This is a genomic window from Nonomuraea sp. NPDC049152 (genome assembly GCF_040648355.1).
In the GTDB taxonomy this organism is placed as follows: Bacteria; Actinomycetota; Actinomycetes; order Streptosporangiales; family Streptosporangiaceae; genus Nonomuraea.
On the sequence record NZ_JBEZDO010000046.1, the window covers coordinates 1 to 55206 of the forward strand.

Genomic DNA, 55206 nt, shown 5'->3' on the forward strand with positions numbered 1-55206 from the left:
CAGCACACCCGGACCCGCCTATTGGCGGTAACGCTACAAATCCCCTCGATCACACTGCGGCATCACGGGCAGAGGCTCGCGTAACGCACTCTGAGTACTCACCAGCTCACACCGCTGGTCAATCCCTTCGTAGTGCGCGAAGTTGCGCTGCGGGGACTCTCCACGACCGGGCGACTCCCGCAGCAGTTCGATTGGCCGAAACTAACCCGCCGGACCTGACCACCGTCGTGGCACCGCAGTGGCGGGCGATTGAACGAGTCACCGTCGCCGAGGTACGACGCAAGGCCGGCGACAAGCAAGCAGCCGAACAAGCGGTCACGGTGATGCGCTGGTTCCGAGGTGAGCACGACATCCCCAAACTCGGCCGCGATCACCGCGTCTCCCGGGCCACCGCCTACCGCTACATCCACGAGGGAATCGAAGTTCTCGCAGCTCAAGCACCGGATCTTCCCGAAGCTCTCGACCGCGCCCAAGCCGAAGGACTGGCGTACGTGATCCTGGACGGCACCTTGGTCCCCATGGCCAGCGAGCACCCCAAACGGCCCAGCTGACAACCGGCCTCGAACAACCCGGGACGAACGCCACTGCCCTGGCAAGAAAAGGCAAAACGCACCCTGCGCGCCCCCCATCTCCGCACCAGACACGGAACCCCTCTGAGAGCCCCGCATCAGAGATGACCAAACATGCCGAAATCGGGGCAGGTCAAACGGTCAAGAACACGTCAGGTCGCGCCGGACGCCGTTGGACCCCACACCGCGTGCTCGTTGCGTGCTCTTCGGCCATCGGCACCCACGAACACCGGCCGACATGTTCAGACATTTTAAATGCGACAAAATTCAGCAGAGTGATACAATTGAATCCGTTGAAACATGGCCCGGCATTAGGGCTGCTGACTTTTAATCCGTAGGTTCCGGGTTCGAGCCCCGGGCGCCCTACCACCCTCCACCCCGCCCGACCTGGGCTTTCTCGGTTTTCGAGGGCCTCCGGCGAGGCCGAGACACGCCATTGGATGCTCGCTGGATGCTCTTCGGCACGGGTCCGGCACATGGCCGGGCTGTACCGGCCTCGTTTTGGGCCCGTTCGCCAAGGCAAACCCGCAAGTCAACCAACAGAACACCAAGCCGGAAGCCCCCGACGGGCGCCCGGTCCGAGTTCTGCCTGCCCCTGCGTCAAGAGTCGATCAAGTCGATCGCCGTGCAGATGCCGCCGTTTCACCGTGTCGGCCATCTCAATCTGCTGCCTGCAGCACCGCGCATACTCGCTCGCTTAGCCTCCACCCAGCCAGGCGTTCCGAGCGGCGGCTGGGGTCCGCCTGTCAAGCCAGACCTCCAGGATGATCAAGAGAACCCCAAGAGGGAAGGCGTGGCGGGCGCCCCGGTTCGGGGTGCGTTTCTCGCCTGGCCAAGTGTTGATCAAGCCGCCTTCCGCGCGGGTGTCGCTGTTTCACGGTGGCTGCCGTTCTGACCTCCTCTGCGGAACGGATCTCCACGTGATCGCTCGTTTTACCCTTCTGGGAAGCACCGTCCTTGCCCTGCTCGCCGCCCCGGCGGCAGCAGCCGCGCCCGCCTCCGGTTGGAGTTATGAGACCTTGGCGGGCAGCGTCCGTGTCTCAGCCGTGACGGTTACGCCATCTACGGTGAGTACGCCACCTCGATGCTCGACATCAACAAGGTGCCCGACTCCAACGGCCCCCGCCCAGGCTGCGGAACCGACAGCACGTTCTTCAGTCGGATCGACGTCTTCAAGCTGTGCGCCACCGCCGACCACGTCCGCACGTGCGCACGTGCGCCGATCCCGTCTGGATCAAACGTCCGTAGACTCGCACGGCCAGGCGGCGAAGAGTGCAGATCCTTGCCTCTCGGTGAGGGTGGAGGTCAGTGCTTTCGCGGCCAACGTCCTCGCGTGAGTGGTTCCACGCGGGCACTCTGTCTGGCCCAATACGGGAGACAGTTGCTCGCGCTCGGTGGGTCCCCACGCCGCTTTTGGCCGGTCCCGCGCTCATCAGGGCGTCGTGTTCTTGCTCGTCGGCGAGCTGGGCTTCATGCCAGAGGGCACCGCGAACCACGGCGAGATGCCGATCGCTGGCCACAACTCCGGCGGGCCACTGTTCGGCGTCTTCCAGTTCTCGCTCCTGGACAAAAGATTATGTACCTGCTGTTCGGGATCGTCGGCCCTCGTGATGGCCCACAGCCGGAGCGGCTCACGCAACTACCTCATCGGCGGCGGCGTCATCTGCCCTGCTGCTGGGACTCTACGGATTCCTCATCGAGCGCGGTAGCGCCGTCAACGTCGTTCCCGTCAACGCAGCCGACAAGTTGCTGCACCTCATTCTGGGCATCGGAATGATCGCATTCGTCCACTCGGTAGCCGTTCGAGGCTGTCGCGAGATGTATGTCCCGGCTTGTCGGCCGTATGTCACAGCCAGTCGCGTTTGCGGAAGGCGACGTAGAGACCGACCGACGCCGTGACGATGACGATCGCGGAGGTCCAGAACCCGATCGGCTGCTCCGAACCCGGATAGGGGACGTTCTGGCCGTAGAAGCCGGTGATCATCGTGGGGACGGCGATGATCGCCGCCCAGCTCGTCAGCTTCTTCATGATGGCGTTGAGCCGGTAGCCCTGCTGGCTCAGATGGGTCTCGCGGATGTTGCTGACCAGGTCGCGCAGGGAGTCGGTCCACTCGGCGACCCGCAGTACATGGTCGTAGACGTCCTGGTAGTAGGGCGCCATGGCGGCCTCGACCACGTGCAGGTCACGCCGCATCAGGCTGTTGATCACCTCGCGCATGGGCAGCACACCGCGGCGGAACTGGACCAGACTCTTGCGCAGGGCGAAGGTATGGCGCTGCAGCTCGCGGCTGGGTTGCTCGTCGAACAGCTCACCCTCGAGGGCTTCGATCTGGTCGTCGAGCGCCTGAATGATCTCGAAGTGCCCGTCGACGACGACGTCGAGCAGCCCGTGGAGCAGGAAACTGACGCCGTGCTTGGCCAGGTCCCGGCTGGCGTCCCAGCGGCGGATCACCTCCTGGATATCGAACCTGTCGTTCTCGCGCACCGTGACCAGGGCGTTGCGGGTGATGAAGACGTTGATCTCGGTGGAGGTCAGCTGCCCCGTGCCGGAGTCGAACTGCTCGCCGTAAACGGTCAAGAACAGGTGACTGTCGTAGACGTCCAGCTTGGGGCGCTGCCGGTCGTGCAGCACGTCCTCGATCGCGAGCTTGTGCAGCCCGAGTTCCTCGCTGATCACAGCCAGATCCGCAGGGCTGGGCGCGCAGAGATCGAACCAGATGGCGCAGGCGGGGTCGGACACGTGGTCGGACACATCGGCCACCGGAAAGCCCTCGGCCTCCAGCACGCCATGGCGGTAAAGCCGGGTATGAGACATGCCCGGCAGACTAGAGGGCGCCGCTGCGGTCAACCAACAGGGCGAGCTCGCCTCACATTGGTCGCGCTCAGCATCGATACGGCGGCCAGGGCGAAGGCTGGCACGAGCGCCCAGCGCAGGAAGCGGTAGCCCACCTCTCGGGTGACGGTCATGGCACCCAAGGAGGTGCCGATGCTCTTGTACACCTCATCCAGCGAGGTGCCCGTCTCGGCGCCGTAGGCTCGCCCCGCGGTGACTTCGGCGAGCGTCCGCAACGTCTGCTCATTGGGCGGGACGGGAATCCGGCGGCCGTCGACCTCGATCGTGCCCTCGGGCGTGCCGAACGCGATGGTGGAAACCGGCACCTTGCTCCTGGCCGCGGCGCGCGCCGCCTCGAACACCGGCCGGCCCGCTGTGTTGTCGCCGTCGGACAGCAGCACGATGGCCGCGGGCGGCGGATCGCTGGCGGCCTGCTGATCGAAGGACCGGATCGCATCCAGGCCGGCGAAGACCGCTTCGCCGATGGCGGTGCCGGGCGCCGCCTTCAACGCGTCAATCCCGCGCAGGACAGCAGCGTGGTCCACGGTGGGCGACACCACGACGGCCGAGGATCTGGCGAAGGACACCAACGCGATGTTGAACCGCACGGGCAGGCCGGTGATGAACGTTTTGGCCGATGCTTTGGCGGCTTCCAACCTGGACGGCGAGACGTCTGTGGCGATCATCGACAGCGACACGTCGATGGCCACGATGACGGTGGCCCGCTCGCGGGGGACTTGGACGGACATGGCCGGGCGGGCGGCTGCCACGATGAGCAGGCCCATCGTCACCGCGAACAGGACCGCGGCGATGTGCCTCGACCAGCCAGGGCGACTGGGTGCGATCAAGTCGAGCAGCCTGGGGTTGGTGAAGCGGGCTACATAGCCCGGCCGCCTGAGCTGGGCGACGAGTAGCCGGTGGCGACTGTGGCCAGGAGCGCGAACACCCACAGCCAACCAGCAGCCTGGAAGCTCATGTGTCCTCCCCCTGGACTCATTTGCTCGGGGGCTGGACTTGAGTCTAGTTCGCCACGTCACCCCAACGACTGCGGACCAAGGGCGAGCCGGGTCGACCGCCGTCTGCGCGCCCCCGCAGCGATTGCGTGCGCTATCTTGGTCACGTTCTTCCGGGTTTCGCCGGGACCGAGGGCAAGGAGGTGAGGCTGCTATGAGCAGTCAACCTCCCAGTCGCCCCCGCTGAGGTCCCGTCCCTGATCCCTTCTCCCCCTCGCACCGTTGGCAGCGCAAAGGTCCTGCCCGCGTGCCTGGTGGTGGTGAGCCTGCCCCGAAGGTTCCACTCATGTCTGATTGGCGTTCCCGTGTCCTGCGCCCGGCCAAGCGGGCCAACATCGCCACCGTCGACCGCGGGCGAGAGCCCTCGCCTGAAGAGTCGATGGACCCGCGCGGCCCGCACGCCGCTACCCCGCCGGAGGGGCGGGTGGTCGACGCGGCCTACCGGAAGGGGCGGCGGACGAGCAGCCCGTCCACCCCCGCTGACACCCTCTCGTGCCTGCGAGAGCAACCGGGCGCGATGGCCTGGATCGGGTTGTACCAGCCAGATGAGGCGCAGCTGGCCGCGCTCGGCCAGGAGTTCGGCCTGCACGAGCTGGCGGTGGAGGACGCCGTGGTCGCCCACCAGCGGCCCAAGCTGGAACGCTACGGCGACACGCTGTTCGTCGTGCTACGGGCGGCCCGCTACGACGACGCCGCCGAGGAAGTCGAGTTCGGCGAGATCCACCTGTTCATCGGCCCTGACTTCGTGCTGACCGTCCGGCACGGCCACGCACCACCGCTCCACCTGGTGCGCGAGCGCATGGAAGCCGACCCCGCCTTGTTGGCCCGTGGCCCCGAGGCGGTGCTGTACGCCGTGCTGGACCACGTCGTCGACGGCTACGCCCCGGTGATCGCCGGACTGCAGAACGACATCGACGAGATCGAAACCCAGGTGTTCGACGGCGACCCCGGCGCCTCTCGGCGCATCTACGAGCTGTCGCGCGAGGTGATCGAGTTTCAGCGGGCCACCCGCCCGCTGCTGGCCATCCTGGACGGCCTGACCGCGGGCTTCGACAAGTACGGCACCGAAGAAGAGCTCCAGCGCTACCTACGCGACGTGGCCGACCACGCGACCACCGTGGCCGAACGCGTCGACGGCTTCCGCCAGATGCTCGCCGACATCCTCACCGTCAACGCCACCCTCGTCTCCCAAGCCCAAAACGAGGAAATCAAGCACATGACCGAGGCCAGCTACGCCCAGAACGAGGAGATCAAGAAGATCTCCTCCTGGGCGGCCAGCCTATTCGCGCCGACCTTGATCGGCACGGTCTACGGCATGAACTTCGAACCGCCCGGCATGCCCGAACTCCGGTGGAGTTTCGGCTATCCGTTCGCGCTCGGTCTGATGGTCTTGACGTGTCTCAGCCTGTATCTGATCTTCAAGCGTCGCGACTGGCTGTGATGAGAACCGGGCACGACCGACAGCTCGTTAAGGTTGTCGGGACCATTGTCGCCGAGCACCACGACCGCTGCTCCTGGTGGCCACCGACGCCGCGGAACGTGCTGCGCGGGCGAAGCCACATGACGGCCTGCCCCCCGGTGAGCCGCTGCTGGCGCAGTCCTTGACCGACCGGACATGAGGCGGACTCTCTCATTGCCTTGGCATCGTGAAGAGAGCCCGGATGCGGTTGTTACCTGCCGTAGGACTGATAAGGGTAGCGGACGTAGTAGTCGCCGATCTGCTGGCGGTAGGCGGGGTCCTTGTAGGTGTCCTCATCGAGCTCGGGAGCGCTCTTGATCTCCTCCATAGTGCGGGCGAGAGAGATCTTGCGCTCCTGCGGATCGATCCGGGTGACCGTGCTGGCCGGCAGCACGGCTTGCTTGCCGAAGATCCAAAAGCCGGTGTCGACAACCAGATAGCTGTCGCCGACCGCGTTGCTCTCCTCATCCACCGAACCGATCTTGCCGTCAGTGGCCTCGACGTCGAAGCCGATCAGGCTGACACCGGTGCCGGCGCCGACGCTCTCGTGGTAACTCCACGGCTCGTTCATGTAGGCATCCCCCTCATCGTCGCTGTCGTGGCTCCGGATACCCGAGACGTCAACCGTAATCGAGCACAGTCGCAGCACCCCACGCCTGTCCAGGCCTCGCCAACATGCTCGCTGCACCGCCAGCTCCCATCTTGATCGGTTGCCCACCGCCAGCCCTCCTTGCGCACCTCTAAGCAAGATCCTTCTTGAAGATGGAGGAAGCCCAACGTGGGGCAGACCACCCCAAGCCAGGGCAGCAGCGACCGCTTCTGGCGGTCATGTGGCATGACGTTTTCTTGATGCGCGGCTGCCCGCACGGCCAGCTGCCCGATCAAGTCCCAGGTCGAAAGCCCCACAACTGTCACTCTCTGTAATTGAACAACTTCGACCATTGACGCATTCTTGACACCTCAACGCGGCGAACAGGCACAAAGCAGTCAGTAGTCTGCGTTCGTCTAGGTGAGAGAACACGATGCCGGGGGTGCCAGAAATTGGTCAGGATGAGGCCACCCGCCTCTACACCGGGATCTCCGCTACGGACTTGGCTGCTTGAGGGTCTGCAGACCGATCGCAAGCAGATCGAGCACGGCCCGCACGCCAAGCACCCCTGGTGGCGGGTGATGTGCCTGACCGGCGTGGACTACTTCTCCACTCTCGGCTACCAGCCCGGCATCGCCGCGCTCGCCGCGGGAGCGCTCTCGCCCCTGGCCACGCTGTTCCTGGTCGCTCTCACCCTGCTGGGCGCGCTGCCGGTCTACCGCCGGGTGGCCGAGGAGAGCCCGTACGGCCAAGGCTCGATCGCCATGCTGGAGAAGCTCGCCCCACAATGGTGGGGCAAGCTGTTCGTGCTGGCCCTGCTCGGCTTCGCGGCCACCGACTTCGTCATCACCATGACGCTGTCGGCCGCCGACGCCACCGCGCACATCCTGGAGAACCCGTTCGCGCCGCACTGGCTGGAGGGCCAACGGGTGCCGGTCACCCTGCTCCTGCTGGCCCTTCTCGGCGGCGTATTCCTGATGGGGTTCACCGAGGCGATCGGCATCGCCGTGCTGCTGGTCTTCGTCTATCTGGGGCTCAATGCCGTCGTCGTGGTGAGCGCTCTGCAGCACGTGCTCGCGAACCCGGACGTGGTGGTGACCTGGACCAACCTGCTGAGTGTGAACTACAGCAGCCCAATGGCCATGATCGGCCTGTCGCTGCTGGTGATGCCGAAGCTGGCGCTGGGCATGTCGGGGTTCGAGACCGGCGTCGCGGTGATGCCGGTGGTCAAGGGCGACATCCAGGAGCGGATCAAGGGCACCAAGCGGCTGCTCACCACGGCCGCGCTGATCATGAGCGTGTTCCTTATTCTGTCCAGCTTCGTCACCACCGTGCTCATCCCGCCCGCCGAGTTCCAGCCGGGCGGCAAGGCCAACGGCCGCGCCCTGGCCTACCTGGCGCACGATTTCCTCGGCGACTTGTTCGGCACCGCCTACGACATCAGCACCATCGCCATCCTCTGGTTCGCCGGCGCCTCGGCCATGGCGGGGCTGATCACCCTGGTGCCCCGCTACCTGCCCCGCTACGGTATGGCGCCTGAGTGGACCGGCGCCGTCCGCCCTCTGGTGCTCATCTTCTCCGTGATCGCGTTCGCCATCACCCTCATCTTCGACGCCGACGTGGACGCCCAGAGCGGCGCCTACGCCACCGGCGTGCTGGTCCTCATGCTCTCGGCCGCGGTCGCCGTGACCCTGTCCGCCCACCGCAAAGGCCAGCGCGGCGCCCGGCTTGGCTTCGGGCTGATCACGGCCGTGCTCGCCTACACCCTCATCGACAATGTGATCGAGCGGCCCGACGGCGTCAAGATCGCCTCTTTCTTCATCGCCGCGATCATCACCACCTCGCTCATCTCCCGCGCCACCCGCTCCACCGAGCTACGCGTCACCGACGTCCACCTGGACCCGCTGGCCGAGCAGTTCGTCAACCAGGCTTGCGGCGACATCCACGTGATCGCCAACGAACCTCACGAACGCGACCAGGCCGAATACAACGACAAGCTGCGCGAGACCTGGCTCAACCACCGGCTGCGCAGCTCGGAACCGGTCCTGTTCGTCGAGGTCACGGTGCCCGACGCCTCGGAGTTCGAGACCGAGCTGCACGTCCAGGGCGAGGAGCGCTACGGTCACCAGATCCTGCGCATCGAGAGCTCGGCGGTGCCCAATACGCTGGCCGCGCTGCTGCTCCACCTGCGTGACCGCACCGGCGGCGTGCCTCACATCTACTTCCACTGGGCCGAGGGCAACCCGGTCGTGGCCATGCTCCGCTACCTGGTCTTCGGCGGCGGCGACGTGCCGCCGCTCACCCGCGAGGTGCTCCGCAAGGCGGAACCCGACCTCGAACGCCGCCCCCACGTCCACGTCGGCTAGGGCAGATTCCAGTCGAAGTCCTCGCTACCGGGCGGGAGTTGCTGGGGCATGCCCGGCCGGCGTTCCGGCGGCGGCTGGAAGGGCGGCAGGCCGGCTTTGTTGATCTTCGCGGAGCCGAAATTGATCGCACCTGGCCCGCTGGGCAGAACAGTCCTGAGGTTCAGCAGGGCGCTGCGCAGCTGGGCCAGGTTTGTCGCGGCATTGGCGACGAAGGCGCCGAGCTGCCCCAGCAGCGCGATCACGGCGAGGTTCGCCGTCCTGACGGCCATGGCCTCGCCGAAGGCGGCAGCCGCCGCGGTGGCGGGGAACATCCGCGCGACCTTCAGCCCGACGAGCGCAGTGATGAGCGAAACGCCCGTCAGCCGCAGCGCCATGTCGAAGTCCGCGTAGGCGCCGGCGAGGTGCCCGAGGTTCTCCCCCATGTACTCCATCGCGGTCTTGAGCGAGCCCACCTGGCTGTTGAAGGCGTTGAGCGCGGCCTCGAAGGCGTCCTGGTCGCCGGCGTCCCACCCGGTCATCGCCCTGCGGACGGTCTCCACGCCGGGCATCATCTGCCCCTCCACGCCGAGCGTGCCGCCGAGGGCGTTGATCCAGCTCGTCTTGGCCTGCCGGATCGCCTCCTCGTTGCCCTGCGCCCCTTCCACCAGGAGGTAAGTGGCCACGGCCAGCAGGCTCATGCCGGATGCGATCCTCCAGACCCGCACGGCCGCCGACGGCGTCTTGACGAACGACGACGGCGGCGGCCCGAACTGCCCCAGGGACGCACGGAACGGAGACAAGGGATGCCCGGGAGTAACGGGCGGCCCGAACCCACCGGGCGCCGGTGGGAAAGGAGACAGGGGATGGCCCGGAGGCGCGGGCGGGCCGAAGCCGGGAGTCACCGGACCGTCCCGATGGCCAGGACTTCCGCGGTGATCAGGTCCTCGGCCGTCCGCCAGTTCCGGCGCGCGTACACCAGGTCGCGTTCCCACTCTGTGGTGACCTCGATGGCGTCCCCGATCAGCTTCTCCACCGTGTCCTGGACGTCCCGGTAGGCCCGCCCGAGAATGAGGTCGCCGACCATGCCGAACGTGCCGGGCGGCAGGTCGGTCTGCGGCCTGATGTTGGCGTGGTAGCTCCTGAAGGGCGTGGTCAGATAGAGGTCGACCGCGTCCGCGATCTTCCCGATCGCGGTGGAGCTGATGTGGATACCGCCGTACGCCATGGCCCCTCCTTGGACGTTGATCAACAACTCCATCCTGCTACAGCCGCAGGCCCAGCTCGGCCGAAAATGCGCATGTTCCACATCAAGAGGGGACGAAATGCCGTATCCAGGGCGTCAATGGGCCCGATCCCCTCACAAACCGGCTGCTAGATCTAAGGACATGACGGCATTCGATCCCGACCGCCTCGACCGGATGGTCAGCGAGAGCGAGCATGCCCTTCGGCGGCTGCGCGAGGCCACCACCGAGCTCGACGCGATCACCGGCACGGGAGAGACCCCCGACGCACTCGTCACAGCCACTGTCAGTCATACCGGACGACTGCTCGACGTCATCTTGAATCCCAGAGCGATGCGTCAGGACACCCGGACGCTCGGTGAGTCCATCACGCATGCCGTACAGGCGGCGCAGGACGACGCGGCCCGCCGGGGCCAGGAACTCCTGACGTCGGTGCTCGGCGACGCCGCTCCCGCCCCTTTCGACCTGGACACCCTACGCGAACAGCTCGACACCGCCCAGGAAGCCTTCAACCGCTCCCTCGACCTGCGCACGTTCGGACCAGCCTGATCAGTCGCCGGTGTAACGGAGATCCTGGCGGTCCAGCTCCCGCTGCAGGCGCCTGCGTGTGCTCTCCCCGATCTCTCCCGCGGCGTGCATCCGCGCAAGCTCGGCAGTCTGCGGTGTAGGGATGGCGTCAATTCTCGGGTCGGCGGCGTAGGAAACCCGTCAAGACCGACAAAACCGGTCATATCCGGGTCTTTGCTTGGTCTGTAGCAATCTTCCGGAATTAGAGGAGTGGGGATGGCTGACGTCATCTTCGTCGCCCTGACGATCGCGATCTTCGTGGTCTTCGGGTTCGTCGTGAAGGCGGTGGAGCGCCTGTGAGCGCCATTAACGCCGTCGGTCTGATCCTGTCCACCGGTCTGGTGATCTTCATGGTCGCCGCCCTGCTCTTCCCGGAGCGCTTCTAAATGGGCTGGATCTTCATTGTCTCCCTGATCGTCGCGCTGGCCCTGGTGCACAAGCCGTTCGGCGACTACATGTACCGGGTCTACAGCGGCGCCAAGCACAACGTCGTCGAGCGCGGCATCTACAAACTGCTCGGCGTGCGTCCCGAAGCTGAGCAGCGCTGGGGCGTCTACGCCCGCAGCCTGCTGGCCTTCTCGGTCATCTCGATCCTGGTCGTGTACGGCATGCAGCGCCTGCAGGACAAGCTCTGGCTGAGCCTGGGCATGGAGCCGGTCACCGACCACATCGCGTGGAACACGGCCGTCAGCTTCGTCACGAACACCAACTGGCAGGCCTACTCGGGTGAGTCCACCATGGGCTACCTGGTGCAGATGTCGGCCCTCGCCGTACAGAACTTCGTATCCGCCGCGGTCGGCATGGCCGTCGCGGTCGCGCTCGTGCGCGGCTTCGCCCGCAAGGGCTCCGACACGATCGGCAACTTCTGGGTCGACCTGGTGCGCGGCACGCTGCGCATCCTGCTGCCGATCGCCTTCGTCGGCGCCCTGGTCCTGGTGGCCGGCGGCCTGATCCAGAACTTCGCGAGCCTGCACGAGGTCACGACGCTCACCGGCGGCACCCAGTCGATCACCGGCGGCCCGGTGGCCAGCCAGGAGGTCATCAAGGAACTGGGCACCAACGGCGGCGGCTTCTACAACGCCAACTCGGCGCACCCCTTCGAGAACGCCACCAACTGGACCAACTGGCTGGAGATCTTCCTGATCCTGGTCATCCCATTCGCGCTCCCCCGCACCTTCGGCAAGCTGGTCGGCCAGGTCCGCCAGGGCTACGCGATCCTCACCGTGATGGCCACGATCGCGCTGACCAGCATCGTGCTGACCAACGTCTTCGAGCTGGCCGGCAACGCGACCGTGCCGCAGGCCGTGGGCGCCGCGGTGGAGGGCAAGGAGGTCAGGTTCGGCATCACGAACTCGGCCACGTTCGCCGCCGCCACAACTCTCACGAGCACCGGCGCGGTGAACTCCTTCCACGACTCCTACACGCCGTTCGGCGGCATGATGACCATGTTCAACATGTTGCTGGGCGAGGTGGCTCCCGGCGGTGTCGGCGCGGGCCTGTACGGCATGCTCGTCCTGGCCGTGATCACCGTGTTCGTGGCGGGGCTGATGGTCGGCCGTACGCCGGAGTACCTGGGCAAGAAGATCGGCGCCCGCGAGATCAAGCTGGCCTCTCTGTACTTCCTGGTCACCCCGATTCTCGTGCTGGTCGGCACGGCGTTCGCGATGGGCTCGGCAGAGCAGCGGGCGAGCATGCTGAACAGCGGCCCGCACGGCTTCTCCGAGGTGCTCTACGCCTTCACCAGCGCCTCGAACAACAATGGCTCGGCTTTCGCCGGCATCACCGTCAACACCCCCTGGTACGACGTGGCGCTCGGCCTGTGCATGGTGCTCGGCCGGTTCCTGCCGATCATCTTCGTGCTGGCCCTGGCCGGCTCGCTGGCCCAGCAAACACCCGTACCGGAAAGCGCGGGAACGCTGCCGACCCACCGCCCGCTGTTCGTCGGCATGGTGGTCGGCGTCACGATCATCTTGGTGGCCCTGACCTTCCTCCCGGCGCTCGCGCTCGGCCCCATCGCAGAAGGACTGTTCTGATATGTCAACCCCAGTGCTGCAAGCGCCGGTCAAGGCTCCTGCGCCACAGAACAACGGCAGGGTCGGCGGCGGCCTGCTAGACCCGAAGCAGATGCTCAGGTCGCTGCCGGACGCGGTCAAGAAGCTGAACCCGGCCACACTGTGGCGTAACCCGGTCATGCTGATCGTCGAGATCGGCGCGGCCTTCACCACTGTCCTGGCGGTCGCCGATCCGTCGTTCTTCGCGTGGGCCATCGTCGCGTGGCTCTGGCTGACGGTGATCTTCGCGAACCTGGCCGAGGCGGTCGCGGAGGGGCGCGGCAAGGCTCAGGCGGCGACGCTGCGCGCCGCCAAACGTGACACCACGGCCCGTCGCCTCAGGAGGCGCGACGATCACTCTCAGTGGGATGTTGTAGGGGCGCCCGAGTTGAAGCAGGGCGACTTCGTGATCGTCGAGGCGGGAGAGATCATCCCGGGTGACGGCGACGTGATCGAGGGCATCGCCTCGGTGGACGAGTCGGCGATCACCGGCGAGTCCGCGCCGGTGATCCGCGAGTCCGGCGGTGACCGTTCCGCGGTGACCGGCGGCACCAAGGTGCTGTCCGACGAGATCATCGTGCAGATCACGCAGAAGCCGGGCGAGAGCTTCATCGATCGGATGATCGCGCTGGTCGAGGGCGCGGACCGGCAGAAGACGCCGAACGAGATCGCGCTGAACATCCTCCTGGCCGCGCTGACGATCATCTTCCTGGTCGCCACCGTGACGATGCAGCCGCTGGCGATCTACTCCAAGTCCGTCAATCCTGGCGTTCCCGACTCGCTGGCGCTGACCGGTGACGGTGTGACGGGTGTGGTGCTGGTCTCGCTGCTGGTGTGCCTGATCCCGACCACGATCGGGGCGCTGCTGTCGGCGATCGGCATCGCGGGCATGGACCGGCTGGTGCAGCGCAACGTGCTGGCCATGTCGGGGCGCGCGGTCGAGGCCGCGGGCGACGTGAGCACGCTGCTGCTGGACAAGACCGGCACCATCACGCTGGGCAACCGGCAGGCCTCGGAGTTCGTGCCGGTCGCGGGCGTCACCCACGAACAGGTCGCGGAGGCCGCCCAGCTGTCCAGCCTGGCCGACGAGACGCCCGAGGGCCGCTCGATCGTGGTCTACGCCAAGACGGCGTACGGCCTGCGGGAGCGGCACCCGGGCGAGCTGGCCCACGCCGACTGGGTGCCGTTCACCGCGCAGACCCGCATGTCGGGCGTCAACCTGGACGGCCGCGAGGTGCGCAAGGGCGCCGCGACCGCCGTCATGAAGTGGGTCCGCGACCAGGGCGGCCACCCGACCGACGAGGTCGGCCACATCGTCGACGCCATCTCCGGTTCGGGCGGCACCCCGCTGGTCGTGGCCGAGAAGGGCCGCGTGCTCGGCGTCATCCACCTCAAGGACGTCGTCAAGCAGGGCATGCGTGAGCGGTTCGACGAGATGCGCCGCATGGGCATCCGCACCGTCATGATCACCGGCGACAACCCGCTGACCGCCAGGGCGATCGCCGACGAGGCAGGGGTGGACGACTTCCTCGCCGAGGCCACGCCGGAGGACAAGCTCGCCCTGATCAAGAAGGAGCAGGAGGGCGGCCGCCTGGTCGCCATGACCGGTGACGGCACCAACGACGCGCCCGCGCTCGCGCAGTCGGACGTCGGCGTGGCCATGAACACCGGCACCAGCGCCGCCAAAGAGGCGGGCAACATGGTGGACCTCGACTCCAACCCGACCAAGCTCATCGAGATCGTGGAGATCGGCAAGCAGCTGCTCATCACCAGAGGCGCGCTGACCACGTTCTCGATCGCCAACGACATCGCCAAGTACTTCGCGATCATCCCGGCGATGTTCGCGGCGGTCTATCCGGGCCTGGACGCGCTGAACATCATGCGCCTGGCCAGCCCCCAGTCGGCGATCCTGTCGGCGGTCATCTTCAACGCGATCATCATCGTCGCGCTGATCCCGCTCGCCCTGCGAGGGGTGCGCTACCGGCCGTCGAGCGCGTCGAAGCTGCTCAGCCGCAACCTGTACGTCTACGGCCTGGGCGGCATCGTCGCACCGTTCGTCGGCATCAAGCTCATCGACCTGCTCATCCAGTTCCTTCCGGGGATGTCGTAATGGAACGTCTGCCCAGCTGGCTCCGCCAGCACCTCGCCGCGATCAGGGCGGTCGTCGTCCTGACCTTGATCACCGGCGCGCTCTATCCGCTCGCGGTGACCGGCGTCGCTCAGGCCCTGTTCAACGACAAGGCCAACGGCTCGATCGTGCAGAAGGACGGCAAGGACGTCGGCAGTGCGATCATCGGCCAGCTCTTCACCGACAACGACGGCAACCCGGTCAAGACGTACTTCCAGAGCCGCCCATCCGCGGCCGGCGACGGCTACGACCCGACGTCCACCTCGGCGAGCAACCTCGGCCCCGAGGACATTGTGGACGTCCTGCCGGTGCCCGGCCAGAAGGACGAGGAGGGCAACCCCGACGAGGGCAAGCAGTCGCTACTCACCCAGGTCTGCGCCCGCTCGAAGGCGGTCGGTGAACTGGAGGGCGTCAGCGGCGCCCGGCCGTACTGCACGCCGGACGGCGTCGGCGCGGTGCTGAAGGTCTTCCCCGACCGTGCGGTGAGCGTCAACCAAGCCTGCCCGGCCAAGCCGTTCATCGCGGCCTACCAGGGCCTGCCCGTGGAGTGCGCGAAGCCAGGCGAGGATTACGCCGCGGGTAGGACCGTCCCGGTTCGCGGGAACGTGACCAAGGTGGAGGTGCCCGCGGACGCGGTCACCGCCAGCGGCTCCGGCCTCGATCCGCACATCTCGGTCGCCTACGCCGAGCTCCAAGCGCCCCGTGTGGCCAACGAGCGCGGCTTGGACCTGGCCAAGGTGCAGGACCTGATCAGGCAGCACACCACCGGCCGGTCGCTCGGCTTCATGGGCGAGCCCGCGGTCAACGTGCTCAAGCTCAACCTTTCCCTCGACAAGGAGTAGCACGATGCCACGCGGCCGGCTGAGGGTCTACCTGGGCGCGGCGCCAGGGGTCGGCAAGACCTACGCCATGCTGTGCGAGGGCCGCCGGGGACAAGAGCGTGGCAGGGACGTGGTCGTGGGTTTCGTCGAGACCCACGGCCGCGCCCGCACCGCCGAGCTCCTCGACGGAATGGAGATCATCCCCCGTCAGACGCTGGTCTACCGGGGCGCCACGTTCACCGAACTCGACGTCGACGCCGTCATCGAGCGCGCGCCGAAGATCGCGCTGATCGACGAGCTGGCCCACACCAACGTGCCGGGCTCGCGCAACGTCAAGCGGTGGGAGGACATCGAGGAGATCCTCGACGCCGGTATCGACGTCATCTCCACGGTCAACATCCAGCACCTGGAGTCGCTCAACGACGTGGTGCAGCAGATCACCGGCATCCCGCAGCGTGAGACCGTACCGGACGAGGTGGTGCGCCGCGCCGACCAGATCGAGCTGGTCGACATGTCGCCCGAGGCGCTGCGGAGGCGGATGGCTCACGGCAACGTCTATGCCCCGGAGAAGGTCGACGCCGCGCTGTCGAACTACTTCCGGGTCGGCAACCTGACGGCGCTGCGCGAGCTGGCGCTGCTGTGGGTGGCAGGCAAGGTCGACGAGCAGCTCGACCGCTACCGCGCCGATCACGGCATCGAGGGCACGTGGGAGGCGCGCGAGCGCGTCGTGGTCGCCCTCACCGGCGGCCCCGAAGGCGACACGCTCGTACGGCGGGCCGCCCGCATCGCCGCCCGCACCAAGGGCGCGGACCTGCTGGCCGTCCACGTGACCAGCAGCGACGGCCTGACCGGCGGCGACCCGGCCAACCTGGCCCGCCAGCGCGACCTGGTGGAGAGCATGGGCGGCACCTACCACCAGGTGATCGGCGACGACATCCCGCGCGCGCTGCTCGACTTCGCCCGCGGCGTCAACGCCACCCAGCTCGTGCTTGGCGCCTCCCGGCGCGGCCGGTTCGCGCAGATCTTCTCCCGTGGCGTCGGCGTGGAGACCACCGCGCACTCCGGCTCCATCGACGTGCACATGATCACGCATGAGGAGGCCAAGAAGGGCCGCACGCGCACGCAGCGCTCGCGGGCCGCGCTCACCAGGAAGCGACGGCTGATCGGCTGGGCCGTCGCGCTGCTCGGCATGCCCTTGCTGACCGCAGCGCTGTCTCCCTTCCGTGACGTCATCTCGCTGCCCAGTGAGATCCTCTTCTTCCTCTGCCTGGTCATCGGGGTGGCGCTCATCGGCGGGACGTGGCCGGCGATCACCGCGGCGGTGGGCGGGTCGCTGCTGCTCAACTGGTTCTTCACGCCGCCGATCGGGGAGTTCACCATCGCCGATCCGGAGAACCTGTTCGCGCTCGTCGTCTTCATGCTGGTCGCCGTCGCGGTGAGCTGGATCGTCGACCTGGCCGCCCGCCGTACCAGGGAGGCCGCGCACGCCGGCGCGGACGCCGAGGTGCTCGCCACGCTGGCCGGGCACGTGCTGCGCGGCGACGCCGCGCTCCCGTCGCTGCTGGGCAGGATGCGGGAGACGTTCGGGCTGACCTCGGTCACACTGCTGGAGCGGCGGCCCGACACGGGTGGCATGCCGGACGACCAGACGGATCCGGACGCCTGGCGGATCGTCGCCGCCACCGGGGACGCGCCCTGCACGTCCCCATCCGCCGCCGACACCGACGTGGTCATCGACGAGAACCTGGTGCTGGCCGCGCGGGGCCGGCTGCTGGAGGCGGCCGACCGGCGGGTGCTGGAGGCGTTCGCCGCCGAGATCGCGGTCGCGCTGCGCCAGGAACGCCTGCAGGAGGAGGCCGAGCAGGCCAAGCCGCTGGCCGAGGCGGACAAGATGCGCACCGCGTTGCTGGCCGCCGTCAGCCACGACTTGCGCACCCCGCTCGCCTCCGCGAAGGCGGCGGTGGACTCGCTGCGCAGCACGGAGATCGACTGGTCGCCGGAGGACCGCGACGAATTGCTGGCCACCGCCGACGAGTCGCTGGTCCGGTTGGACCGGCTGGTGGCGAACCTGCTGGACATGAGCCGCCTGCAGGCCGGCGTGCTCGGCGTGGCGCTGCAACCGGTGGCTCTCGAAGAGGTGGTGCCGCGCGCCATCGACGACCTCGGACCGCTGCGCGAGCGCGTCGACGGCGACATCTCCATCGAGCTGCCCGAGATCGTGGCCGACCCAGCCCTGCTCGAACGGGTGCTAGCCAACCTCATGACCAACGCCGTCCGCTACAGCCCGCAGGGCCAGCGCGTGCTGATCACCGCCAGCTGGCACGGCGACCATGTGGAGATCCGCGTGATCGACCGCGGGCCAGGCATCCCGCCCGAGGCACACGAGCGGGTCTTCATGCCGTTCCAGCGGCTGGGCGACAGAGACAACCACTCGGGTGTCGGCCTTGGCCTCGCGCTCTCGCGTGGGCTTGCGGAGGCGATGGGCGGCACCCTCGTACCCGATGAGACGCCAGGGGGAGGTCTCACCATGATCCTGACCATGCCCATATCCTCGAGAGCGGTGACGGTGTGACGCGCATCCTCATCGTCGACGACGAGCCGCAGATCCTGCGGGCGCTGCGCATCAACCTGATCGCCCGGCATTACGAAGTCGAGGTGGCAGGGGACGGCGGCGCCGCGCTGCGTCAGGCCGCCGACGTCTCGCCCGACCTGGTCATCCTCGACCTCGGCCTCCCCGACATCGACGGCGTCGACGTCATCCACGGCCTGCGCGGCTGGACCCAGATCCCGATCATCGTGCTGTCCGGCCGGACGGGCAACCAGGACAAGATCGACGCATTGGACGCGGGCGCCGACGACTACGTGACCAAGCCGTTCAGCATCGACGAACTGCTCGCCCGCGTGCGGGCGGTCACCCGGCGTACCGGGCTGCAGGAGGCCGAGCTCGCGAAGATCCAGATTGGCGAGCACGTGGTCGACCTGACCAGCAAGACCATCTCCGGCAACATACGGCTCACGCCCACCGAGTGGTACATCCTCGAACTGCTGCTGCGCAACCCCGGCAAGCTGGTCAGCCAGCGGCAACTGCTGGCCGAGGTTTGGGGCCCGAAACACGTCAAGGAGACCCACTACCTGCGCCAGTACATGACCCAGCTCCGCCGCAAGCTCGAGCCCGACCCAGCACACCCGGTCCACCTCATCACCGAACCGGGTATGGGCTACCGCTTCACCCCCTGAGACCGCTGCGCTGACCTACCGGCCGCCGTAGGGAACGCGTAGTTATATCCCGGTTTGACGTTAGGAGTCCGTATGAACAGCGCTATGTCGCCGTTCGCGGGAGCACCATGAGGCGTCATCCCTCTTCCAGGAGCCTGTTCATGACTGCTGTGCAAGCCCGCCCCAAGGAGCCCGTCGATAGCCGCGACAGGCACCGGCTGTCGGTCGTCGGCGGCCTGGCCGCGCTCTCGCTGGACGCCATGGCGTCCGTCGCCTACGGGCCAGAAGCCATCGTGCTGGTCCTGGCGCTGGCCGGCGGTGCGGGGCTCGGGTTCACCATCCCGGTCACGCTCACCATCGCGGCACTGCTAGCCGTACTCACCCTCTCCTACCGGCAGGTCATCGCCGCCTTCCCCGAGGGCGGCGGCGCCTACGGCGTGGCCAGGACCTACCTCGGCCGCCGGGCCAGCCTGATCGCCGGCGCCTCGCTGGTCATCGACTACGTGCTCAACGTGGCCGTGTCCGTCGCCGCCGGCACCGCCGCGCTCACCTCGGCCTTCCCCGCGCTGCTGCCGTACACGGTGTGGATCTGCCTGGGCGTGCTCGCGCTGGTCACCGCGATCAACCTGAGGGGCATCGCGCACAGCGCCCGTATGTTCATCGCGCCCACCGTGATCTACGTGGGCGCGATCCTGCTCGTCGTCATCGCCGGCCTGTTCAGGAGCGAGCCCGCGATCGACGTCCACCAGCAGGCGCAGACACTGGAGACGGTCGGCGTCCTGCTGCTGCTCAAGGCGTTCGCCAACGGCTGCGCGTCGCTGACCGGCGTCGAGGCCATCGCCAACGCGGTGCCCTCCTTCAAACAGCCGCGGGTACGGCGGGCCCAGCACGCCGAGGTGGCCCTGGGCGGGCTGCTGGCGGTCATGCTGATCGGCATCGCCGCGCTCATCGAGAAGTTCGCCATCGTCCCGGCCGACGGGGTGACCGTGCTGGCCCAGGTCACGCAGGCGGCACTGGGTGACGGATGGCTGTTCTACCTGGTGCAGTTCTCCACCGTGGTGCTGCTCGCGCTGGCCGCCAACACCTCCTTCGGCGGGCTGCCCGTGCTCGCCCAACTGCTCGCCTCCGACAACAACCTGCCGCACTTCTTCGCCCTGCGCGCCGACCGGCAGGTGCACCGCTACGGCATCGCCTTCCTGACCGTCACCAGCGGCCTCCTGATCGTCATCGCCGGCGGCGACATGAACATGCTGGTGCCGCTCTTCGCCATCGGGGTGTTCGTCGGATTCACCCTGTCGCAGGCCGGCATGGTCAGGCACTGGGTGAACGACCGGCCCGCGGGCTGGCGGTGGCGAGCCCTGCTGAACGGCTTCGGCGCGCTGCTGACCGGCGTGGCCGCAATCGTCGTGTCGGTCTCGAAGTTCACCGAGGGCGGCTGGCTGATCGTGGTCGCCTTGCCGCTCATGGTGGCGGGCATGGAGTGGGTCAACCGCAGCTACACGCGCATCGGCGCCCGGCTCGAACTCGGCGCCGTCCCCGCGCCGCCCAGGCCCCGGCGCTCCCTGGTCGTGGTGCCGGTGCACGCGGTCACCCGGCTGACCCGCGATGCGCTCGCCGCGGCCCTGTCACTGGGCGACCGGGTGGTGGCCGTCAACATCACCCACCCCGAGGACGAGGCTCAGGCCCGCCGCTTCGTGGACGACTGGGACCGCTGGGACCCGGGAGTCGAACTCGTGCAGCTCTTCGACGCCCACCGGCGGCTGGATGAACCGCTGGTCGACTATTTGGAGCAGGTGCCGGAGGCGCACGTGTTCGTGCTGATTGCCGAGGTGGAGCCGGAGCACGCCTGGCAGCGCATGCTGCAGAACCAGCGCGGCGCGGTGCTGGCCAGGGCGCTGCGCCGCCGTACGGAAGCGGTGGTGTGCCGGATGCGCTTCCGCGTTTCCTGAAGCCGTACGGCTCGCGCCGGGGTTGCCCGGACCCGCCATCGGGTCCGGGTGTTCCCCTGTGGCGCGTCAGGCGTCGGGGCGTGGGCGGAGGGCCCTGGAGGGCCTCGGCGTCGAGCTCGGCCGTCGTGAGCTAGGAAAGGGCGAACCTCTCCACGACCCGGAGTGGCGACTCCCTGGGCCGCACGGGCACGCGGGCGACTGCCGTACCGAACTGAACGAGATCCGCCGAGGAGGCGCGCGCCGCGATCGCGGCGCCGAAGGCCGCGGCCGCGTCAGCGCGCGTCAGCGGCGCGCCCGGCCACGCGGGACCGGCCATCAGGCCGGTCCGGTCGACGAGGACGAGGGTACGGCCCGCCAGCGCGGGCACGTTGGCCAGCGACAGGTCGGCGGCCTGCCGCAACACCCAGGCCCAGCGTGACTGGGGCAGCGAACGCAAGGCGGCGACGATCTCCAGCGGGGTGACCCCCGAGCCGATGACGCGGGCCGGCTCGGCGAGCTCTTCGGCCAGATCCCCGACCGCGGCACCGAGCCGATCGAAGTCACGCAGGTGGGCGAGCTTGTCCTGGTAGGACATCGACGGCAGGCCGCCTGCCAGGCGGTTCCGGTATGGCGCCGAGCAGCCATCGCTCCACCGTCGACCAGGACATCGCTGCCTCAGCCAGAGTCTTCCTGGCGCTCGGCCGTTCCACTGCGAAGACCCGGACAAGCCGTGTTGACGCACTTCTGACGCGATATTCGCGGCCCGCCATCAATGTTGCGTCAGGATGCGTAGCGGCCGCGCATGAAGACCATAAAGATGGCGGTTCCCATCGGTGCGGGCACGCTTTCATGAAATATGGAGTTCCGCACCAAGCACAGGGCGCCGCTCGAATTCTTGATCGCCGGCGGCTTCGTTGTGTCCGTGCTGTCCTGTGCTGTCATCGCCCCACTGTTCCCTGGCACCGCGAGCCGGGTGGCGGCGATGGCGTTCTTGGTGAGTGCCTACGCGATGTGGGGGCGGAGCCTCGTCAGCGCTCTGGCCGCGGCTGCGATGGCGTGGATGTTCCTGACCGGTTTCCTCGTGAACGCCATCGGCCTGCTGACGTTCTCCCGAGCCGACCTGGTCAGGCTCGTAGCTCTCCTCGGTGCCGGGCTCCTCAGCGGGGCCTGGGGGCGGGTACGACGGGCCCGGCCTCGACACCCCATGCGGCACCGGCATCGCCCGGTCCTGGCCCGGCGTCTGCATCAGCGCGGCCGGGCCGTACCAAGGACGTGACTCACATGGCGGAAGGCGAACCGCTCCACCCCATCGACGGCGAAGCCCGCATGCTGGAGTGCCGCGAGCGTGTCGCGCGCGGGGTGGCAGCCGCCGAGCGCGCGTGACCACAGCGGGGAGACCAGGTTCTCGCACAGCGCGATCACCTGGTTGCCGGACCGCTGATGCTCGTAGAAGTGCAGCTGGCCACCCGTTCTCAGGACTCGCCGCACCTCCTGCAAGGTCTCCATTGCCGACGGGGAACAGCACAGAACCAGGGACATCACCACGGCGTCGAACGAGGCGTCGGGAACCGGCAGCCCAGTGAGCTCACCGTCGAGGATCCGCACAGGGATCATCACCTCATCGGCGGCCAATCGAGCGGCCGATCGGAGAAACGGATCGCTCTCGACAAGGACGATCTCCTCCACGGTCTCCGGATAACACGTGACCTTCACCCCGTCACCCGCGCCGATCTCCAGCACCCGGCCCGTCAGCCCACTGAGCAAACGCTCCCGCTGCGGGGTCGATCTGCCTCCGACGCAGACCGGGCGCGGGTGGTGGAACTGCTCCATTCCACGTCCCAGCAGGCGCCGGCCATCCGGTGGGACGGTGGGCTCCTGAGCACGCGCAGCCATGATTCCTCCTGAAGACGGTATCCCCACTATCGGCCGACACCGCGGGCGAAATCTGCAATCACTACGCGGCTCTGACGGGCAAGCCGCCAATCCATACGTTTTCTTGAGATCGGACGCGGCCCGCCATCGACGGCTGGCTACTCAGCAGGATCCGGCTTCGGAAATCACCAGGACCCACCCCGGCGTCGGCGCTTGCTAGCGAGCTGCGGTAGCCCGGGTGAAGGGTCGGGCGGCGAGGTCGACTCCGGTGATCGCCGCGGGAGAAGAAGCCGCGCTGCCCCTTGAAGGCGCCGTCGGTGATGATGTAGTCGTCGGTTGGGAGCTGAGCGGCCGCCGGTAGGTGATCTGGGGGTGTCCCAGGGAGTCGGTGATGAGTTCGGCGTCCAACTCGAAGACGTCGGCAAGTCGCTCGGAGGTCAGGACGGCGGCGGGAGTGCCGGAGGCGATCAGGCGGCCGCGGTACAGGAGCAGCAGCCGGTCGCAGTACCGGGCGGCGAGCGTCAGGTCGTGCAGCGCGACCAGAACCGTTTGGTCGGTACTGGTCAGCAGCTCCATCAGTTCCAGCCGGTGTTTGACGTCGAGGTGGTTGGTGGGCTCGTCGAGCAGGAGCCCGTACGGCTGTTGGGCCAGGGCGCGGGCGATGTGGGCGCGCTGCCGTTCGCCGCCGACAGCGCCTTCCAGGAGCGGTTGGCGAACGCGGTGAGTCCGACCTGCTCCAGCGCGGCGGCGACCACCGCCCGGTCGGTGGCATCCGGTCCGCGCCAGCGGTCGCGGAATCAAGCCAGACCTTCAAGACGGCCAAGAGGACACCAAGCGGAAGGCATGGCGGGCGCTCCGGTCCGGGGTGCGTTTCTCGCCTGTACCGCGTCAAAACGCAGTCGCGACGGCTCTGAGCTGTGGTTTGACTGGGTCGCCGCTCGCAGACAAGATCACGCTTTGTGCTTGTTCGCCTGCTCTACCTCATCACGGTCCAGTTGTTCGGCTGGCTGATGTTGCTGGGTAGGAGCCAGTCGTCGAAGAACGTGGAAATCATGGTGCTGCGTCACGAGGTGGCGGTGCTACGGCGTCAGGTCGGACGCCCGAAGCCGGACTGGGCCGACCGAGCCGTTCTCGCAGCGTTGGCTCGGTGGTTGCCGACCGTGTTACGCGCTCATCGGTTGGTTACTCCGGCGACGTTGCTGGCGTGGCATCGGCGTCTGCTGCGGAGGGCCTGGGCCTATCCGCATCGTGGTGGCCGGCCGAGGACGAGCCGGGAGGTCCGGGACTTGATCGTCCGTCTGGCGCGGGAGAACCCGGGGTGGGGCTACCGACGTGTGCATGGGGAACTGGTGCGGCTCGGTTACCAGGTCAGCGAGGTGACCGTGCGGCGGGTTCTGCGCTCCCGCCGCTTTGCTCCGGCGCCCCGGCATCTCGACACCTCGTGGCGAGTCTTCCTGCAATCGCAGGCGAAGGGGCTTCTAGCTTGTGATTTCTTCCATGTTGACACGTTGTTTCTGAAGCGCCTGTACGTGTTGTTCGTGATGGAGGTCCACACGCGGCGCGTGCACATCCTGGGTGTGACCTCCCACCCGACCGGCGCGTGGACCGCTCAGCAGGCCCGCAACCTTCTGATCGACCTCGGCGAGCGAGCGTGTACCGCGTCAAAACCCATCGCGTAGAGCTTGAGCTGCGCGTTCCCCGAAACGGCTACGCTGCCCGGTGGTCGGGTGGCCGGAGGGAGTCTCACCCTCCGGCTCCCACAGATCCGTACGTGAACCTCTCGGCTCATACGGCTCTTGTCATCCTGGTCACCAGCTGGAGGGGACCCATTTCCAGTGCACGAACATGCGCGGGTATCTCGTGGTGATCTCCCGCAGCTTGCGCTGGGCCTTGCGTGCTCCCTGTAGCCGTTTGTACTTTCGCCGGATCCAGCGCACCAAGTAGGCGTTGATGCGTCCCAGAAGGGGACACAGCGACGAGCGGTTGAACGCGCCGTAGTACTGCATCCAGCCCGCCACGATCGGGTTGATCGCCCTGGCGAGCTCGGTGAAGGTGAAGGTGTTGCGGCAGTGCAGCCGCCAGCGCCAGACCTCTGCGCTGATCTTCTTCAACGCCGGCTTGCTGATCGCGGGCATGAACCGCAGAAACAGCCTGCCGTCGGCGAAGCGCACACTCCATTGTCTGAAGGTGAACCCCAGAAAGGTGAACGACGTGTGCTCGAAGGCGAGCCGCCGATGCCCGTCCTGGCAGTACACGATCTTCGTCTTGCCGGGATGCAGACGCAACCCGACCTGGGCCATCCTGTTCTCGATCGCCGCCAGGACCTGCCGGGCCTGACGTTCGGTGACGCAATGCACGACCGCGTGGTCGGCATAGCGCTCGAATTGGACGGTCGGGTACTCCCGGGCCAGCCAGGTGTCGAACGCGTAATGCATGAACAGGTTCACCAGCACCGGAGAGACCGGAGACCCTTGCGGGGTCCTCCTATCGCGTTCGGCCGGCCGCCCGTCGGGCAGCCTCAGCGGCGCTTGCAGCCACCGCTCGATATACAGCACCACCCACCGGGCGTCGGTGTGAGCCGCACAGCCTTGATGATCAGATGCCAGGGGACGCTGTCGAAGAACGAAGCGACATCAAGGTCGATCACCCAGTCCCGCTTCCAGCATCGCCGCCGGCACACCTCCACCGCCTGCAAAGCCGACCGGTGCGGCCGATACCCAAACGAGTCGGGATGGAAGATCGGCTCCACCCGCTCGACAAGGTGCCGGGCCACGACCGTCTGAGCGACTCGGTCGGCGACGGTGGCATGGACAAGATCAATGTCGCGAGAGGGCTCCAGGTGCCCATCCTGGGTGTCGTTCTACAACGACGATGATCGAAGAGGTCGACGGCCCCTCGCGGTGCTGGTAGAGGGGTCGCCGGTCGCGGGTTTCGCGCTGATCGGCTGGGTCGACTGCAGCCCCCACCTCGACCAGCTCGCCGTACACCCCGCCCGGATGCGGCAGGGCGTCGGCGGGTGGCTGGTGCGCGCCGTGCTCGACCAGGCTGCGCGCGCGAGTGCCCTCGGCACCCGCAGCGACGGCGATCGGCTGTCCACGCAGTCGGCCGAAACTGACGGTGTTGACGTCGCCCTGGCCGCCCGCAGACAGGGGAACCGCCCGGCCAAGCGCGGGCTCGGTCGGGTGGGGCGGCGGGCAGGCACCGGGCGTGGGCCACGCGGCCGGTGCCTGGGGTGATGGGGAGGTGCCGCTGGATAACGCATGGGGGTCTGAGCCGCTCAGCAGCAGCAGGCAGATGCCGCGAGCTCCATCAGGCGACGGGCGATCGCGATCATGCTGGGTTGGATGTCGGACGCGCCTCCTTGGTTCCGGGCTCCCGGCCGCAATCAACGCTTTCATCGCGGCCGAGGTGTGGGTGTTCTGCAGATGGCGCAGAGCGAGCATCAACTCCTCGCAGCGCGGCTTGTTGCCGTGCTCGCGCATCTGCTCGAACAGGCCACCGAGCTGCCCGCAGGCGATGCCCGCGTTCGCGCATCAGGGGAATGCCAGGCCGTTGTCGGGGGTGAGGCCGCTGAGCTTGTCGGGGTTGACCTGGAAGTGCAGATTCTGGATGTGGCCGTCGACGAGGTCGAACGACAGGGCGCCGACGGTGTAGCCGTCGAGGGTGGCCAGGATGCCAAGCTCGCCGTTGATGACGGCGGGTTCCATGGTCAGGGTGGCCAGCTCGGGCTTGGCCAGGAAGCCCACGATCCAGCGCGCGACGTGGTCGGTGCCGTGGAGGGGGCGGTGGGCGGCGGTGACCTTGCCACCGCCGTCGGACCAGGCGGTGACGTCGGGGGCGAGCAGTTCCATCACGGCGTTCAGGTCGCCGCCCGCGCAGGCCTTCATGAATTGCGCGGTGACCTGCCGGCGCTGTGCCTCGTCGGTGTCGAAGCGGGGGCGGCGAGCCTGGACGTGCTCGCGGGCGCGGTGGGCGATCTGGCGGACCGTCGGCTCGGGACGTTCGAGGGTCTCGGCGATCTCGGCGTGCGAGTAGCCGAAGACCTCGCGGAGCAGGAAGACGGCGCGTTCGACGGGGCTGAGGGTTTCCAGGACGACCATCATCGCGATGGAGACGGTGTCGGCCAATTCGGTCTCCGTGGCGATGTCGGGGGAGGTCAGGAGCGGTTCGGGGCACCACAACCGATCATCATGCCGCTCACCGGGGCGGACGGGACACCGCCAGGCCGAGATCGGCCATCATGCCTACGACCTGCGCGGATGAATATTCGGCACCCGCACCCTTGACGGGTTCAGCGCGGATCCGCGAGCCGACGAGGCCGCGATGCGCGCCGCCACGGCCCACTACTGGCATCCGGTGGGAACCTGCGCGATCGGGCCGGACCCCGCGGCAGCGCCGTCGTCGACGCCACCGGACGGGTGTACGGCAGCGATATTCTGGGACGTCGACGCCTCGATCATCCCTGTCATCCCCCGAGCCACCACCAACCTGCCGGTCGTGGCCCTCGCCGAGCATGTCACCCGCTTGATGCGCGACGCCGTGTGAAGGCTCCCGGACGCACGCATGCCTCCAGAGGAGGCCGGAGCACCCCGATCCTCACCCTGAAGACGCCAGGAGCGCGGCGAGCTCGACGCGGTTGGTGACGGCCATGCGCTGGAAAACGGCCTTGAGCGACTGTTTGACGGCGGCCTCCGTCACGCCGAGCCGGGCCGCGACGGCGCGGTTGGTCAGGCCGGTTGCCACGAGCCGTGCGGTCTCCGCCTGGCGGGGGGTCAGGCCGAACCGGCCCAGGCCGCCGGTCGTGGCCGGGCGCAGCCGGGCCAGCGCGACGGAGATGTGGGTGGCGACCACGCCCAGCTGGAACCGGTCCCTCGTGGTGAATGTGTCCTCGACTCCGGTGCGGCCGAGGTTGATCGTGCCGATGACGCCTTCGACGCCGAGGATCGGCGCGGTGGCGATGTGTTCGAGGTGGAAGCGCCCGCTCACCCGCCGATAAAGCGGATGCTCCCGCCAGCCCACGCGGCCGAGCACGTCGTCGCTGCTGGCCGGTTGGTGGCTGTCCAGCACGGTGGCCAGCACCGGGTCAATGGCGCGGCCGTGCTCTTCATAGCGCTGTGCGAAGTCCGGTGGCAGGCCGACCACGCTCGCCAGCAGGCGCTCGTCGCCTGGGTATCGGTCATGCGGGTAGAGGTAGAAGCCCAGGGCCTCGGCGTCGAGGAGTGCGCGCGCCCGCCGGAGGTAGAGCGCCTCGAGCATGTGCCACGAGGAGGCGAGGTCAATCTGCTTGAACCATTGGGCGATGTCACGTCGCATGAGCCCCTTCCACCAGTTCACGCGGAAAAGCGTCCGCCATGCCGGGGATTTTTCTGACTACCCGAAAGGGTAGCGATCATAGGCCCGAATTAGGCCCAGGATCGGGTTGTCTGAATCTCCGACATAGAGGAAAGAGCCCAATGACGCAATCCGTGCGTGTGGCTGCGGTACAGGCCGCGCCTGTCTGGCTGGACGCGCAGGCCAGCACCGACAAGGCCATCGATATCATCGACAAGGCGGCCGGGCAGGGGGCCGAGCTGGTCGCGTTCGGCGAGAGCTGGCTGCCCGGATACCCGTTCTGGATCTGGACCCGCACCCCGTCGGCCGGTGTGCCGTACTTCCTGCGCTATGACCGCAACGCCGTCACCACCGACGGACCTGAACTGGCCGCGATCCGCTCCGCCGCCCGGCGGCACCAGATCCACGTCGCGCTCGGCTTCGCCGAACGCGCGGCGGGAAGCCTCTATTGCAGCCAAGCACTGATCAGCGACCAAGGCGAACTGCTCGCGGTACGGCGCAAGCTCAAGCCGACCCACGTCGAGCGCAGCCTGTGGGGCGAGGGCGACGGCAGCGACCTGCTCGTCACCCAGACCCGGCTGGGCCGCATCGGGATGCTCAACTGCTGGGAGCACATCCAACCGCTCAGCCGCTACGCGCTCTACAGCATGGACGAGCAGATCCACATCGCCTCCTGGCCCGCGCTCGCGGTCTCCCGCGTCGAACAGGGCGCCCAAAGCGCCCGGCACGTCTGCGCCTCCTACGCCCTGGAAGGTCAATGCTTCGTGCTCTCCGCCACGAACGTCCTGCCTGCGGAGCTCGCTGAGGAGCTGGCCCCAGCACCGGGCGCGCTACCGCCGGGCGGAGGCGCAGCGGCCGTGTTCGCGCCCAACACAACGGTGCTCGCCGAGTCATCGACGGACGTGTACGACGAGATCGTGGTAACCGACTGCGATCTGTCCACCATCCGGCTCGCCAAGATGACCGCCGACCCGGTCGGCCACTACGCCCGCCCCGACGCCACCCGCCTGCTGCTCGACCGGACCCGCCGAACACCGGTGGTGCTGCTCGAACCCGGGACGGACCCGTCGCCCGCGGATGAGCCGGAACCGGCCCCGGAGACGGGGGCCTGAAGTGTCCGAGCCGAAGACCTTCGCCTTCGTCCTGTTCCCCGGCCTGACCCCGCTGGACCTGGTGGTCCCGCTCCAGGTTATGTCCCTGATGGCCACCCTCTCCTCCGGTTGGCGAGTCTGTGTCGTCGCCGGGCAACCGCAGGCCCTGCCCACCGACACCCCGCTGACGGTGACCGCCACACACACCTTCGAGCAGATCCCGCACCCCGACGCCGTCATGGTGCCAGGCGGCGGCGAGCCCGCCTTCGCCGCCATGGCCAGCCGACCCCTGATCACCTGGCTGCACAACGCCGCCGAGCACGCCGAGCTGCTGACCTCTGTCTGCACCGGCTCGCTCATCCTCGGCACCGCCGGGCTGCTGGAAGGACGCAAGGCCACCACCCACTGGGCCGCCCGCCACCTGCTGCTCCGCCTGGGCGCCACACCCGCCACCGACAGCTGGGTGCAAGACGGCCCGCTGATCACCGCGTCCGGCGTGTCGGCCAGCCTCGATATGTCCCTCCACATCGTCGGCAAGCTGGCCGGCCAGAACCTGGGCGAGCTGATCCGACAGGCAATCGAATACGACCCGGCACCCTCCCAGCAGCCGCCGCAATGGGACACCATCGACCGCGCCCCCGCCATCGATGCGGTCAACGCCGCAGCCCGCACCGCCCTGGCCGATCACCCAGAACTGCTCTCCCGCCTCGCCGTCTGACAGCAGGTCAGTGAGAGCCCTGATAAGTGCGCCTGTATGCGGACGGGGTGGTGCCGACGGCCCTGGTGAAGTGCTGCCGCATCCCACTGCCCGTGCCGAAGCCGGCACGCTCGGCGACGGCGTCGACAGGCAGTCTGGTGGTCTCCAGCAGCTCGCGCGCCCGGGCGATGCGCTGCTGGGTGAGCCACCGGATGGGCGGCAGTCCCACCTCCTGGTGGAAGCGGCGCACAAAGTGCCGCGTGCTCATCCCTGCCCGCGCGGCGAGCCGCGGCACGGTGAGCGGCTCGTGCAGCCGTTCCAGCGCCCAGTCCAGCACCGGCGCCAGCCCCTGGACCCCACCGCCGGCCAGCGGCGCGGGCCAGGCGTACTGGGTCTGGTCTCCTTCCCGCTGCGGCGCAATGACCATCCGCCGCCCGACCTCCGCCGCCACGGCCGCGCCGAAGTCGTTGCGGACGATGTGCAGGCACAGGTCGATGCCCGCCGCCGTGCCCGCGCTGGTGAGGATGTCGCCCTCGTCGATGTAGAGCGCTCGCGGGTTGACGGTGACCTGTGGGTAGCGCTGCCGCAGCTCGTCGGCGTGCATCCAGTGCGTGGCGGCCTCACGGCCGTCGAGGAGGCCCGCCGCGGCCAGCACGAAAGCGCCGGAGCACAGCGAGGCAATGCGTGCTCCCCGCGCGTGTGCCTCCACCAAGGCGGTGAGCAGAGCCTCGGGCGGCTCGTAGCCGCCGTCGACGCAGGCGGGCACGACGACGAGGTCCGCCCGGACGATCGCGTCGAGCCCACGGCTCGCGCGCAGCCATAGCCCGCCGGCGAGCGACTTCTGCTCGCCGGCGGCGCTGTGACAGAGGGTCAGCTCGTACCAGTCGGGACTGAGGTCGCTGCGGTCGCGACCGAAGACCTCGCACGGTACTGCCAGCTCGAACAGCGGGCACTCATCCAACACCGGCACGACGACACGAATGCGAGCCATGGCTTAAATCTAGTGCAACACGGCATTTACGCCACTGGTGACCAGGGCCGGTCGCCGAGAGAGTGGCGTCATGGATCTATCAGGACCGCTGGACATCAGCGAGAGCGAGGGCGCGCGGCTGCTGGCGGCGGCCGTCGACCTCGTCGTACGGCACGCGCAGCAGGTGGCGGACGGGCCGGTGGCCCCGCCAGAGCCAGGCACCGAGACCATCCGCGGCTGGCTGGCCGGTCAGGACTTCGCCAAGGGAGCGCAGGCCGAGCAGGTCCTTCAGGAGGTGATGCGAGTGCTTTCGACGTGGGGCGTGCACACCACGCACCCGCGCTATTTCGGGCTGTTCAATCCCACTCCCACGTGGTGGGGCGTCGCGGGCGAGCTGGTCGCGGCCGCGGTCAACCCGCAATTGGCCGCCTACAGCCACGCCCCCGCCGCCGTCGAGATCGAACGGCACATGCTGGGCTTCCTGGCCCGGCGCCTCGGCCTGCCCGACGGCACGGAGGGCAGCTTCACGGTGGGTGGCGCCGAGGCCAACCTGACCGCCGTCATCGTCGCGCTGACCCGCAGGTTCCCGTCGTACGCGCAGTCCGGCGTGCAGGGGCGGCCGGTGCTGTACACCTCGACCGAGAGCCACCTGGCCTGGCTGAAGATCGCGCACATGACGGGGCTCGGCCGCGACGCCGTACGGCTGGTACCCGTGGATGCGGCGCACCGCCTCGACCCGGGCGCGTTGCGCGAGATGCGGGCGGCCGATCTGGCGGCGGGGCTGGAGCCGTTCCTGCTGGTCGCAACGGCGGGCACGACGGCGGGCGGCGCGCTCGACCCGCTGCCAGAGCTAGCGACCCTGGCCGCAGAATGGGGCCTGCATTTCCACGTCGACGCCGCCTGGGCGGGCGCGATCGCCCTGTCCGACCGGTTGCGCCCACTGCTGGCCGGGGTGGAACTGGCCGACAGCGTCACCGTGGACGCGCACAAGTGGCTGTCGGCGCCGATGGGCGCGGGCATGTTCCTCACCCGGCACGCGGCCGCGCTCGGACAAAGCTTCCACGCTGCGACCTCCTACATGCCCGCAGAAACCGAAGGCGCCCCCGATCCGTACACCACCAGCGTGCAGTGGTCGCGCCGCTTCGCGGGTCTGAAGGTCTACCTCGCGCTGGCCATCGCCGGGCTGCCCGCCTACGCCAAGCAGCTCGAACGCGACGTGAGCCTCGGACAGCTCTTGGCACGCCGTCTGCGGGATGAGGGCTGGCAGCGGGTCAACGACACCCCTCTCCCCGTGATCTGCGTGGTGGCCCCCGAGGCCGAGGCAGGCGGCCCCGAGGCCAGCGCAGCCTGGCACGCGGCCGTCGCCGGTCGCGTCGTCGCCAGCGGCGCGGCCTGGATCAGCACGGTACGGCTCGCGGGCCGCTCCGCCATCCGCCTGTGCCTGACCAGCCATCGCACCGGCGCCGAGGACATCGAGGCCGTGGTGAACGCTCTCAGCCGGGCCAGGAAGGGCGAGATCGCATGACTGCGAGCGAACACACTGGTCCCGCCGGTCTGAAGAGCCACCGAAGAGGGGCATCCCTCCGACTGCCGCCTGCGACAAGTACCCCGGCCTCATCCCCGGCGCGGAACACCTTGAGCGGGTCCAACGTCGCCAAGCACGTGATCGGGAACCTTGTGCGCCGATGCCAAACTGGTGAGGTGAATGACGACGGTCGCCCGACCCCACCGGTGACCATTGCCTCTATCGTGGTGCTGACGCTGGCCCGGCGCTCGAGGCCGAGCGCGGCGCGGCCCTCGCGCCGCTGGATCTGACGGTCAGCCGGCTGGGACTGCTGGGCCACATCGCCGGCGTGCCCGGGGTGTCATTCAGCGATCTGGCCCGAATGTCGGGCGTCACGGTGCAGAGCGTGCACAGGGCGGTGAAAGCACTGGCGGCGGCGGGGCTGGTGCGCGACCACACCGCCCGCGCGGGCTCGGCCTCCGCGATCGAGGTGACGCCGGACGGCTCCCGCCTCCTCCAGGCCGCCAAGAAGGCGGTGGCGGAGGTGGACGAGCGGCTGTTCGGCCCGGAGGCCGACCCCGTCTAGCGCCGGATCGGCCAGGCGGTCCTCGCCGCGTTCCTGGGCGAATCGGCGGGCTGACGGGTCCGGGTACCCCCCAACCTTCGGCGAATCGGCGGGCTGACCGTCCGCGTACCCCAAGCTTCAGGGCGACTGAAGCGCTGGCTAGGCTTCAGTCATCCTGAAGGTTGGAGTAAGAGACTTGCTGGAACATGCCCTGCTGTCCGTGCACGTGCTCGGCGGCATCGTCTTCGTCGGGGGCTCGGCCGCGGCCACGAGTCTGTTTCCCCGCTACGCGCCCGCGGCGGCTGGAGAGGGGCGCAGCCTGTCCGTCGCCGTCGCTCTACACCGCATCACTCGCGGGTACGCCGTTCTCGGCCTCACCGTGCCACTGGCCGGGATGACCCTGGCCGTCGTCCAGGGCCGGATGGGCGAGATCTGGATCACCATCTCGATGATCCTCACCGCCGTCGCGGCCCTGCTGCTGGCCACGCAGATCTATCCGCGCCAGCGCCAGGTGCTCGCCGACCCCGGCGACCCTGGGCGGCTGCGGCTGCTGTCCATGTTCGCGGGTGTCTACAACCTGGCCTGGGCGGTCGTGGTGGTCCTGATGATCGTCCGGCCCGGCTCCGGTCAAGGGGGATGAACCCGATGCGCCTCCTGCGAATCGCCGCCGCCGTGGAGCTGACCACGCTGGCAGTCCTGATCGCCAACCTGCTCACCGTGCACGCGAAGGCCGTCACCACCTTCGGTGGCCCCCTGCACGGCATCTCCTACGTGGCCGTCATCGCGGCCGCCTACCTCGCCCCATCCACCTCGCCGAACGGTGCCAGGTGGCGGGCCTTCATTCCCGCAATCGGCGGGCTGCTCGCCCTGCGAGCCCTCCACACACAGGAAGGATGACACGATGGACGCCTACGACGGCCTGCCGTTCCCCTGGAGCGGCCTGACGCTCGACGCCATGCGCTATGTCCGCTCCATCGAGGAGCCGGCGATCTTCAACCACAGCATGCGCACCTACCTCTACGGCCGCTTCATCGGCGAGAGCCAGGGCCTGCGCCCCGGCCGCGACTACGACGACGAACTGCTGTTCCTCGCCTGCGTCCTGCACGACACCGGCCTCAGCGAACCCGGCAACGGGGACCAGCGCTTCGACATCGACGGTGCCGACCTGGCCGCCACCTGGCTCGCGGAGCGCGGCATGCCGTCCGAGAAGACGATGATCGTCTGGGACGCCATCGCGCTGCATCTCGTCCCCGAGGTCGCGCAGCGCAAGCGGCCCGAGATCGCGCTGGTGACCGCCGGCGCCGGCTACGATCTCGGCGCGGACGGGCCCGCGCTGCCCGACGGCTATGCCGAGCACATCCACGAGGTGCTGCCGAGGCTACGCGCCGCCGTGGTGCTGCACGACGCGGTCGTCGCCCAGGCCCTGGACAAGCCGCACAAGGCGCCGCCGTTCAGCATTCCCGGCGAGATGCTGCGGCAGGCGAGCGGACAGGCCTGGCCCACGTGGCGCGAGCTCGCCGGATGGGGCGACTACGATGCCTGAATCCGTCTCCCGCCGGGGCGCGATCGCCTCGATCGTCGCGACCGCGGGCGTCGCCGCGACCGGCGGAGCGCTGCTGGCCGGCGGCCTGAAGCCACAGCCCGGCGCCGCCTCCGGCCACGCGGGCGCGAGCGACGCGGCGACCCCGGCCACCCCCTCGCCCGCCGGGCCGCACGGCGCCCACCAGCCGGGCATCACCACCCGGCAGCAGCACTACGCGATGTTCGCCGCCTTCGACCTGCAGACCGCGAACCTGCCCACCGCCAAGATCGCCGCCAACCTGCAGCAGCTGATGACGCGCTGGACGACCGTCGCCCAACGCCTCATGCTCGGCGACCCGCCCGGCCCGATCCCGGGCAACCGCCCCGACGCGCCCGCCGGCTCCGGCGTCGCCGACGGCCTGAACCCTGCGAGCCTGACGCTGACCTTCGGCCTGGGCCCCGAGGTGTTCGACCTGATCGGCCAGAAGGAGCACAGGCCGGCGCATCTGCGCCCGCTGCCCGCCTTCTCCACCGACCGGCTGGAGCCCGCCTGGAGCGGCGGCCACCTGATCGCCCAGATCTGCGCCGACGACCCGCAGGTCGTCAGCCACGCCTTCCGCTCGCTGCGCGGCCAGGCGCCCGGACTGGCGCGGCTGCGCTGGAGCCAGCAGGGCTTCCTCGGCACCTTCGGCGGCTCCACCCCGCGCAACCTCCTCGGCCAAAAGGACGGCACCAGCAATCCCAAGCCCGGCACACCCGAGTTCGACCAGGCCGTGTGGGCGGCCGACGGGGAGCCGGAATGGTTCACCGGCGGCAGCTACCTCGTCTTCCGCAAGATCCGCCTGGACCTGCCGAAGTGGGACCTCACCGCCGCCCGCGACCAGGACCTGGTCATCGGCCGCCGCAGGGACAATGGCGCGCCGCTGAGCGGAGGGAGCGAGTTCACCACCGTGGACCTCGGCAAGAAGGGCCCGGACGGCCGGCCCGCCATTCCGGCCGACGCGCACGTGGCGTTGGTACGCGCCATCCCGATGCTGCGCCGCTCGTACAACTACGACTACGCCGTGCAGGGCATCACCGAACCGATCATCGTCGAGCACGGCCACGCGAACGAGGACGACGGCCACCTACACGAGCACCACAGCGGCAACAGCCACGGCAGCTACGACAGCGGCGTGCTGTTCTGCGCCTATGTCCGCGACCCGGAGGCGTTCATCCGCGCCCAGCGCAAGCTGGCAGGCTCCGACCGGCTTAACGCCTTCATCAAGCACACCGGCAGCGCCGTCTTCGCCATCCCGCCCGGCATCCAACCCGGCGAGCACCTGGCCGCCGCGCTGTTCCCCTCAGGCTGAGGCCCGGGCCCGGAGCCAGGAACGCGCTCGGCCATCAGCACCCACATGGGCGCGGAACCTCAGTTCCGCCGAAGGAAGTCGCCCAAGCCGTCCACGGAGGCCTGGACTACGGTGGAGCCGTAGCGGCGCAGCGACTCCTCATAACCGGCGATGGCGTCGAGCAGGCCCAGGTCGCCACGATCGGCGGCGATCAGCGCGCGGCAGAGTACGGCGGCGTCCTGGAGCGCGGTGTTGGCTCCGGAGCCGCGGTGCAGCAGGCCCTGCGTGGGGGTCGACGGTCATGGCCAGTGGCTTTCTCGGGGTGAGGGGGTCAGCCGGTCTGCTCCAGCCGGGCTTTGGCAGCCTTCAGTTCGGCTGGCACCTCGCGGCTCAGCCAACGTGAGAGCGTCGAGCCGGCCAGGCCAGCGGCCGCGCGAGGTCGGACTGCAGCCGTGTGACGACGGTTCCCCGCAGATGGGGAGTGCAGGTAAAGGACGCCCTGAAGCGGGCCAGCCGGTCATGCGGGGGGCACGGGAGCGATGTCGACGCGTTCGTGGCCGGTTGTGTCATCCGGTGCGTGACAAGTGGCCCGGGTACGCCAAACAGGCGGGCCCGGAACCGGAAGACCACCGTGTCACCGTCGCGGCAGACCCATCGGATGGCGCCGATCTTGCCGTCGATGGTGGCGTGGGCGCGCGGGTCCATGACGAAGTCCAAGACCTCACCTACAGCCGATGAGCACGGTCGCTTCCCCATGGGCTGTGGCGTTCTGCGGCGGCACAAGAGTGAAATTGCCGGAGGGCATGAGTGCGTCGCCCCCAGCTGCAGCGGCTTCCATGCAGCACTGTATGGTACGAGTCATGGGACATCCTCGAGCGAGGGGCCGCGTTATGAAGATCGCTCGCGGTGACGCTGCGCGGGCAGGGCTGATGGTCAGCCGGTGTCAGGAAGCCGGGGCGACAGGAGCATTTCCACCAGTCGCGCGAGGTATGCGGTGTCGCCGTACACCTCCGGAGTGCCCCTGCGCGCCTGGAAGTGGCCCAGGTAGGCCACGTGGAAGATGCGGGCGCGCACGTCGCATTCCCGCTCATCGAATCCGAGGTCGGCGAAGATCTGGCGCAGCAGTCGCAGGCGCGCGGTCGTGATCCGCTGGAGGACCGGCGCCACCAGCGGGTCAGCGGCCTTGGCGGCCAGCGCGGCCTCGACCTCGGCCGTAGTCGGATGCTTGAAGGCCGTCTCGAAGATCGTGCGTAGCCGCTCCTCGGGGTCCTCAAGGGGCCGCAGGGCGGACTCGACATCGGTGATGCCGTCCTTCTCCCACATGTCCAGCGCGGCGACCAGCAGGTCCTGCCGGTTCTTGAAGTGCCAGTAGAAGCTGCCCCGCGTCGTGCCCAGCTGCGAGGCCAGCCGGTCGACCGCCACAGCGGCGATTCCACCCTCGGCCATCGCGTTCAGCGCGGCGCGCGACCAGTCATCACGAGTGAGAAGCCGCTCTCCGTTACGAGTCGCCACCTCCAAACAGTAGTGCACAGAAAGAGAGGTCCCGATGAACGCGCGTATCCCGCTGGTCTGGGGAGCCACCGATGAGGAGCTTCGTGCCGAGTACGCCTGCGACCAGTACCTGCCCGCCACCTCCAAGCCGCTGTTTCGGGCGGTCACCGTGGAAGCCGACCGGGCGGTGCTGTTCAGATGGCTGTGCCAGCTCAAGGTCTCCAGCTACAGCTTCGCCTTCCTGTTCGGCATGCCGACTCCCCGGCAGCTCACCCCAGGCACGGACCGCCTGGAGCGGGGACAGCGTTTCATGGACCTGTTCGACCTCGTCGACTTCGAAGACGGTCATCACCTGACACTGGCGGTGTCCGGCAAGGGCGGCGAAGCCGTGTACGGCAGGCTGGCGGTCAGCTACGTGGCCCGCGACCTGGGTGATGGAAGAAGCAGGCTGGTGGTCAAGACCGTCCACGAGCCGGTCAACGGTTTCCAGAGGTTCCTCAAGCCGTTCCTGGCCTGGGGAGACCTCCTCATGATGCACCGTCAGTTCCACAACCTGAAGCGGCTGGCCGAACGCGAGCAGGGACTCATCCCGCGCGGGCGTTGAGTGCGTGGAGAAGGAAAAGTATTAGCTGATCGGCCATTTCGGTGAGTGCTCCCGGGTCCAGTGCGCCACGGGCGAGAAAGGCACGGCTGAACATGGGGCCGATCACTAGGTCACTGATGAGGCGGAGGTTCTCCACCTGGAGTATCTCGCCCCGATCGACAGCCCGTCGGACAAGTGCCTCCATTCGCGCCTGGACCGGCACGATGAACGCGGTGGTGAGGGCGTCAGCGAGGGCGTCGTTGTGGAGTGCCTCGCCGATCAGTGCGATGAGGAGGAGCCCGCCTGGGCCTTCACAGATCTCGGCCTGGTCGTTCAGTAGCGCCCGAAGGTCGCTGCTCGGCTGGACCGTCCGATCGCTCAGGTGAACGACGATCATCCACGCTCTGGCCGCCCCGGGATCGAACGCATCACCAGCACGTCGTAATACCCCGTATACGAGTCGGCGGCGCCACCGCCGCCCGGGCAGGAGGAACCATGTGGCAAGGGGACCACCGGCAGAACTACGCCATCCATTACGAACCGTTGTTCACGACCCTCCAGACAATGAACGTTCAGGCGTTGATCGACCGAGTCGACGACCCCTGGTACAACCAGACCTTGATCCAGGTCGGCGATGTCCTGGTGCGGCTGGGGGTCATGCAAGGCGAATACCACTGGCACAAGCACGATGAGCAGGATGAGTTCTTTTTCGTGCTGGACGGTCTCTTCCGCATCGAGCTCGAGGACGCCGAGACCGTCGAAACTGGGCCCCCGGCAGGCCTTCACGGTCCCGGCCGGGATGCTCCACCGGCCCGTCGTGCCCGTTCGCAGCGCGGTATTGATGATCGAGAAAGCGGGGGTCGTCGCGACCGGCGACTGACCGGGCGGCTGCGCCAGGCCACCGCGACCATCGGCCTCAGCACGTTGCCGATCACGATGATCCCCTCGATCGCCTCCGCCACCGCAATCTCGGGCGCTGCGGCTCGCCGGGCTGCCCTACCCGGGCCACACCGAGATCCTCGCCGAGCTCACCGGTACCGGCGAATACGCCATGATGCTGGCCCCTCCGCCGGCGTCGATGCGTTCACCGTAGGCTCAGCCTCCATGACCGGCACTTTCGCCCCGCATCGGGGGACGCTGCACGGTCAGCTTACGGCGATCATCGCAGCTGCCGACGGTGACGACGGTGGACAGGGAACATCCAGCCCACACACGACGAATCGGCTCTCCTGACGCGTCCTGACGGGTGATCGCGACAGTGAGGATCACGTAAGCAGCGCGCTGAGGCGCCCGGCCATCCCGCCCGTGCGCGATGATCCCGTCAACGTGCGTTGTAGGGCCCGAGCCGATCACGATGCCGAAGGCACGGGCTCGCGTCGCTACCATCCGCGTTCCCCGTCGAGAAGCTCTCTGAGCAGGTCGGCATGGCCGGCATGTCGACTGGTGTCCATCGTCACGTAGACCAGGGCCCATCGCAGCGTGTAGTCGTCGTCGGTCTGCGCGCCCATGTCGTCGAGGTCGAGCGCGGCGATGACCTGATCACTCACGGCGCAGGCGGTGCGATAGGCGTCGATCAAGGCGTCACGCTGGACATCTTCGGCGACCTTCCAGTCGCCATCCGGATCACCTGCATGGAAAGGCATCGCGATATCCAGCCCGCCGAGTACGTTGCCGAACCAGTGCTGCTCCACCGTCACCAGGTGCGTCAGGATCCCGCCCATGGTCGTCTCGGACGGGACCAGCTTCGCGCGCAGTTGCGATTCCGGCAGATCGGATGCCTTGGCCACCACGGTCGCCCGAGCGAACCGCAGCCAGACCCACAGCATCTCCTTCTCACCCAGACGATGCCCGGGGATCTGGCGTTCCTCGGTCCGGGGCGCGACCGGTACGTGATGTGCCATGTGTTCTTCCTTGTGCGATCAAATCGTGGACGTTGCGGGCCGAAGCTGCCCTCCGTGGCGGCAAGCAGGCCGAGACGGTTGGGCCTGCGAATCGACTCCGCCTCGACCGTCCAGGCTCCGCCGAATGAGTACCACTCTCAACGAGAGAACACCGGCCAACTAGTGGGAAAGATGACGTGTTCCACTAGATTTGCGTCACGGTGGTCGTGCCGGAAAGCCGAGCTCAGCTATGCGGCCTCGTACCAGACCTCGACGGGTTCAGCGGGAACTCGGGTGGTGGAGGACCTGCCGGGTCCGGGACAGTCCAGGTCGCCCCCCAGGTGCCGAGCGCGAGGAGCACGTCCCTGAGCGCGGAGCCGGCCTCGGTGGGTACGTATTCGAAGCGATGGGGGCGCTCGGCGTAGACCTGCTTGCGGAGGATGCCCGCGTCAGTAAGTTCACGCAGCCTGCGGGCGAGCGTGTTCTCGCTCACGGGCAGGCGTTCTCGCAGGTCGTCGAACCTATGAGCGCCCTTGAGGATCTCGCGCACGACGATCAGCGCCCAGCGATCGCCGATCACGTCCAGCGCCCGGGCCGCGGGGCAGTTGTCATAAGCCAGGTTCCGGCGTGCTGCCATGACCAGACGGTATCAGCTTCCATAAGTGAAGTTGCCCGTGTATCGTCTAGCTGGTGACTTCCAAAAGAGAAGTAAGCCGTCGCGAGGTGGCGCCTGGGCTGTACCGCTTCGGCGACTCCCACGTCAACTGGTACGTCCTGGAGGACAAGGGCGCGCTCACCGTTATCGACGGCGGCATGCCGACGCACTGGGCACAGTTGCTGGACTGGCTGGCCCGGCGCACCCTGTCGATCGACGCCATCGAGGCCGTGGTGCTGACCCACGGCCACGCGGACCACCTGGGCATCGTCGAACGGGTACGCAGGGAAGCGGACGCCCGCGTCCACGTACATGAAGCGGACCGGCCGCTCAGCCGGGGCCTCGGGTTACGGCGACCGCCCCGGCGGATCATCCACAACCTCTGGCGTCCACACAATCTGGCGGTAAACGTGGCATGGATGCGTGACGGCATCATGCGAGTGCCGCCCATTCTCCAAGCCTCGACCTTCAGCGACGGGGAGGTGCTCGACGTACCGGGCAAGCTGCGGGTCATCCACACGCCCGGGCACAGCCCTGGAAGCAGCACGCTCGTCGCCCAGAACGACACCGTCGCGCTCACCGGCGACGCGCTCGTCACCCTCGACGTGGTCACCGGCCGAAGCGGGGTCGGCATCATGCCCGGCAAACTCAACGACGACCCCGACCAGGCTCTGGCAAGCCTGCGCAACCTCGAGGGACTGAACGCGCGGGTCGTACTGCCCGGCCACGGCCGGCCATGGCCAGACGGCCTCCCGGACGCGCTGAACCGAGCCCGCCGGGCCGGCATCGACTGGCGCGACGTCTCACCCCACTACCACGGCCACGACCACACCGCGCCACAGCGCGGACCGCGGAGGTGAGGCGTGGGGAGCCAGACGACGGCAAGAGGATCAAAACAGTGGGTGTTCTATCAGCGCGATGAGGAACGCATCGCGACCGCCAAGGAGGCTTTGAGCAGTGACTGGTGACCTGAGCACCGAGCCGGCGCCGGACGCCTACGAGCGTCTGATCGCGGACCTGGATACCGCAGGGGCGCGCTACCGGCTGATCGACCATGCGCCGGAAGGACGCACCGAGCTGGTCAGCGCCCTGCGAGGGCACGAGGTCGCCCAGGCCGCCAAATGCCTGGTCGTCATGGTGAAGATCGGCAAGAAGCAGACCCGCTATGTCCTGGCCGTGGTGCCCGGCGACGCCCGGTTGGACCTGGAGGCTGTCAAAAGATTGCTGGGCGGCAGCTATGTCTCCTTTGCCGCCAAGGACAAGGCCGAGGAACTGGCCGGCAGCGTGAGCGGGACAGTGTTGCCGATCAATTACCACCCCCGGCTGGAACTCATCGCCGACCAGTCGCTGCTGGCCTTCCCCGAGCTGTTCTTCAACGCCGCCCGCCTGGACCGCTCGGTCGCCCTGGCCACAGACGACTACCTGCGCCTGGCCGCCCCTCGGATCGAACGCATCACCACTACGGCGTAGGCCTTGTTCCCAGCACGCCACGCACCAGCGTCCCCGCGGCGGCGGAGACGGCGGCCGCGTGCACGCCGAGCTGGGCGACCTGCCCGCGCCGCACGACGGCGAGATCTGCGTGGACCTCAAGGACGCGCTGGAACGGCTGACGCCGGAGCACCGGGCGACGATCACCCTGCGCCTGCTGGAGGGACTCGACGAGCGCCGTACTCTTCCTTGGGATCTCCATGGTGACCGCTGGCTGGTGACCTCGTCGCTGCCCTGGTCAGTCCGTTGTGGACGGTATGGTCGCTGGTTCGCGGAGTTTGGTCGCTAGCGGCACGCCGAGCAGCAGGCACAGCCCAGCCGCCCAGACCAGCGCCGTGTGCACCTGGTCAGCGCCGGTGCCCGCGCGCGCGGCCGCGCCGGCGAGGACCGCGCCGAGCGCGGCGCCCGCGAGGCGGCCTGACGAGATCAGTGCCGACGCCTGGCCGTGCAATTGCTGGGGCACGGCGTTGAGGGCGGACCGGGATACCGGTGCGAACAGCAGGCCCAGGCCGAGCCCGAGCAGGACGCCGAGCGGCAGGGCGGCCGGGCCGTGCAGTGGCGCGCCGGTCAGGCCGTAGCCGCCGAGTGCCGCGCCGGCCACGGCGAACCCCACGGCGGCGGGCAGGCGCTCGCCGCGAGCGTCGGTGAGCCGGCCCGCCACCGGCCCGGCGGCCCCTGTGAACACCGCCACCACGACCGGCGCGGCCGCGGCCAGCAGGGCGCTGTAGCCGACCTCGTCCTGCAGGTACTGCTCGATCAGGAAGAACGACCCGATCATCACCGTGAACGTGAGCATGGCCGCCGCCACCGGAACGGCGACGGAGAGCCGCACCAGCCGCCGCCAGCTGGCCGGCTCGCCCTGCCGCTCCCCTGCTTGTACTGCCAGCACGACTGCCAGTGCCGCCGCGCCCACCAACGGCAGCAGCGCCCACCAGGTGGCCCGCCAACCGAGTCCGGCCGTGAGCAGCCCGCCGAGCAGCGGCCCGATGACGTTGGCGATCCCGGCGACGGCGCCCCAGATGCCGAGCGGTGTACCACGTCGCGACGCCGGGAACCCGCTCACCGCACCCGCGAGCGCGGCCGGACTGGCGAGCCCCGCGCCGAGCCCCTGTCGAGCCCCAGGTCCTCACCGAGGAGCTGATCTCGTTCATCGAACGTGGAATCCGCTCATCTGTGTGAGAAAGAGGATCGGCCAGGACCGCGGCTGAGACGCGCCGTCAGTCGTTCCAGCCGCTGGCGGCGAGGAAGTCCTCCCATTTGGTGTAGGGAGCATCGGGGCGCTGCTGGTGCAGGATCTCGCCGGGCAGCGTCATGGGCGGCGCCTTGCGCGGGTCGGCCAGGCCCAGCGCGATGAGGTCGTCGGTGAAGACTCGGGCGCAGCCGTAGCGGGGATAAGCGGCGTGCACGCGTTCGGCATATCCGGCGGGGAGGTCGCTGGGGCCACCGGTCAGGTCTATGCCCATGCCGTTCTGGGCGATCATGATCTCCGGCGGGCGGCGGCGGGCGAACACCGGCGACTCGTGGATACCGTAGGAGGTGTGCAAGGCGATACCGTCCCAGATGGTGTCGAGGCGGCGGTCGGTGATGCCGCGCTTCTCCAGGAACCGCGCGGCGAAGTCGGCGCCGTCGATTTCGAACCGCCGGCCGGTGTTGGCGCGTTCGGTCAGGCCCATGTCGTGGAGCACGCAGATGAGGAACACGACCTCGGCGTCGTAGTCGCGGCCCGGTAGGCGTCCGGCCTTGGCGGCGGCCGCCCGGGCGAACAGGAAGCTGCGCAGGCTGTGGTTCCGCAGGTACGGCTTTTGCGCGTCGGTCACCAGTCGCCGGGCCGCCTTGGCGACGCGAGTGGCGGGAAAGGACAGGTCGGCGTACCGGGGCTTGGCGTTGGCGGGAGGTGTGCCGACGGCCAGGCTCGCCGCGCCGGCGAGGCTGGCTCCCAGCAGTGTGCGGCGGTTCAGGGACGAGCTCATATGTTCTCCTTCGGGATCATCGGCGAACGGGAGGTGGTGCGGAAGCGCTGGCGGTAGGCGGTCGGAGTGGCGCCCAGGACCTTCAGGAACGTGCGGCGCATCGTCTCGTCGGACCCGAGACCGCACCTGCGGGCGATCGACGCCACGGGTTCGGCACTGGTCTCCAGGAGGGCCTGCGCGGCCTCCACCCGGATCTGCTCGACGTACTGGCCGGGGGTGAGCCCGACCTCGCGGCGGAACAACCGGGTCAGATGGCGTTCGCTGAGCGCGACCTGAGCCGCCATCGCGGCGAGGGTGTGGTCTCCCCCCGGGTCGGCCGCGACCACGTCCAGGAGGCGGCGCAACGCCGGGTGACGCGTCGCGGGGACGGCCCCGCGAACGCTGAACTGCGACTGGCCGCCCGGGCGTTGCAGGAACACGACCATGTATTTGGCCACCGCCCGCGCGATGTCCGGTCCGTGGTCCTCCTCCACGAGGGCCAGCGCCAGATCGATTCCGGCGGTGACCCCGGCCGAGGTCACGACCGGTCCGTCACGTACGAAGATGGCGTCGGGTTCCACGGTGATGCGCGGGAACCGGGACGCCAGTTCGGCGCAGGCGGCCCAGTGCGTGGTGGCCCGCCGCTCGTCGAGCAGGCCGGCCTCGGCCAGCAGGAGCGCGCCCGTGCACACCGATGCCACCCTGCGCGCGCGAGCGCCGAGGTCCCGCAGCGCCTTCAGGAACGCCTCACCGGGGCGGTCGCCGTCCGGCGGCGCGTACCCTGGCACCAGCAGCGTGTCGATCGGGCCCTCGATCTCCCCCAGAGCCAGGTCGACCCCCAACGGCACACCGACATCCGTGCGCGCGGGCCGCCCATCGACCGAGGCGTGCCGGATGCGATAGCCACAGGACCCATGCAGGATCTGCACCGGCCCCGCCACGTCCAGCAGCACTACCCCGTCGTAGACGGCCACCACCAGATCTTTCACGTCGCCAAGCCTTGCGCCCCGGACGAGAGGTCCACAAGGACCACTAACCCACAGATCCGGACATGCATACCTATCTGAGGATGCTGCGCAGCCAACCGGGGCCGCCGGCGGCATACCCTCCGCCGAGCGGAACTCGCCCGCGGAGGAAAGCCTGGGGTACGGCAATGACCGCAACGTCGCCGGCCTGGTGGACATGCTGCTCAGTTGAGCGCGACGGCGAGCGACAGGCCCCCCAGCACCAGGCAGACCGGCGTGTAGACCCGCAGGTCCCAGGTCTTGAACTCCGGGCCACTCCGGCCCCGCAAGGTAATGACAGCGGGGAAGACGCTTCCCCGCGCGAGCAGCCCGGCGGCGATCGTCCACGCCCCTACCGTGTAGAGCTGGCGCGGCCCTATCACGGGAAGCAGCCCCGACCGGGCCGCGACCACATAGCCCGCACCGGCGAGCACGGCCGCCATGCCCACGCACGCTGGCGCCCACGGAAATCCTTCACCCTCGTCGCCCAGCACGACCTTGGCCAGGGTCGTGCGGTCAGCGGCGGGCCACGGCGAGAAGGCCCATACGGCGTGTAGAGCGCCCGCGGCGGCCAGTCCGGCGGCCGCCAGTAACCCCACGATCTCCATCATTGACCCCCTTTGATAAGACTATGCGTACCATACAGTGCTGTATGGAAGCCCTTGAAAGGGGATGACCATCATGAACTCCTCCCATGCGCTCATCGTCGGCGGCGGCATTGGCGGCCTGGCCACCGCGATCGGAATGCGCCGCACCGGCTGGCGGGTCACGCTGCTGGAACGGGCGCCCGCCTTCCAGTCGCTGGGCTCCGGCATCACGCTCGCGCCCAACGCGGTCCGCGCGCTCGACGCGCCGGGCCTGGGTGCGCAGCTCCGAGCCCGAGGCATGGCCCAGGGCGCGGCGGGACTGCGCGTGCCCTCAGGACGATGGCTGATGCGGGCCAAGGTGGAAACTCATGTGCTCGACAACCTGCGGATCGCTGTAGACGCCGGTGAGGGGATCCACGTCGTCGGGCGTGAACTCACGCAAGCTGAGCCAAGGGAGTGACCAGGACGGGATACATGTCTGCTGACCCTAGTGCCCGCGAGGCAGCATGGCTCTGGCCGAGACCTGCCCGTAGGCCTCGATCTCCCTGCTGAAGCCCGCGCGCCGCGGCGACAGCGCGGAAGTCGGGGGTGCGTAGGGCAGCGTGGACGCGCATCACGCTGGCGACAATGCCGCCGATCCGCTGATCCACCGGCAACTCCAGAACGGGCCTGAGGGCGTCGACCGCGCCGTCGAGGTCACCCATGGCGACTCTGGCGAGCGCCTGATCGGCGCGCGCACCCGCTTCATCGCTGTAAGACCGCTCCTGGGGCGCAGCCTCGCGGTATGCCGCCAATGCCTCGCCCGCGACGCGTTCAGCTTCCTGCTCGTCACCGGGTAGCCACACACGGGTGTCAGCCGCGTAGTAGAGCAGGCGGGGTCGAGGAAACGTCATGATGCCGCCAAGCGCGTCCAACTCGTCAGACTCGACCTGGTCGCCCTCCTCATGCAGTGCAAGCGATCAAAGGGACATCAACTCGCGAACCGCCCCCTGAATGCTTTCTTGAGACGAAAAAGAGTGGAGCAGGCCAGGCATTACCGACACCATGGAGCACCTGATCACTGACCAAGGAGACTTGATGCGAATGTCCATCGAGAACCTCGCCACGCGGCCGGATCTACTAAAGCCGGCCCTGGAACTCGGCGATATCGGTGCCGAGTTCATGCAGCACGACCCGATCGGCACGCTGACCAGAGCAAGGCGCCTGGCCGAGCGATGGCCGGAGTACTTCCTGGTGGTACTTGACGGCGGGGTCCCCGTGGCCCGGGCGGTCAGCGTGCCGGTGGCGTTCCCGACGCCCGAGCGGACGGAACTGCCCGACCACGGCTGGGACGGCGTCATCCTCTGGGCGGTGGAGGACGCCCTCGACGACCGGCCGACGACCACGCTCGCCGCGTTGGACGTCCAGGTCGCCGGGCACCTGCGCGGCCGGGGCATCGCGTCACAGGCCCTTGATGGCCTGCGAGTCTGCGCCCGCGACAACGGATTGAGCAGGCTGGTGGTGCCGGTTCGCCCGACCGGCAAGGTGCGCCACCCCGAACTGACGATGGACGAGTACGTCGCACGGCGACATGCCGACGGGCTCCCCGACGATCCGTGGCTTCGCACCCACGAACGGCTGGGCGCGCGGTTCGTGAAGATCGCCCCGTTCGCGATGACCATCACGGGAACGCTGGAGCAGTGGTCGCGGTGGACCGGTGCGCCGCTCGCAGCCGGATCCAACCTCGTCGAAGGGGGCATCGCTCCGGTTCTGGCCTCGCCCGGGCAAGACCTCGGCGTCTATGTGGAGCCAAATGTCTGGCTTGAGCACTCCCTCGACTCTGCTGGCTGATCTTCCACCGGCGGCCTGTGCAGGCCGTGACCCCCAAAGCCGCAGGCCGTGCAGGCACCAGCCGGCCGTCTCACGGCCTGGCCTTGGAGATGGTACGGGTGCGGTCGGCGGAGGCCTCCCGATAGGCGACGAGGACGCGGTACGAGGGCAACACAGAGAGCTGTGGAATGCGAAAGCCACCTCACAGGGAGTAGCAGCGCCGTACTCTCACCGCAATGAAATCAGTGGTGCTCAAACTCATCGACATTCGCTAGCCCCGTCCTTCGCACATGACGAGTGATCCTGGGCGGTGCCCGAGTTGCTGGGGATCGAGCCGGACGCGCTCAATGACGATCGGGTGGGCCGCGCGCTGGATGCGATTGCCGAGCAGATGTGATCGTCGGCACGATCGGCGCGCGGGCGATCACCGAGTTCGGCGTCGATGTCTGCCGAATTCATTGGGACATGACCTCGATCTCCCTGTTCGGCGACTACCCCGAGACCGAGGAAGACTTCGCCCGGCCCCGGCACGGCCACCCCAAGGCCCGCCGACCGGACCTGAAGCAGATCCAGGCGGGGATCGGCACGAGCGCCGACGGCGGGTACCGGTCCTCTCCCGCGTCTACGATGGCGGCGCAGCCGAGGTATCGCAGGTGAGCGGGGCGATGCGGGAGTTGCAGAAGATCGCCGGGCGGCGTGAACTGCTCCTGCTGGGCGACTCCAAGGCCATCTCCTATGACAACGTGCGCGAGCTGACCGCCTCAGGCGTGACCTTCATCGCCCCGGCCCCCAAAGCGGTGGTGCCCGCCACCGCACTGGCCGGGCTCGACCTCGGCCCCGCCAGGCCGGTGGACTACCTCGCCCGCCGCGATGCGGGCAAAGACCCCGACCGGCGCGGCCTGTACCGCGTCAAAACCCATCGCGTAGAGCTTGAGCTGCGCGTTCTCCGAAATGGCTACGCTGCTCGGTGATACTCGTTAATCAACCCACCGAGCACCTTCCGGCGCTTGATCCGGCCCTCCAGCGGCAGGATGATCCGCTCGTCATGGTCGGGTGGGTGCTGTCGGCGCGACTGGTGCGGCCGATGACCGTTGTAATGATCGGCATACTCACCCAGCACCAACCGTAAGTGACGTTCGTCGTAGATCAGCAGCCGGTCGGTGCATTCGGCCGTACCGTACGCACCCACCGCTCGGCATGGCAGTTCGCCCGGGGTGTCCGCGGCGGTGTCTTCACGACCGTGATGCCCGTGGCGGCGAAGATCTCATCGAAAACGGCGGTGAACTTGGCGTGTACCGCTTCATAACTCATCGCAGGGCGTTTGATCTGCGGTTTTGACCTACGGAGGTGGTGCGGGCAAGATCGCCGCTTGTGTCGGTTCGTCTGCTGTATCTGATCCTGATTCGGGTGTTCGGCTGGCTGGTGTTGCTGGGACGTGGTCAGTCGTCCAAGGACGTCGAGATTATGGTGCTCCGGCATGAGGTGGCCGTGCTGAGGCGTCAGGTCCTCCGGCCGAAGCCGGACTGGGCTGATCGGACGGTCCTGTCGGCGTTGTCCCGCTTCCTACCGACGGTGCTACAGGCGGCCAAACTCACCCCGGCCCGCGTTCGGCGGGGGTTTCGGAACCTGCGCACCAAAACACCGCCGATTGCCCGTGCGCCCAAACCCTCCAGGCCCGGCCGCGGACGACCGCCCGGCTCCAAGAACCGGCCCGCACCCCCGCTACGAGGTCGGGCTTGTCCTGGTCACCGGCGAGCTCTACAAACGCCCAGCTCATCACCGCAAAGGCAGCAAACCCCGCCGCGCCACCTGACCAGCTACACCTAGCCACAGCCCGACATGTTCACGAAGTCCCGAACGCGAAGATCAGAGGTAGGCCTTCGAGGCCGACTTCCAGTCCGGGACGAGGAGCCCGAGCAGCACCTCGTCCAGGAACTCGCCCATCACCCAGGCCGAGGAGCGCAGCACGCCCTCGCGGACGAAACCGTTGCGCTCGGCGGAACGCAACATCGCGGCGTTGTCCGACAGCGTCTCGATCTGCAGTCGCTGCAGGCCGCGCACGACGAAACCGTAGTGACACAGCACCGCGACCACGTCGGTGCCGTAGCCCTTGCCACGGGCCGACGGCAGCAGCCCCAGCCCGATGTGCGCGGACCGGTTGTGGTTGTCGATGCCCCACAGCGTCGCGGTGCCGACCAGCGTGCCGCCGTCCAGCTCCACGACCGAGAACGGGACGTGCCCTTGCTCATTGTCGTCCACCACGAGCCGCGGATCCTTCGAGCCGGGTGTGATCGGCCGCCACGGCCGGCCTTCGGCCCGCGAGCCGTTCACCACGTCGTCGTAGAGCTCGGCCAGCAGGATCGGAATGTCGTCCTCGTGCCGGGCCCTGAGCCCGACCTTGTCACCTCTTAGCATGCAAGCTTCCTATCGGACCGGGCTGTCCGGCGGCAAACCAAGCCCATCCTGACTGGTGCTCTCTACCGAGTTCGCAGACAGACACGCCGTGCCTCATTCGCCACAATCCGCTGTGCGGTGACACATCACCCGAGCCGTCGGATGCGGCATTCGCGAAGATCAGAGGTTAAACGACAAGCTAAAGGCATACCCCGCCTCTGGGCGACCGTCGGCCGACCTCCCACGCCCCCTCCCCGAAGCCTGTCAGCTCAGGTGTTGAGTGCGTGCCCGGTCGTTGCGTCCACGTGGTTCGGGATCTCGTCGTGGCGATCGCCCACGGTCGGTGTCCCAGCGGGCTCGAACATCAGGATGGCGGCGCCGGACGGAGCGTACGGCTTGTGCTCAGTGCCTCGGGGGACGGTGAAGACCGCACCCTGTGGGAGCAGGACCGTGCGCTCCCCGGCGGGCTCGCGCAAGGAGATGTGCAGCTCTCCGTCGAGTACGAGGAAGAACTCGTCGGTGTCGTCGTGGACGTGCCAGATGTGTTCGCCCTCGACCTTGGCGATGCGGACGTCATAGTCGTTGACGCGCGTGACGATGCGAGGGCTCCACAGGGCGTCGAAGGAGGCCAAAGCCTTGCTGAGGGGGATCGGTTCGTTACTCATGAGCTCATCCTTCGCCGTTCCATATGGTCAGCGTGAGTGCTAGGAATTGCACATGGCGAAAGAATCCTCGCACGCAGTTCACACGGCGGGCATACACCGGGTCGTCGTGATCGTGGACGAGAACTCGAACCCATTCGAGCTCGGCTGCGCGACCGAGATCTTCGGTCTACGCCGACCGGAGATCGGTCATGATCTCTACGACTTCAGGCTCTGTTCCCCCGAGCCCCGCACCCTGATGCGGGACGGATTCTTCACGCTTACGGGAGTCGGCGATTTGGAGGCGGCCGACGCGGCGGACACCTTGATCGTCCCCAACCGCCCCGACGTCGAGGTGCCCCGCCGCCGGGCCGTGCTCGCTGCCGTCCGACGGGCGCACGCGCGCGGTGCGCGCTTGGTCGGCTTCTGCAGCGGCGCTTTCACGCTGGCCGAGGCCGGAGTCCTCGACGGGCGCCGGGCCACCGCGCACTGGCAGTGGGCGGATTCCTTCCGGGCCCGCTTCCCTTCGGTCCAACTCGAATCAGACGTGCTGTTCGTAGATGACGGTGACATTCTCACCGCAGCGGGGAGCGCGGCTGCCCTCGACCTTGGACTGCATGTGGTCCGCCGCGACTACGGCGCGGAGGTCGCCAACTCTGTGAGCCGGCGCCTGGTCTTCGCCGCGCACCGGGACGGTGGGCAGCGGCAGTTCGTGGAGCGCCCCATACCCGACCTGCCGGACGAGTCCCTGGCTCCTATCCTGGCCTGGGCCCAGGAACGGCTGGACTCGCCGCTCACGGTGGCTGACCTTGCGGCGCGTGCGGCGGTCAGTCCGGCGACGCTGCATCGCCGCTTCAAGGCGCAACTGGGCACGACGCCGTTGACGTGGCTCACGGGGGAACGACTTGCCCTGGCATGCCGGTTGATCGAGCGAGGTGAGTCTCGCTTCGAGATGGTCGCGCGGCGCAGCGGGCTTGGCACCGCTGCCAATTTGCGCACGCTGATGCGTCGCACGACTGGCATCACTCCATCGGCCTACAAGCGTCGGTTCGGGCCTGAGGTGAGTTGACGGCGGGGCATCGTCTTCCGGCAAACCACCGGAATGTGCCTCAGCGTCGGCTATCGCCAGGGGCGAGGAGGGTGGTGACCTCGGCGGTGGCCTCCGGGGAGGGCTTGAAGTACCTGCGGAGGGCCCCAGGGGCGCGCATGCGTGCCCCTGGGGGGAACGCCTCAAGAACTGTCGATGTGGCAGGGAATCGTCACTTCCCTGTCACATCGCTGCTCGCTGTGGATCGTCATGATCCCAATGCCTTCCGCGTTATGTGGGACGCCTATCGCGTGCAGATTTTCGTGCTGGCGCCGGGCTGGTCCGGCGAAACGTCCAAGGGTGCGCGAGTTGGGAGGATAGAGCACTGTGTCTGGTGTGAGAGTTTCGGTGTTGGGTGACCTGGAGGTTCGTCACTCCGACGGCGGTTCTGTACGCGTCGGCGGAGATCGGGTCCGAACCCTCCTTGTGCTGCTGGCCTTGGAGGCGGGACGGCCTGTCTCCGTGGACCGCCTCATTGACGCGTTGTGGGAGGACGCGCCTCCGGCCAATGTGGGCAACGCGCTGCAGACACTGGTGAAGCGACTGCGCGCCGGTCTCGGCGCCGGCGTGGTGCGGACGACCTCCGCGGGGTACGTCCTGGCGTTGCCGCAGGAGGCAGTAGACGCCTGTCGGTTCACCAGCATGCTGGCCAGTGCCAGACAGGTGGACGGCGACGAGGAGAGGGTTGCCCTGCTTGGCTCGGCTCTGTCGCTCTGGCGGGGGAAGGCTCTGGCCGGTTTCGCGCACGTGCCGAGCCTGGAGGCGGCGGCGACACACCTGACCGAGCTGCGCCTTACCGCCGTGCAGGACTGGACGGCGCTGCACCTGCGGCTGGGCAGGGCTGCCGAGATCGTCAACGAGTTGGCGCAGCTGGCTGCGGCCCACCCGCTGCGCGAGTCGCTGTGTGCGGTTCTGTTGCGGGTCCTGGCCGCGAGCGGGCGGCGTGCGGAGGCGCTGGAGGTCTTCCAACGGACCCGGCGCCTGCTTGCGGAGGAGCTCGGCGTGGACCCCTCACAGCAGTTGGTCGAGGCGCACCTGGAGGTTCTGCGCGCAGATCGCGCGCCGGTCTCCAATCTGCGCGGCCAGCTCACCAGCTTCGTCGGCAGGGAAGACGAGATCGCCGGGATTGCCGCGATGCTGCGGGAGTCACGCCTGGTCACGCTGGTGGGACCGGGCGGAGCGGGCAAGACCAGGCTGGCGGTGGAGTCGGCCACCAGGATGGCTGAGCGGTGGCCAGACGGCACCTGGCTCGTGGAGCTCGCCAGGGTGGTCGATCCGGGGGCGGTGCCGTACGCGCTTCTGGCTGCGCTTGGGATCCGCGACAACGTGCTGGATGGCGACGGCGCTCGCATCGAGCCCGCGGCGCAGATCGCGGGGGTGCTGGGCGGGAAGAGGCTGCTGCTGATCGTGGACAACTGCGAGCACGTCCTGGACGGCGCCGCCGCGCTGATCGACGGGGTGCTGGCGCGCTGCCCCGGCGTGGACGTGCTGGCGGCGAGCCGCGAGCCGCTCGGCATCACGGGGGAGGTGTTGTCACGGGTGCCTCCGCTTGCCGTACCGGAAAAGGGGGCGTCAGCCGCCGAGACGGCGGCCTCCCCCGCCGTCCGCCTGTTCGCCGATCGGGGCAGATCGGTACGGCCTGGCTTTTCCGTGGATGACGGCAACAGCGCGGTGGTCGGGGCGGTCTGCCGACGGCTGGACGGGGTGCCGCTGGCGATCGAGCTGGCGGCTGCGCGGCTGCGCGCTCTGACCCCCGAGCAGATCGCCGACCGCCTCGACGACAGGTTTCGGCTGCTGACCGGCGGCAACCGGGCCGCCCTGCCGCGCCACCAGACGTTGCGCGCCGTCGTCGACTGGAGCTGGAACCTGCTCACCGAGCCGGAGATGGACCTGGCCAAGCGACTGTCGGTCTTCACCGGCGGTGCCACGCTCGACAGCGCGGAGCGGGTGTGCGGCGGCGACGTGCTCGACGCGCTGCTGTCGCTGGTGGACAAGTCCCTGGTGGAGACGGAGGATGGCCGCTTCAGGATGCTGGAGACCATCCGCGCCTACTGCGCCGAGCAGCTCGGTGCCGACGCGGAGGCCGCGCATGCCCATGCGCTGTACTTCCTGCGTCTGGCGGAGGAGGCCGTGCCGAAGTTGCGCACGGCCGAACAGCTCACCTGGATCGGGCGGCTGGCCGGCGAGCACGACAATTGCGTCGCGGCGCTTGGCTGGGCGGTGGGGACAGGGGCGGTCGAGCTGGCGCTGCGCCTGTGCGGGGCGCTGACCTGGTACTGGCAGCTGCGCGGATATCGGGCCGAGGCGTCGCACTGGGCAGGGCAGGTTCTGGCCCTGGCCGGCGAGCGCCCGCCGCCGCGGTTGGTCGGCGCCTACTTGGCGTGTGAGTACGCGACCAGGCTGCCGGAGTTCGTGGGCATGGTCGGCTTCGACGAGGCCGCCGACCGGCCGGGACAGCGGGCGCGGATCCGCGACCTCCTGGAGACCTGCGAGGGAGAGGTGCACCCGATCTTCACCATCCTCGCCTCCATGGACGGCTCGCTCGACGGCTTGGCCGCCGACCGTGACCCCTGGCTGGCGAACACCGCGCTGCTGATGCGCGGCACCCTGCGAATGAACAACGCCCAGCATGGTCTGGCGGAACGCGACCTGCAGGCCGCGGTTGCGGGGTTCCGGCAACTGGGTGAGCGGCGCGGGCTCAGCAGGTCGCTGCTCACTCTGGCCACCTTCCGCACCCGCGCCGACGGCGTGTCCAGCGCCATAGACCTGATGGAGGAGGTGGCGGGCCTGGCCGCCGAGTGGGTCAGCGCGGGAGAGGCGGTCTCCACCCTCACCAGACTGGCTCATCTGCATGCCTGGGACGGCGACCTGGTCGGCACCGCCGCTGCCGTGGCCAGGGCGCGAGAGCAGATCACCATCGGGGTGCCCGCCGAAGTGCGCGCGCAACTCCGGCTGACCGAGGCCGACCTGGCGCGGCGTGGCGGCGACAGTGCGGCGGCCCTGCCGATCTACGAGGAGGTCCTGGCCACGCTGGAGACCAGCGAGCAGACCGTGCCACTGGACGCGGTGTGGGCGCACGCCTCCTACGGCATGGCCCTGGCCGATCAGGGCGACGTCCATCGTGCCTATGCCCAGCTCGGCAAGGCTCTTGAGCTCACGGTTGCCGTACCCGATGTGCCCGTTCTGATCGCGGTTTCTGTCGGGTACGCGGTGGCGGCGCTGGCCGAGGGCGATGCGGAGGCGGCGGCCAGGCTCATCGAGGCGGGCGCCTATCACCACGACCACCGGGGGCGTGGCGGCCCCGACGTGGCGCGCATCCGCGCCCTGGCGTTGTCCGCGCTGGGCGAGAGCCGGTACGCCGAAATAGCTAGCCCGCTGCCGGTCGGGGAGATCGTCGCCGTGCTCAAGGCCGCTGGCAGCACCTGACAGCCCCCTGCCAGCGTCCCTCGGCACAGTGCTGCCATGACTCCTCCACATTCCCAGGAAGTACGGCTGGCCGCGCGTCCCTCCGACGACCTCACCGCTGACCATTTCTCTGTGGTCGAGGCGGAGGTGCGCGAGCCAGGCCCCGGCGAAGTGCTGGTTCGCAACGACTGGATGGCGCTCGCTCACGTGATGAGCAAGCTGCTGCGCATCGAGCACACTCCGGAGATGCCGTTCGCCACTCGCCCCGGTGACCCGCTCACGTCCGCGACCGTGGGCACGGTGATCGCCTCGCAGAGCACGGACCTGGCCGTCGGCGATCTCGTCGCTCACGGGTACGGCTGGCGCGGCTGTGTCACCTCCGCCGCCGGCGAGTTCGCCAGGCTGGAGCGCGACCTGCTGCCTGGCGCGCAGTACTTCCTCAACGCCGGCCCGACGGCCTGGCGAGGCATGGTCGAGGTGGCCAGGGTCTCGCAGGGCGACACCGTCTTCGTCTCCGGCGCGGCCGGCGCCGTCGGCTCGCTGGCAGGTCAGATCGCCAGGTGCCAGGGCGCCAAGCGGGTGATCGGCAGC

The 55206-nt window shown here is 68.5% G+C and carries 61 protein-coding genes and 3 pseudogenes (1 of these 64 only partly in view); 38 read left to right on the forward strand and 26 right to left on the reverse strand.

Annotated elements, in window-relative coordinates:
* Nucleotides 1-308: 308 nt before the first annotated feature.
* From AB0B45_RS47025 to AB0B45_RS47035, 3 genes and pseudogenes are all read left to right on the forward strand, one after another.
* Nucleotides 309-515, forward strand: a pseudogene (locus AB0B45_RS47025) (IS5/IS1182 family transposase); the annotation flags it as partial.
* A gap of 1496 nt (nt 516-2011) precedes the next feature.
* Nucleotides 2012-2278, forward strand: coding sequence for a DUF4383 domain-containing protein (locus AB0B45_RS47030; RefSeq protein WP_358144797.1), 267 nt, complete (start codon nt 2012-2014; stop codon nt 2276-2278).
* Nucleotides 2232-2468: pseudogene (locus tag AB0B45_RS47035) on the forward strand (DUF4383 domain-containing protein); the annotation flags it as partial. The gene AB0B45_RS47030 and the pseudogene AB0B45_RS47035, both read left to right, overlap by 47 nt.
* Here AB0B45_RS47035 and AB0B45_RS47040 read toward each other — a convergent pair.
* The gene (locus AB0B45_RS47040; protein WP_358144799.1) at nt 2416-3384 is read right to left on the reverse strand and encodes a magnesium transporter CorA family protein; all 969 of its coding nucleotides are present in this window, start codon (nt 3382-3384) and stop codon (nt 2416-2418) included. The pseudogene AB0B45_RS47035 and the gene AB0B45_RS47040 sit on opposite strands and share 53 nt — an antisense overlap.
* 29 nt (nt 3385-3413) lie before the next feature.
* Nucleotides 3414-4187: a VWA domain-containing protein gene (locus AB0B45_RS47045; RefSeq protein WP_358144913.1), complete on the reverse strand. Its 774-nt coding sequence runs from the start codon at nt 4185-4187 to the stop codon at nt 3414-3416.
* Nucleotides 4188-4701: 514 nt separating this feature from the next.
* Between AB0B45_RS47045 and AB0B45_RS47050 the strand changes: the two genes are divergently transcribed.
* Complete coding sequence (locus AB0B45_RS47050) at nt 4702-5856, forward strand: magnesium and cobalt transport protein CorA (RefSeq protein ID WP_358144801.1); 1155 nt, start codon at nt 4702-4704, stop codon at nt 5854-5856.
* A 229-nt stretch (nt 5857-6085) separates the two neighbouring features.
* Here the strand turns inward: AB0B45_RS47050 and AB0B45_RS47055 are convergent, their stop codons facing one another.
* A complete protein-coding gene (locus AB0B45_RS47055) occupies nt 6086-6445 on the reverse strand; it encodes a PRC-barrel domain containing protein (protein WP_358144803.1) in 360 nt (119 codons plus the stop codon).
* 479 nt (nt 6446-6924) lie between these two features.
* Between AB0B45_RS47055 and AB0B45_RS47060 the strand changes: the two genes are divergently transcribed.
* Complete coding sequence (locus AB0B45_RS47060) at nt 6925-8829, forward strand: amino acid transporter (RefSeq protein WP_358144805.1); 1905 nt, start codon at nt 6925-6927, stop codon at nt 8827-8829.
* On the opposite strand, the gene AB0B45_RS47065 is transcribed toward AB0B45_RS47060, so the two are convergent.
* The gene (locus AB0B45_RS47065; protein ID WP_358144807.1) at nt 8826-9506 is read right to left on the reverse strand and encodes a hypothetical protein; all 681 of its coding nucleotides are present in this window, start codon (nt 9504-9506) and stop codon (nt 8826-8828) included. The genes AB0B45_RS47060 and AB0B45_RS47065 overlap by 4 nt on opposite strands.
* A gap of 200 nt (nt 9507-9706) precedes the next feature.
* Complete coding sequence (locus tag AB0B45_RS47070; RefSeq protein WP_358144809.1) at nt 9707-10033, reverse strand: hypothetical protein; 327 nt, start codon at nt 10031-10033, stop codon at nt 9707-9709.
* A 160-nt stretch (nt 10034-10193) separates the two neighbouring features.
* Here AB0B45_RS47070 and AB0B45_RS47075 point away from each other — a divergent pair, with 160 nt between their 5' ends.
* The 8 genes from AB0B45_RS47075 (at nt 10194) to AB0B45_RS47110 (ending at nt 20781) form a co-directional block, all read left to right on the forward strand.
* Nucleotides 10194-10598 (forward strand): YbaB/EbfC family nucleoid-associated protein, encoded by a 405-nt coding sequence (locus tag AB0B45_RS47075; protein WP_358144811.1) that lies wholly within the window; start codon nt 10194-10196, stop codon nt 10596-10598.
* 314 nt (nt 10599-10912) lie between these two features.
* Complete coding sequence (gene kdpF / locus AB0B45_RS47080) at nt 10913-11002, forward strand: K(+)-transporting ATPase subunit F (RefSeq protein ID WP_358144813.1); 90 nt, start codon at nt 10913-10915, stop codon at nt 11000-11002.
* Nucleotides 11003-12649: a potassium-transporting ATPase subunit KdpA gene (gene kdpA, locus AB0B45_RS47085; RefSeq protein ID WP_358144815.1), complete on the forward strand. Its 1647-nt coding sequence runs from the start codon at nt 11003-11005 to the stop codon at nt 12647-12649. It begins immediately after the preceding gene.
* A 1-nt stretch (nt 12650) separates the two neighbouring features.
* Nucleotides 12651-14777, forward strand: a complete 2127-nt coding sequence (kdpB, locus tag AB0B45_RS47090; protein ID WP_358144817.1) for a potassium-transporting ATPase subunit KdpB — start codon at nt 12651-12653, stop codon at nt 14775-14777.
* On the forward strand, nt 14777-15637 hold the full coding sequence (locus AB0B45_RS47095; protein WP_358144819.1) for a potassium-transporting ATPase subunit C: 861 nt from the start codon (nt 14777-14779) through the stop codon (nt 15635-15637). The genes kdpB and AB0B45_RS47095 overlap by 1 nt, the downstream gene beginning before the upstream one ends.
* A 4-nt stretch (nt 15638-15641) precedes the next feature.
* Nucleotides 15642-18188, forward strand: coding sequence for a sensor histidine kinase KdpD (locus tag AB0B45_RS47100; RefSeq protein WP_358144821.1), 2547 nt, complete (start codon nt 15642-15644; stop codon nt 18186-18188).
* Complete coding sequence (locus AB0B45_RS47105) at nt 18185-18853, forward strand: response regulator (RefSeq protein ID WP_358144824.1); 669 nt, start codon at nt 18185-18187, stop codon at nt 18851-18853. The genes AB0B45_RS47100 and AB0B45_RS47105 overlap by 4 nt, the downstream gene beginning before the upstream one ends.
* Nucleotides 18854-18993: 140 nt before the next feature.
* Nucleotides 18994-20781 carry an APC family permease gene (locus AB0B45_RS47110; RefSeq protein ID WP_358144826.1) on the forward strand — a complete coding sequence of 596 codons (1788 nt, stop codon included), beginning with the start codon at nt 18994-18996 and terminating at the stop codon, nt 20779-20781.
* Nucleotides 20782-20911: 130 nt separating this feature from the next.
* Here the strand turns inward: AB0B45_RS47110 and AB0B45_RS47115 are convergent, their stop codons facing one another.
* Entirely contained in the window at nt 20912-21355 is a 444-nt protein-coding gene (locus tag AB0B45_RS47115) for a hypothetical protein (protein WP_358144828.1), read from the reverse strand.
* Nucleotides 21356-21616: 261 nt separating this feature from the next.
* Between AB0B45_RS47115 and AB0B45_RS47120 the strand changes: the two genes are divergently transcribed.
* A complete protein-coding gene (locus tag AB0B45_RS47120) occupies nt 21617-22036 on the forward strand; it encodes a hypothetical protein (RefSeq protein ID WP_358144830.1) in 420 nt (139 codons plus the stop codon).
* On the opposite strand, the gene AB0B45_RS47125 is transcribed toward AB0B45_RS47120, so the two are convergent.
* Both AB0B45_RS47125 and AB0B45_RS47130 read right to left on the reverse strand, forming a co-directional pair.
* Nucleotides 22006-22653, reverse strand: a complete 648-nt coding sequence (locus AB0B45_RS47125) for a class I SAM-dependent methyltransferase (RefSeq protein ID WP_358144832.1) — start codon at nt 22651-22653, stop codon at nt 22006-22008. The two genes, AB0B45_RS47120 and AB0B45_RS47125, sit on opposite strands and share 31 nt — an antisense overlap.
* Nucleotides 22654-22848: 195 nt before the next feature.
* A complete protein-coding gene (locus AB0B45_RS47130; protein ID WP_358144835.1) occupies nt 22849-23433 on the reverse strand; it encodes an ABC transporter ATP-binding protein in 585 nt (194 codons plus the stop codon).
* A 158-nt stretch (nt 23434-23591) separates the two neighbouring features.
* On the opposite strand from AB0B45_RS47130, the gene AB0B45_RS47135 reads away from it, so the two are divergent.
* Nucleotides 23592-24311: a helix-turn-helix domain-containing protein gene (locus AB0B45_RS47135; RefSeq protein ID WP_358144837.1), complete on the forward strand. Its 720-nt coding sequence runs from the start codon at nt 23592-23594 to the stop codon at nt 24309-24311.
* 129 nt (nt 24312-24440) lie between these two features.
* Here AB0B45_RS47135 and AB0B45_RS47140 read toward each other — a convergent pair whose 3' ends face one another.
* Both AB0B45_RS47140 and AB0B45_RS47145 read right to left on the reverse strand, forming a co-directional pair.
* A complete protein-coding gene (locus AB0B45_RS47140; protein ID WP_358144839.1) occupies nt 24441-25190 on the reverse strand; it encodes a reverse transcriptase domain-containing protein in 750 nt (249 codons plus the stop codon).
* Nucleotides 25151-25405 carry a reverse transcriptase domain-containing protein gene (locus AB0B45_RS47145; protein WP_358144841.1) on the reverse strand — a complete coding sequence of 85 codons (255 nt, stop codon included), beginning with the start codon at nt 25403-25405 and terminating at the stop codon, nt 25151-25153. The genes AB0B45_RS47140 and AB0B45_RS47145 overlap by 40 nt, the downstream gene beginning before the upstream one ends.
* Here AB0B45_RS47145 and AB0B45_RS47150 point away from each other — a divergent pair.
* Nucleotides 25364-25507 carry a hypothetical protein gene (locus AB0B45_RS47150; RefSeq protein ID WP_358144921.1) on the forward strand — a complete coding sequence of 48 codons (144 nt, stop codon included), beginning with the start codon at nt 25364-25366 and terminating at the stop codon, nt 25505-25507. The genes AB0B45_RS47145 and AB0B45_RS47150 overlap by 42 nt on opposite strands.
* Nucleotides 25452-25868 (forward strand): GNAT family N-acetyltransferase, encoded by a 417-nt coding sequence (locus AB0B45_RS47155; RefSeq protein WP_358144843.1) that lies wholly within the window; start codon nt 25452-25454, stop codon nt 25866-25868. The genes AB0B45_RS47150 and AB0B45_RS47155 overlap by 56 nt, the downstream gene beginning before the upstream one ends.
* Nucleotides 25869-26165: 297 nt before the next feature.
* On the opposite strand, the gene AB0B45_RS47160 is transcribed toward AB0B45_RS47155, so the two are convergent.
* A complete protein-coding gene (locus AB0B45_RS47160) occupies nt 26166-26813 on the reverse strand; it encodes a sigma factor-like helix-turn-helix DNA-binding protein (RefSeq protein WP_358144845.1) in 648 nt (215 codons plus the stop codon).
* Nucleotides 26814-26895: 82 nt separating this feature from the next.
* Between AB0B45_RS47160 and AB0B45_RS47165 the strand changes: the two genes are divergently transcribed.
* The gene (locus AB0B45_RS47165; protein ID WP_358144915.1) at nt 26896-27177 is read left to right on the forward strand and encodes a GMC oxidoreductase; all 282 of its coding nucleotides are present in this window, start codon (nt 26896-26898) and stop codon (nt 27175-27177) included.
* Between the two features lie 51 nt (nt 27178-27228).
* Here the strand turns inward: AB0B45_RS47165 and AB0B45_RS47170 are convergent, their stop codons facing one another.
* Nucleotides 27229-27966 carry a LuxR C-terminal-related transcriptional regulator gene (locus AB0B45_RS47170; protein ID WP_358144847.1) on the reverse strand — a complete coding sequence of 246 codons (738 nt, stop codon included), beginning with the start codon at nt 27964-27966 and terminating at the stop codon, nt 27229-27231.
* A 131-nt stretch (nt 27967-28097) separates the two neighbouring features.
* Between AB0B45_RS47170 and AB0B45_RS47175 the strand changes: the two genes are divergently transcribed.
* A complete protein-coding gene (locus AB0B45_RS47175) occupies nt 28098-29075 on the forward strand; it encodes a carbon-nitrogen hydrolase family protein (RefSeq protein ID WP_358144849.1) in 978 nt (325 codons plus the stop codon).
* 1 nt (nt 29076) lies between these two features.
* Nucleotides 29077-29772, forward strand: coding sequence for a DJ-1/PfpI family protein (locus tag AB0B45_RS47180; RefSeq protein WP_358144851.1), 696 nt, complete (start codon nt 29077-29079; stop codon nt 29770-29772).
* Between the two features lie 7 nt (nt 29773-29779).
* Here AB0B45_RS47180 and AB0B45_RS47185 read toward each other — a convergent pair whose 3' ends face one another.
* Nucleotides 29780-30742: a helix-turn-helix domain-containing protein gene (locus AB0B45_RS47185; protein WP_358144853.1), complete on the reverse strand. Its 963-nt coding sequence runs from the start codon at nt 30740-30742 to the stop codon at nt 29780-29782.
* Between the two features lie 70 nt (nt 30743-30812).
* Between AB0B45_RS47185 and AB0B45_RS47190 the strand changes: the two genes are divergently transcribed.
* The 6 genes from AB0B45_RS47190 to AB0B45_RS47215 all read left to right on the forward strand — a co-directional run bounded on the left by AB0B45_RS47190 (nt 30813) and on the right by AB0B45_RS47215 (nt 35663).
* Nucleotides 30813-32246 (forward strand): pyridoxal-dependent decarboxylase, encoded by a 1434-nt coding sequence (locus tag AB0B45_RS47190; RefSeq protein WP_358144855.1) that lies wholly within the window; start codon nt 30813-30815, stop codon nt 32244-32246.
* A 337-nt stretch (nt 32247-32583) separates the two neighbouring features.
* Nucleotides 32584-32811 (forward strand): winged helix-turn-helix transcriptional regulator, encoded by a 228-nt coding sequence (locus tag AB0B45_RS47195; protein WP_358144857.1) that lies wholly within the window; start codon nt 32584-32586, stop codon nt 32809-32811.
* 175 nt (nt 32812-32986) lie between these two features.
* A complete protein-coding gene (locus tag AB0B45_RS47200) occupies nt 32987-33430 on the forward strand; it encodes a hypothetical protein (protein ID WP_358144859.1) in 444 nt (147 codons plus the stop codon).
* 5 nt (nt 33431-33435) lie between these two features.
* The gene (locus tag AB0B45_RS47205; RefSeq protein WP_358144861.1) at nt 33436-33687 is read left to right on the forward strand and encodes a hypothetical protein; all 252 of its coding nucleotides are present in this window, start codon (nt 33436-33438) and stop codon (nt 33685-33687) included.
* A gap of 4 nt (nt 33688-33691) precedes the next feature.
* Nucleotides 33692-34333, forward strand: coding sequence for an HD domain-containing protein (locus AB0B45_RS47210; RefSeq protein WP_358144863.1), 642 nt, complete (start codon nt 33692-33694; stop codon nt 34331-34333).
* Entirely contained in the window at nt 34326-35663 is a 1338-nt protein-coding gene (locus tag AB0B45_RS47215; protein WP_358144865.1) for a Dyp-type peroxidase, read from the forward strand. Before AB0B45_RS47210 ends, AB0B45_RS47215 begins: the two co-directional genes overlap by 8 nt.
* Before the next feature lie 369 nt (nt 35664-36032).
* Here AB0B45_RS47215 and AB0B45_RS47220 read toward each other — a convergent pair whose 3' ends face one another.
* Nucleotides 36033-36359 carry a hypothetical protein gene (locus AB0B45_RS47220; protein ID WP_358144867.1) on the reverse strand — a complete coding sequence of 109 codons (327 nt, stop codon included), beginning with the start codon at nt 36357-36359 and terminating at the stop codon, nt 36033-36035.
* A gap of 216 nt (nt 36360-36575) precedes the next feature.
* On the reverse strand, nt 36576-37154 hold the full coding sequence (locus AB0B45_RS47225) for a TetR/AcrR family transcriptional regulator (protein WP_358144869.1): 579 nt from the start codon (nt 37152-37154) through the stop codon (nt 36576-36578).
* Nucleotides 37155-37188: 34 nt separating this feature from the next.
* Between AB0B45_RS47225 and AB0B45_RS47230 the strand changes: the two genes are divergently transcribed.
* The gene (locus AB0B45_RS47230; RefSeq protein ID WP_358144871.1) at nt 37189-37737 is read left to right on the forward strand and encodes a hypothetical protein; all 549 of its coding nucleotides are present in this window, start codon (nt 37189-37191) and stop codon (nt 37735-37737) included.
* Here AB0B45_RS47230 and AB0B45_RS47235 read toward each other — a convergent pair.
* Nucleotides 37718-38113: a TetR-like C-terminal domain-containing protein gene (locus tag AB0B45_RS47235; RefSeq protein WP_358144874.1), complete on the reverse strand. Its 396-nt coding sequence runs from the start codon at nt 38111-38113 to the stop codon at nt 37718-37720. The two genes, AB0B45_RS47230 and AB0B45_RS47235, sit on opposite strands and share 20 nt — an antisense overlap.
* A 594-nt stretch (nt 38114-38707) precedes the next feature.
* Here AB0B45_RS47235 and AB0B45_RS47240 point away from each other — a divergent pair.
* On the forward strand, nt 38708-38809 hold the full coding sequence (locus tag AB0B45_RS47240) for a hypothetical protein (protein ID WP_358144917.1): 102 nt from the start codon (nt 38708-38710) through the stop codon (nt 38807-38809).
* A 286-nt stretch (nt 38810-39095) separates the two neighbouring features.
* Here AB0B45_RS47240 and AB0B45_RS47245 read toward each other — a convergent pair whose 3' ends face one another.
* Together AB0B45_RS47245 and AB0B45_RS47250 are read right to left on the reverse strand one after the other, a co-directional pair.
* The gene (locus AB0B45_RS47245) at nt 39096-39617 is read right to left on the reverse strand and encodes a DinB family protein (protein ID WP_358144876.1); all 522 of its coding nucleotides are present in this window, start codon (nt 39615-39617) and stop codon (nt 39096-39098) included.
* A 223-nt stretch (nt 39618-39840) separates the two neighbouring features.
* Nucleotides 39841-40233: a helix-turn-helix domain-containing protein gene (locus AB0B45_RS47250; RefSeq protein ID WP_358144878.1), complete on the reverse strand. Its 393-nt coding sequence runs from the start codon at nt 40231-40233 to the stop codon at nt 39841-39843.
* 53 nt (nt 40234-40286) lie between these two features.
* Between AB0B45_RS47250 and AB0B45_RS47255 the strand changes: the two genes are divergently transcribed.
* Together AB0B45_RS47255 and AB0B45_RS47260 are read left to right on the forward strand one after the other, a co-directional pair.
* Nucleotides 40287-41111, forward strand: a complete 825-nt coding sequence (locus tag AB0B45_RS47255) for an MBL fold metallo-hydrolase (protein ID WP_358144880.1) — start codon at nt 40287-40289, stop codon at nt 41109-41111.
* Nucleotides 41112-41208: 97 nt separating this feature from the next.
* A complete protein-coding gene (locus AB0B45_RS47260) occupies nt 41209-41721 on the forward strand; it encodes a YbaK/EbsC family protein (RefSeq protein WP_358144882.1) in 513 nt (170 codons plus the stop codon).
* Here AB0B45_RS47260 and AB0B45_RS47265 read toward each other — a convergent pair.
* The 5 genes and pseudogenes from AB0B45_RS47265 to AB0B45_RS47285 form a co-directional block, all read right to left on the reverse strand.
* Nucleotides 41711-41941 (reverse strand): hypothetical protein, encoded by a 231-nt coding sequence (locus tag AB0B45_RS47265; protein ID WP_358144884.1) that lies wholly within the window; start codon nt 41939-41941, stop codon nt 41711-41713. The genes AB0B45_RS47260 and AB0B45_RS47265 overlap by 11 nt on opposite strands.
* A gap of 36 nt (nt 41942-41977) precedes the next feature.
* Nucleotides 41978-42838: pseudogene (locus AB0B45_RS47270) on the reverse strand (MFS transporter); the annotation flags it as partial.
* A gap of 118 nt (nt 42839-42956) precedes the next feature.
* Nucleotides 42957-43709, reverse strand: coding sequence for an HD domain-containing protein (locus AB0B45_RS47275; protein WP_358144886.1), 753 nt, complete (start codon nt 43707-43709; stop codon nt 42957-42959).
* Nucleotides 43706-44677, reverse strand: a complete 972-nt coding sequence (locus AB0B45_RS47280) for a DJ-1/PfpI family protein (RefSeq protein WP_358144888.1) — start codon at nt 44675-44677, stop codon at nt 43706-43708. Before AB0B45_RS47280 ends, AB0B45_RS47275 begins: the two co-directional genes overlap by 4 nt.
* A 200-nt stretch (nt 44678-44877) precedes the next feature.
* Nucleotides 44878-45303 (reverse strand): DUF3995 domain-containing protein, encoded by a 426-nt coding sequence (locus tag AB0B45_RS47285; RefSeq protein WP_358144890.1) that lies wholly within the window; start codon nt 45301-45303, stop codon nt 44878-44880.
* 70 nt (nt 45304-45373) lie between these two features.
* On the opposite strand from AB0B45_RS47285, the gene AB0B45_RS47290 reads away from it, so the two are divergent.
* From AB0B45_RS47290 to AB0B45_RS47310, 5 genes are all read left to right on the forward strand, one after another.
* Nucleotides 45374-45739 (forward strand): FAD-dependent monooxygenase, encoded by a 366-nt coding sequence (locus tag AB0B45_RS47290; RefSeq protein ID WP_358144892.1) that lies wholly within the window; start codon nt 45374-45376, stop codon nt 45737-45739.
* A 142-nt stretch (nt 45740-45881) separates the two neighbouring features.
* Nucleotides 45882-46118, forward strand: coding sequence for a hypothetical protein (locus AB0B45_RS47295; protein WP_358144894.1), 237 nt, complete (start codon nt 45882-45884; stop codon nt 46116-46118).
* A 205-nt stretch (nt 46119-46323) separates the two neighbouring features.
* On the forward strand, nt 46324-47109 hold the full coding sequence (locus AB0B45_RS47300) for a Long-chain-fatty-acid--CoA ligase (RefSeq protein ID WP_358144896.1): 786 nt from the start codon (nt 46324-46326) through the stop codon (nt 47107-47109).
* A 372-nt stretch (nt 47110-47481) separates the two neighbouring features.
* Nucleotides 47482-47745 (forward strand): hypothetical protein, encoded by a 264-nt coding sequence (locus AB0B45_RS47305; RefSeq protein WP_358144898.1) that lies wholly within the window; start codon nt 47482-47484, stop codon nt 47743-47745.
* A gap of 8 nt (nt 47746-47753) precedes the next feature.
* The gene (locus AB0B45_RS47310) at nt 47754-48059 is read left to right on the forward strand and encodes a hypothetical protein (protein ID WP_358144900.1); all 306 of its coding nucleotides are present in this window, start codon (nt 47754-47756) and stop codon (nt 48057-48059) included.
* Here AB0B45_RS47310 and AB0B45_RS47315 read toward each other — a convergent pair.
* The 3 genes from AB0B45_RS47315 to AB0B45_RS47325 form a co-directional block, all read right to left on the reverse strand.
* Nucleotides 48044-48277: a hypothetical protein gene (locus AB0B45_RS47315; RefSeq protein ID WP_358144902.1), complete on the reverse strand. Its 234-nt coding sequence runs from the start codon at nt 48275-48277 to the stop codon at nt 48044-48046. The genes AB0B45_RS47310 and AB0B45_RS47315 overlap by 16 nt on opposite strands.
* Before the next feature lie 677 nt (nt 48278-48954).
* Complete coding sequence (locus AB0B45_RS47320; protein ID WP_358144904.1) at nt 48955-49503, reverse strand: GNAT family protein; 549 nt, start codon at nt 49501-49503, stop codon at nt 48955-48957.
* A gap of 248 nt (nt 49504-49751) precedes the next feature.
* Complete coding sequence (locus AB0B45_RS47325; protein ID WP_358144906.1) at nt 49752-50147, reverse strand: cupin domain-containing protein; 396 nt, start codon at nt 50145-50147, stop codon at nt 49752-49754.
* Between the two features lie 52 nt (nt 50148-50199).
* Between AB0B45_RS47325 and AB0B45_RS47330 the strand changes: the two genes are divergently transcribed.
* The 3 genes from AB0B45_RS47330 to AB0B45_RS47340 all read left to right on the forward strand — a co-directional run.
* Nucleotides 50200-51192, forward strand: a complete 993-nt coding sequence (locus tag AB0B45_RS47330; protein WP_358144908.1) for a helix-turn-helix domain-containing protein — start codon at nt 50200-50202, stop codon at nt 51190-51192.
* 444 nt (nt 51193-51636) lie between these two features.
* Entirely contained in the window at nt 51637-54636 is a 3000-nt protein-coding gene (locus tag AB0B45_RS47335; RefSeq protein ID WP_358144919.1) for a BTAD domain-containing putative transcriptional regulator, read from the forward strand.
* Nucleotides 54637-54672: 36 nt separating this feature from the next.
* A protein-coding gene (locus tag AB0B45_RS47340) for an NADP-dependent oxidoreductase (RefSeq protein ID WP_358144909.1) crosses the window boundary here: on the forward strand, nt 54673-55206 show its 5' portion. 459 nt of this gene lie beyond the right edge of the window; the window shows 534 of its 993 coding nt (coding positions 1-534); its start codon is at nt 54673-54675; its stop codon lies beyond the right edge, outside the window.

Bases quoted from the DNA above. Each gene is read 5' to 3' on its own strand.
- AB0B45_RS47040 (WP_358144799.1), bottom strand. From the start codon at position 3,384: ATGTCTCATACCCGGCTTTACCGCCATGGCGTGCTGGAGGCCGAGGGC.
- AB0B45_RS47045 (WP_358144913.1), bottom strand. From the start codon at position 4,187: ATGGGCCTGCTCATCGTGGCAGCCGCCCGCCCGGCCATGTCCGTCCAA.
- AB0B45_RS47050 (WP_358144801.1), top strand. From the start codon at position 4,702: ATGTCTGATTGGCGTTCCCGTGTCCTGCGCCCGGCCAAGCGGGCCAAC.
- AB0B45_RS47055 (WP_358144803.1), bottom strand. From the start codon at position 6,445: ATGAACGAGCCGTGGAGTTACCACGAGAGCGTCGGCGCCGGCACCGGT.
- AB0B45_RS47060 (WP_358144805.1), top strand. From the start codon at position 6,925: ATGAGGCCACCCGCCTCTACACCGGGATCTCCGCTACGGACTTGGCTG.
- AB0B45_RS47065 (WP_358144807.1), bottom strand. From the start codon at position 9,506: ATGAGCCTGCTGGCCGTGGCCACTTACCTCCTGGTGGAAGGGGCGCAG.
- AB0B45_RS47070 (WP_358144809.1), bottom strand. From the start codon at position 10,033: ATGGCGTACGGCGGTATCCACATCAGCTCCACCGCGATCGGGAAGATC.
- AB0B45_RS47075 (WP_358144811.1), top strand. From the start codon at position 10,194: ATGACGGCATTCGATCCCGACCGCCTCGACCGGATGGTCAGCGAGAGC.
- kdpA (WP_358144815.1), top strand. From the start codon at position 11,003: ATGGGCTGGATCTTCATTGTCTCCCTGATCGTCGCGCTGGCCCTGGTG.
- kdpB (WP_358144817.1), top strand. From the start codon at position 12,651: ATGTCAACCCCAGTGCTGCAAGCGCCGGTCAAGGCTCCTGCGCCACAG.
- AB0B45_RS47095 (WP_358144819.1), top strand. From the start codon at position 14,777: ATGGAACGTCTGCCCAGCTGGCTCCGCCAGCACCTCGCCGCGATCAGG.
- AB0B45_RS47100 (WP_358144821.1), top strand. From the start codon at position 15,642: ATGCCACGCGGCCGGCTGAGGGTCTACCTGGGCGCGGCGCCAGGGGTC.
- AB0B45_RS47110 (WP_358144826.1), top strand. From the start codon at position 18,994: ATGACTGCTGTGCAAGCCCGCCCCAAGGAGCCCGTCGATAGCCGCGAC.
- AB0B45_RS47115 (WP_358144828.1), bottom strand. From the start codon at position 21,355: ATGTCCTACCAGGACAAGCTCGCCCACCTGCGTGACTTCGATCGGCTC.
- AB0B45_RS47120 (WP_358144830.1), top strand. From the start codon at position 21,617: ATGGAGTTCCGCACCAAGCACAGGGCGCCGCTCGAATTCTTGATCGCC.
- AB0B45_RS47125 (WP_358144832.1), bottom strand. From the start codon at position 22,653: ATGGCTGCGCGTGCTCAGGAGCCCACCGTCCCACCGGATGGCCGGCGC.
- AB0B45_RS47150 (WP_358144921.1), top strand. From the start codon at position 25,364: ATGGAAGATCGGCTCCACCCGCTCGACAAGGTGCCGGGCCACGACCGT.
- AB0B45_RS47155 (WP_358144843.1), top strand. From the start codon at position 25,452: ATGTCGCGAGAGGGCTCCAGGTGCCCATCCTGGGTGTCGTTCTACAAC.
- AB0B45_RS47185 (WP_358144853.1), bottom strand. From the start codon at position 30,742: ATGGCTCGCATTCGTGTCGTCGTGCCGGTGTTGGATGAGTGCCCGCTG.
- AB0B45_RS47190 (WP_358144855.1), top strand. From the start codon at position 30,813: ATGGATCTATCAGGACCGCTGGACATCAGCGAGAGCGAGGGCGCGCGG.
- AB0B45_RS47205 (WP_358144861.1), top strand. From the start codon at position 33,436: ATGCGCCTCCTGCGAATCGCCGCCGCCGTGGAGCTGACCACGCTGGCA.
- AB0B45_RS47210 (WP_358144863.1), top strand. From the start codon at position 33,692: ATGGACGCCTACGACGGCCTGCCGTTCCCCTGGAGCGGCCTGACGCTC.
- AB0B45_RS47215 (WP_358144865.1), top strand. From the start codon at position 34,326: ATGCCTGAATCCGTCTCCCGCCGGGGCGCGATCGCCTCGATCGTCGCG.
- AB0B45_RS47230 (WP_358144871.1), top strand. From the start codon at position 37,189: ATGAACGCGCGTATCCCGCTGGTCTGGGGAGCCACCGATGAGGAGCTT.
- AB0B45_RS47235 (WP_358144874.1), bottom strand. From the start codon at position 38,113: ATGATCGTCGTTCACCTGAGCGATCGGACGGTCCAGCCGAGCAGCGAC.
- AB0B45_RS47245 (WP_358144876.1), bottom strand. From the start codon at position 39,617: ATGGCACATCACGTACCGGTCGCGCCCCGGACCGAGGAACGCCAGATC.
- AB0B45_RS47250 (WP_358144878.1), bottom strand. From the start codon at position 40,233: ATGGCAGCACGCCGGAACCTGGCTTATGACAACTGCCCCGCGGCCCGG.
- AB0B45_RS47265 (WP_358144884.1), bottom strand. From the start codon at position 41,941: ATGGAGATCCCAAGGAAGAGTACGGCGCTCGTCGAGTCCCTCCAGCAG.
- AB0B45_RS47275 (WP_358144886.1), bottom strand. From the start codon at position 43,709: ATGAGCTCGTCCCTGAACCGCCGCACACTGCTGGGAGCCAGCCTCGCC.
- AB0B45_RS47285 (WP_358144890.1), bottom strand. From the start codon at position 45,303: ATGATGGAGATCGTGGGGTTACTGGCGGCCGCCGGACTGGCCGCCGCG.
- AB0B45_RS47290 (WP_358144892.1), top strand. From the start codon at position 45,374: ATGAACTCCTCCCATGCGCTCATCGTCGGCGGCGGCATTGGCGGCCTG.
- AB0B45_RS47300 (WP_358144896.1), top strand. From the start codon at position 46,324: ATGGAGCACCTGATCACTGACCAAGGAGACTTGATGCGAATGTCCATC.
- AB0B45_RS47310 (WP_358144900.1), top strand. From the start codon at position 47,754: ATGCGGGAGTTGCAGAAGATCGCCGGGCGGCGTGAACTGCTCCTGCTG.
- AB0B45_RS47320 (WP_358144904.1), bottom strand. From the start codon at position 49,503: ATGCTAAGAGGTGACAAGGTCGGGCTCAGGGCCCGGCACGAGGACGAC.
- AB0B45_RS47325 (WP_358144906.1), bottom strand. From the start codon at position 50,147: ATGAGTAACGAACCGATCCCCCTCAGCAAGGCTTTGGCCTCCTTCGAC.
- AB0B45_RS47330 (WP_358144908.1), top strand. From the start codon at position 50,200: ATGGCGAAAGAATCCTCGCACGCAGTTCACACGGCGGGCATACACCGG.